This window comes from Eubacterium xylanophilum ATCC 35991 (assembly GCF_000518685.1).
GTDB classification, from domain to species: domain Bacteria; phylum Bacillota; class Clostridia; order Lachnospirales; family Lachnospiraceae; genus Eubacterium_F; species Eubacterium_F xylanophilum.
Genome location: NZ_KI912472.1, coordinates 22,628 through 80,298, shown reverse-complemented (window position 1 = coordinate 80,298; position 57,671 = coordinate 22,628). Strand labels below are relative to the sequence as shown.

46 protein-coding genes, 1 tRNA gene and 1 other RNA gene (1 of these 48 cut by a window edge) are annotated in these 57,671 nt (G+C 40.4%); 43 read left to right on the top strand and 5 right to left on the bottom strand.

Annotated features, from left to right (window positions below):
- The 3 genes from L877_RS0109775 to L877_RS0109765 form a co-directional block, all read left to right on the top strand.
- Window positions 1–897: the 3' portion of a nucleoside kinase gene (locus L877_RS0109775; protein ID WP_242837142.1), read on the top strand. The gene continues 768 nt to the left of window position 1, outside the view; the window shows 897 of its 1,665 coding nt (coding positions 769–1,665); its start codon lies beyond the left edge, outside the window; its stop codon occupies window positions 895–897.
- Between the two features lie 9 nt (window positions 898–906).
- An RNA gene (gene rnpB, locus L877_RS13665) (RNase P RNA component class A) lies at window positions 907–1,256 on the top strand.
- A gap of 45 nt (window positions 1,257–1,301) precedes the next feature.
- Window positions 1,302–3,311 carry an aminopeptidase gene (locus L877_RS0109765; RefSeq protein WP_034785603.1) on the top strand — a complete coding sequence of 670 codons (2,010 nt, stop codon included), beginning with the start codon at window positions 1,302–1,304 and terminating at the stop codon, window positions 3,309–3,311.
- Here the strand turns inward: L877_RS0109765 and L877_RS13645 are convergent.
- The gene (locus L877_RS13645; RefSeq protein WP_084554856.1) at window positions 3,304–4,422 is read right to left on the bottom strand and encodes a ribonuclease H-like domain-containing protein; all 1,119 of its coding nucleotides are present in this window, start codon (window positions 4,420–4,422) and stop codon (window positions 3,304–3,306) included. The genes L877_RS0109765 and L877_RS13645 overlap by 8 nt on opposite strands.
- Before the next feature lie 140 nt (window positions 4,423–4,562).
- Here L877_RS13645 and cls point away from each other — a divergent pair, with 140 nt between their 5' ends.
- The 14 genes from cls to L877_RS0109690 all read left to right on the top strand — a co-directional run bounded on the left by cls (window position 4,563) and on the right by L877_RS0109690 (window position 17,804).
- Complete coding sequence (gene cls, locus L877_RS12945; protein ID WP_051437805.1) at window positions 4,563–6,110, top strand: cardiolipin synthase; 1,548 nt, start codon at window positions 4,563–4,565, stop codon at window positions 6,108–6,110.
- Between the two features lie 20 nt (window positions 6,111–6,130).
- Entirely contained in the window at window positions 6,131–6,742 is a 612-nt protein-coding gene (gene ruvA / locus L877_RS0109750; protein ID WP_026835910.1) for a Holliday junction branch migration protein RuvA, read from the top strand.
- Between the two features lie 16 nt (window positions 6,743–6,758).
- A complete protein-coding gene (gene ruvB / locus L877_RS0109745) occupies window positions 6,759–7,769 on the top strand; it encodes a Holliday junction branch migration DNA helicase RuvB (protein WP_026835909.1) in 1,011 nt (336 codons plus the stop codon).
- A gap of 21 nt (window positions 7,770–7,790) precedes the next feature.
- Window positions 7,791–8,009 carry a hypothetical protein gene (locus L877_RS0109740; RefSeq protein WP_026835908.1) on the top strand — a complete coding sequence of 73 codons (219 nt, stop codon included), beginning with the start codon at window positions 7,791–7,793 and terminating at the stop codon, window positions 8,007–8,009.
- Window positions 8,010–8,015: 6 nt separating this feature from the next.
- The gene (locus tag L877_RS0109735; protein ID WP_026835907.1) at window positions 8,016–8,429 is read left to right on the top strand and encodes a hypothetical protein; all 414 of its coding nucleotides are present in this window, start codon (window positions 8,016–8,018) and stop codon (window positions 8,427–8,429) included.
- Between the two features lie 20 nt (window positions 8,430–8,449).
- A complete protein-coding gene (locus tag L877_RS0109730) occupies window positions 8,450–9,280 on the top strand; it encodes a DUF5685 family protein (RefSeq protein WP_026835906.1) in 831 nt (276 codons plus the stop codon).
- Window positions 9,270–9,938 (top strand): J domain-containing protein, encoded by a 669-nt coding sequence (locus tag L877_RS14500; protein ID WP_026835905.1) that lies wholly within the window; start codon window positions 9,270–9,272, stop codon window positions 9,936–9,938. The genes L877_RS0109730 and L877_RS14500 overlap by 11 nt, the downstream gene beginning before the upstream one ends.
- A 120-nt stretch (window positions 9,939–10,058) precedes the next feature.
- Window positions 10,059–11,324 carry a 3-isopropylmalate dehydratase large subunit gene (gene leuC / locus L877_RS0109720; RefSeq protein WP_026835904.1) on the top strand — a complete coding sequence of 422 codons (1,266 nt, stop codon included), beginning with the start codon at window positions 10,059–10,061 and terminating at the stop codon, window positions 11,322–11,324.
- Window positions 11,325–11,345: 21 nt separating this feature from the next.
- Window positions 11,346–11,837 (top strand): 3-isopropylmalate dehydratase small subunit, encoded by a 492-nt coding sequence (gene leuD, locus L877_RS0109715; protein WP_026835903.1) that lies wholly within the window; start codon window positions 11,346–11,348, stop codon window positions 11,835–11,837.
- A 101-nt stretch (window positions 11,838–11,938) separates the two neighbouring features.
- A complete protein-coding gene (locus L877_RS12940) occupies window positions 11,939–12,589 on the top strand; it encodes a helix-hairpin-helix domain-containing protein (protein WP_051437804.1) in 651 nt (216 codons plus the stop codon).
- Window positions 12,590–12,604: 15 nt separating this feature from the next.
- Window positions 12,605–13,291 (top strand): response regulator transcription factor, encoded by a 687-nt coding sequence (locus tag L877_RS0109705; protein WP_026835902.1) that lies wholly within the window; start codon window positions 12,605–12,607, stop codon window positions 13,289–13,291.
- Window positions 13,284–14,708: a HAMP domain-containing sensor histidine kinase gene (locus L877_RS0109700; protein WP_051437803.1), complete on the top strand. Its 1,425-nt coding sequence runs from the start codon at window positions 13,284–13,286 to the stop codon at window positions 14,706–14,708. The genes L877_RS0109705 and L877_RS0109700 overlap by 8 nt, the downstream gene beginning before the upstream one ends.
- 6 nt (window positions 14,709–14,714) lie before the next feature.
- On the top strand, window positions 14,715–15,623 hold the full coding sequence (locus tag L877_RS0109695; protein ID WP_026835900.1) for a GerMN domain-containing protein: 909 nt from the start codon (window positions 14,715–14,717) through the stop codon (window positions 15,621–15,623).
- A gap of 15 nt (window positions 15,624–15,638) precedes the next feature.
- Window positions 15,639–17,804 (top strand): DNA internalization-related competence protein ComEC/Rec2, encoded by a 2,166-nt coding sequence (locus tag L877_RS0109690; protein ID WP_026835899.1) that lies wholly within the window; start codon window positions 15,639–15,641, stop codon window positions 17,802–17,804.
- 11 nt (window positions 17,805–17,815) lie between these two features.
- On the opposite strand, the gene L877_RS0109685 is transcribed toward L877_RS0109690, so the two are convergent.
- A tRNA-Ser gene (locus tag L877_RS0109685) sits at window positions 17,816–17,901 on the bottom strand.
- A gap of 34 nt (window positions 17,902–17,935) precedes the next feature.
- Window positions 17,936–18,913: a DNA polymerase III subunit delta gene (gene holA, locus L877_RS0109680; RefSeq protein ID WP_026835898.1), complete on the bottom strand. Its 978-nt coding sequence runs from the start codon at window positions 18,911–18,913 to the stop codon at window positions 17,936–17,938.
- A 156-nt stretch (window positions 18,914–19,069) separates the two neighbouring features.
- On the opposite strand from holA, the gene L877_RS0109675 reads away from it, so the two are divergent.
- Window positions 19,070–20,278, top strand: a complete 1,209-nt coding sequence (locus L877_RS0109675; RefSeq protein ID WP_026835897.1) for a L,D-transpeptidase family protein — start codon at window positions 19,070–19,072, stop codon at window positions 20,276–20,278.
- A 23-nt stretch (window positions 20,279–20,301) separates the two neighbouring features.
- Complete coding sequence (locus L877_RS0109670) at window positions 20,302–21,468, top strand: metallophosphoesterase (RefSeq protein WP_026835896.1); 1,167 nt, start codon at window positions 20,302–20,304, stop codon at window positions 21,466–21,468.
- Between the two features lie 138 nt (window positions 21,469–21,606).
- On the opposite strand, the gene glmS is transcribed toward L877_RS0109670, so the two are convergent.
- Window positions 21,607–23,430: a glutamine--fructose-6-phosphate transaminase (isomerizing) gene (gene glmS / locus L877_RS0109665; protein WP_026835895.1), complete on the bottom strand. Its 1,824-nt coding sequence runs from the start codon at window positions 23,428–23,430 to the stop codon at window positions 21,607–21,609.
- Between the two features lie 134 nt (window positions 23,431–23,564).
- Here glmS and aroB point away from each other — a divergent pair, with 134 nt between their 5' ends.
- Both aroB and L877_RS0109655 read left to right on the top strand, forming a co-directional pair.
- Window positions 23,565–24,677 carry a 3-dehydroquinate synthase gene (aroB, locus tag L877_RS0109660; protein ID WP_026835894.1) on the top strand — a complete coding sequence of 371 codons (1,113 nt, stop codon included), beginning with the start codon at window positions 23,565–23,567 and terminating at the stop codon, window positions 24,675–24,677.
- A gap of 10 nt (window positions 24,678–24,687) precedes the next feature.
- Window positions 24,688–25,044, top strand: a complete 357-nt coding sequence (locus L877_RS0109655; protein WP_026835893.1) for a YraN family protein — start codon at window positions 24,688–24,690, stop codon at window positions 25,042–25,044.
- 75 nt (window positions 25,045–25,119) lie between these two features.
- On the opposite strand, the gene L877_RS12935 is transcribed toward L877_RS0109655, so the two are convergent.
- On the bottom strand, window positions 25,120–25,314 hold the full coding sequence (locus L877_RS12935; protein WP_034785597.1) for a YjfB family protein: 195 nt from the start codon (window positions 25,312–25,314) through the stop codon (window positions 25,120–25,122).
- A gap of 198 nt (window positions 25,315–25,512) precedes the next feature.
- Between L877_RS12935 and der the strand changes: the two genes are divergently transcribed.
- The 22 genes from der (at window position 25,513) to L877_RS0109540 (ending at window position 57,321) form a co-directional block, all read left to right on the top strand.
- Window positions 25,513–26,835, top strand: coding sequence for a ribosome biogenesis GTPase Der (der, locus tag L877_RS0109645; protein WP_026835892.1), 1,323 nt, complete (start codon window positions 25,513–25,515; stop codon window positions 26,833–26,835).
- A gap of 3 nt (window positions 26,836–26,838) precedes the next feature.
- Complete coding sequence (plsY, locus tag L877_RS0109640) at window positions 26,839–27,489, top strand: glycerol-3-phosphate 1-O-acyltransferase PlsY (protein WP_084554853.1); 651 nt, start codon at window positions 26,839–26,841, stop codon at window positions 27,487–27,489.
- The gene (locus L877_RS0109635) at window positions 27,486–28,499 is read left to right on the top strand and encodes an NAD(P)H-dependent glycerol-3-phosphate dehydrogenase (protein WP_026835890.1); all 1,014 of its coding nucleotides are present in this window, start codon (window positions 27,486–27,488) and stop codon (window positions 28,497–28,499) included. Before plsY ends, L877_RS0109635 begins: the two co-directional genes overlap by 4 nt.
- Before the next feature lie 3 nt (window positions 28,500–28,502).
- Window positions 28,503–30,755 carry a carboxylesterase family protein gene (locus L877_RS0109630; protein ID WP_026835889.1) on the top strand — a complete coding sequence of 751 codons (2,253 nt, stop codon included), beginning with the start codon at window positions 28,503–28,505 and terminating at the stop codon, window positions 30,753–30,755.
- A gap of 39 nt (window positions 30,756–30,794) precedes the next feature.
- The gene (locus L877_RS13640) at window positions 30,795–31,709 is read left to right on the top strand and encodes a response regulator (RefSeq protein WP_051437802.1); all 915 of its coding nucleotides are present in this window, start codon (window positions 30,795–30,797) and stop codon (window positions 31,707–31,709) included.
- Window positions 31,710–31,761: 52 nt separating this feature from the next.
- Window positions 31,762–34,467 carry a PocR ligand-binding domain-containing protein gene (locus tag L877_RS0109620; RefSeq protein ID WP_026835888.1) on the top strand — a complete coding sequence of 902 codons (2,706 nt, stop codon included), beginning with the start codon at window positions 31,762–31,764 and terminating at the stop codon, window positions 34,465–34,467.
- Between the two features lie 141 nt (window positions 34,468–34,608).
- Entirely contained in the window at window positions 34,609–35,730 is a 1,122-nt protein-coding gene (gene tig / locus L877_RS12925) for a trigger factor (RefSeq protein WP_051437801.1), read from the top strand.
- A 66-nt stretch (window positions 35,731–35,796) separates the two neighbouring features.
- Window positions 35,797–40,884: a leucine-rich repeat protein gene (locus tag L877_RS0109610; RefSeq protein WP_026835887.1), complete on the top strand. Its 5,088-nt coding sequence runs from the start codon at window positions 35,797–35,799 to the stop codon at window positions 40,882–40,884.
- Window positions 40,885–40,997: 113 nt separating this feature from the next.
- Window positions 40,998–42,623 carry a fused MFS/spermidine synthase gene (locus L877_RS0109605; RefSeq protein WP_034785592.1) on the top strand — a complete coding sequence of 542 codons (1,626 nt, stop codon included), beginning with the start codon at window positions 40,998–41,000 and terminating at the stop codon, window positions 42,621–42,623.
- 103 nt (window positions 42,624–42,726) lie between these two features.
- The gene (locus L877_RS12920) at window positions 42,727–43,950 is read left to right on the top strand and encodes a C40 family peptidase (RefSeq protein WP_051437800.1); all 1,224 of its coding nucleotides are present in this window, start codon (window positions 42,727–42,729) and stop codon (window positions 43,948–43,950) included.
- A 113-nt stretch (window positions 43,951–44,063) separates the two neighbouring features.
- The gene (locus tag L877_RS0109595) at window positions 44,064–45,248 is read left to right on the top strand and encodes a BaiN/RdsA family NAD(P)/FAD-dependent oxidoreductase (protein ID WP_026835885.1); all 1,185 of its coding nucleotides are present in this window, start codon (window positions 44,064–44,066) and stop codon (window positions 45,246–45,248) included.
- Window positions 45,229–46,824: an NAD(P)/FAD-dependent oxidoreductase gene (locus L877_RS0109590; protein ID WP_034785590.1), complete on the top strand. Its 1,596-nt coding sequence runs from the start codon at window positions 45,229–45,231 to the stop codon at window positions 46,822–46,824. Before L877_RS0109595 ends, L877_RS0109590 begins: the two co-directional genes overlap by 20 nt.
- 38 nt (window positions 46,825–46,862) lie before the next feature.
- Complete coding sequence (gene proB / locus L877_RS0109585) at window positions 46,863–47,714, top strand: glutamate 5-kinase (RefSeq protein WP_034785588.1); 852 nt, start codon at window positions 46,863–46,865, stop codon at window positions 47,712–47,714.
- Window positions 47,707–47,925, top strand: a complete 219-nt coding sequence (locus tag L877_RS0109580) for a DUF896 domain-containing protein (RefSeq protein WP_034785586.1) — start codon at window positions 47,707–47,709, stop codon at window positions 47,923–47,925. Before proB ends, L877_RS0109580 begins: the two co-directional genes overlap by 8 nt.
- Complete coding sequence (locus L877_RS0109575; RefSeq protein WP_026835881.1) at window positions 47,918–48,493, top strand: 5-formyltetrahydrofolate cyclo-ligase; 576 nt, start codon at window positions 47,918–47,920, stop codon at window positions 48,491–48,493. The genes L877_RS0109580 and L877_RS0109575 overlap by 8 nt, the downstream gene beginning before the upstream one ends.
- A 120-nt stretch (window positions 48,494–48,613) precedes the next feature.
- A complete protein-coding gene (locus L877_RS0109570) occupies window positions 48,614–49,858 on the top strand; it encodes a glutamate-5-semialdehyde dehydrogenase (protein ID WP_026835880.1) in 1,245 nt (414 codons plus the stop codon).
- A 28-nt stretch (window positions 49,859–49,886) separates the two neighbouring features.
- A complete protein-coding gene (gene alaS / locus L877_RS0109565; protein WP_026835879.1) occupies window positions 49,887–52,553 on the top strand; it encodes an alanine--tRNA ligase in 2,667 nt (888 codons plus the stop codon).
- A gap of 157 nt (window positions 52,554–52,710) precedes the next feature.
- The gene (gene rpsU, locus L877_RS0109560; protein WP_026835878.1) at window positions 52,711–52,887 is read left to right on the top strand and encodes a 30S ribosomal protein S21; all 177 of its coding nucleotides are present in this window, start codon (window positions 52,711–52,713) and stop codon (window positions 52,885–52,887) included.
- A 78-nt stretch (window positions 52,888–52,965) separates the two neighbouring features.
- Entirely contained in the window at window positions 52,966–53,982 is a 1,017-nt protein-coding gene (locus L877_RS0109555) for a PhoH family protein (protein WP_026835877.1), read from the top strand.
- Window positions 53,983–53,984: 2 nt separating this feature from the next.
- The gene (gene ybeY, locus L877_RS0109550; RefSeq protein WP_156923023.1) at window positions 53,985–54,488 is read left to right on the top strand and encodes an rRNA maturation RNase YbeY; all 504 of its coding nucleotides are present in this window, start codon (window positions 53,985–53,987) and stop codon (window positions 54,486–54,488) included.
- A gap of 13 nt (window positions 54,489–54,501) precedes the next feature.
- Window positions 54,502–55,626, top strand: coding sequence for a DUF3048 domain-containing protein (locus L877_RS0109545; protein ID WP_026835875.1), 1,125 nt, complete (start codon window positions 54,502–54,504; stop codon window positions 55,624–55,626).
- Between the two features lie 30 nt (window positions 55,627–55,656).
- On the top strand, window positions 55,657–57,321 hold the full coding sequence (locus tag L877_RS0109540; protein ID WP_026835874.1) for a putative polysaccharide biosynthesis protein: 1,665 nt from the start codon (window positions 55,657–55,659) through the stop codon (window positions 57,319–57,321).
- Window positions 57,322–57,671 lie beyond the last annotated feature (350 nt).

Here is a 57,671-nt window from a genome sequence, read left to right as displayed (position 1 = left end):
GTAAACAATGGAATGAGAGAGATGATTCTCGTTCAGGAGGCCTTCCATGAGAAGAGAATAGGCGACATCGCAGAAGAGATTGCCAGCAGAGAGAATGTAAAGGTGGTGACAATCGCCGGTCCGTCTTCATCTGGAAAGACCACATTTTCCTATAGATTATCAGCCCAATTAAAGACTTTGGGGCTAAGGCCGCATCCGATTGGTTTGGATGATTACTTTGTCAATAGAGTTGATACGCCATTGGATGAAGATGGAAAGTGTGATTATGAATGTATTGATGCCATTGATACTAAGCTCTTTAATGAAGACCTTACAAAGCTATTAAATGGCGAGGAAGTACAGCTACCTACATATAACTTCATAACCGGAGAGAGGGAGTATAATAAGCCAATTATGAAGTTGGAAGAGGACGAGATTCTCGTGATTGAGGGAATTCACGGACTCAATGACAAGTTGACAGAAAAGATTGAAGATAAGTATAAATTTAAGATATATATTAGCGCATTGACGGCTTTGAATGTGGATTATCACAACAGGATTTCCACAACTGATGGGCGACTTATCAGGCGAATTGCCAGAGATGCCAGAACGAGAGGACATAGTGCTCAAAAAACGTTAGAGATGTGGGCGTCCGTAAGACGTGGTGAGAATAATAATATTTTCCCATTTCAGGAAAAAGCAGATGCTGTATTTAATTCATCTCTTGTATATGAGACGCCGGTTCTCAAGACATTTGTGGAGCCTTTGCTTCACAGAGTGCCAAGGGATTGCCCAGAGTATGTAGAGGCAAGGAGATTGTTGAAGTTTTTGGACTATTTCCTCGCCATCAATCCACAGGAAGTTCCGCTGAATTCTATTGTTAGGGAATTCATCGGAGGAGGGGTAATTCTCGATTAAAAGGATATATGAGTAGCACAGATGATCGCAGCTGCAAGTGCCGAAAGGCCGCAGGTGAGGAAAGTCCGAGCTTCACAGGGCAGGATGCCGGATAACGTCCGGTGGAGGTGACTCCCAGGAAAGTGCAACAGAAATTAAACCGCCACTTTTGTGGTAAGGATGAAATGGCGAGGTAAGAGCTCACCGCAGGCTTGGTAACAAGCCTGGCATGTGTAAACCCCATCCGAAGCAAGACCGAACAGAAAGCTACACGGTTGCCCGCCGTGCTTTCGGGTAGGTCGCTAGAGCTTATTGGCAACAATAAGTCAAGATAGATGATCATCCAATGACAGAACTCGGCTTACCGTGCTACTCATTTACTTTATTGATTAATACGCAGGTGTGAGATACATAGGAGAGGTGAAATGCAAGAGAGATTTGAATTGAGCAGAGACAGAATCAAGGAAATAACAACAGAAAAGATTGACGGTCAGTACGGTGAGTATCTGAGCGTTTTGTCAAGGACTTTATACGAGTCCACCAAAGTGTTGGAGCAGGTTTGTGGCGATGGAATAGAGAATGTTGATTTGCCGCAACTCAAAGCTTGGAACACTTTTTTTTATGGAGAATTAAGAGAAGAAAACTATGAAAAATGCTTTGGTAATCCAGATTTTACCCATGACCAATTTGGCGAGGAAGAGGGAAAACTGCTTTGTTATCTTTATGCAAGATTGAGAAATGCCATTCAGGCTGCATATGAGGGAGATATAGAATGTCTGACCATTTATCTGGAATTATATTTGATGGTATATAATATACTTCAAAATGAGGAAGAGAAAAGCCGTTGGCTAAAGGAGACAATATACTATTTTGTTCATGATTACTCTGAATTCTTTGCAGAAAAATCTGTGAAAAGAGCTATAGATCCAAGCCAGGATAGATATGTTAGGATAGTAAATGAGAGTGATTTAAAGGATGAAAAGTATCTCTATTACTATGGACAAAATATAACAGATAATGAGATTAATACAGCGCGTTTTTTGGCAAATCTTGATGAAGAGAAGATTAATACAATTGCAAAAGCCTATACAAATGGCTACAAAGTAGGCTTTGAGGTGGCAGGAATAGATCTTTCGAAGAAGGAAACAGTCAATATTCGATACAATATTGGCTTTGAGAGAATTGTCAAGACTTCAATTGAGATGTTTGCCGATATGGGATTAAAACCGGTAATTTATATGGTTGGAAATACGAGAAACTTTGGAGTTTCCACGACCCAAGCAAACCCTCAGTATGAATATGATCACAGATTTGATGATAGTATATATCTGAATCAGGCTATTGTCAATGAGGACTTAAAGCATATCAAAAATGCGTTTGAAGATAATAAGGATCTTGCTGCAGTTCACGCAGGACCGGCTGTTATCGAGGTTTTTGGAGAGAAAATATTTAAGCCGATATCTAAGAACAGCAGTCCGAGATATGATGAAGAGCAGGAAAAGCTATTCATACAAAAATCACAAAAGAATGCTATTATTCAAAGTGAGTATATCAAGCCGGATGAAAGAAGCTTTACTATCATTGCCTTCCCAATTCCTGAGATAGGCGGAGATTTTGAGAAAATTTTCGATGAGACTATTCGCATCAATACTCTTGATGTTGACATGTACAGAGAGGTTCATCAAAAGCTCATCGATTGCCTTGACAAGGGAGACAGTGTACGTGTAACCGGTCGAGGTGCTAATAAGACTGATATTACAGTCAAGCTCCATAAGCTTGACAAGCCAGATGAGCAAACAAACTTTGAAAATTGTCTGGCAGATGTCAATATTCCTGTGGGGGAAGTATTTACATCGCCGGTGCTTAAGGGGACCAATGGCACGCTTCATGTGACAAAGGTTTATCTCAACAAGCTTAGATATGATGATTTGAAGATTGAATTCAAAGATGGTATGATTGACGATTATACTTGTGGAAACTTTGAGAATGAAGAGGAGTCTAAGAAGTATATCAAAGAAAATATCATGAAGAATAGAGAAACACTTCCTATAGGAGAATTTGCCATCGGAACTAATACTGCTGCATATAAGATGGGAAGAGAGTTTCAAATAGAAGAGAAATTGCCAATCCTAATTGCCGAGAAGACCGGTCCACACTTCGCTGTTGGAGATACATGCTATTCTATGAGCGAAGATGTAGTTCTCAGAAATCCCGATGGCAAGGAAATCATAGCCAAGGAAAATGAGATTTCGGCTCTTCGCAAAGAGGACATGGAGAAGGCGTATTTTAATTGTCATACGGATATAACAATTCCTTATGATGAACTCGGAGATATTGTAGTAAATACACTTGATGGCGAGAAAATTACGATTATCAAAGACGGTGATTTCGTCTTGCCAGGCACGGAAATCCTCAATAAATACAAGACTAAATAGTGGTTATTAGGAATAGTGCCAACTCGTTGAGTGTTTTGACTATTTCAGGTGGAAGAGTGGTCTCAGACTCAAACTCCTGAAGAGGTAGATATAGGTCCTTACTCTTGTATTCAGGAGTGAATATGAGTTGCTTTATCGAAGGTTTAAAGTTTTGTGGAATACGGATAAATGTTCCGCTATATTTATTATAACAATTAGATGCCTTTGCCTGCTGGCGAAGATGTGGGTCCATGTACTGAGCCACACTTTTGTGAATAGCGATATCTTCGGCAGGAAGGTAGAAGTAGTGCTTGTAATCCTCAAAAAAGTGATACAAAACTCCCTTTTTGATGCGAGTCCGGAGATACAGTGTGTTGTTCGAGAAAGTTAAAGTATATCCGTTGGTCTCGAAGGAGTCATTTTGAGGATAGATAAATTTATTGGAAAACTTGACATTTATATGGTTAGTTGAGAAGCGAACGCGCTCGGTTTCCGGCATGATTAGATATGACAAGAAAAGCGCACTTTGGTATGTTCCGATTATGTCTTCCATATTGTGGAAGAGAAGCTGATCCCTAAGGTCATTGGACTTTGGAACATTGAGAATCTTGGCCTGCATATATTCGGTATACAGACCAATGCACTCTCTGCCGGAGAGCTCATGCTGTCTGCGAAATCCCACGAGTTTTTCCACAGTGGCAAGCTTTAGATTCTTGCTTTTGATGATATTTTTAAGATGGCGAATTTTGCCATAGACATCAATTGTTTTTAAATCATCAAAAGGTGAAGCCAACTTGTGAGTTTTGTATTTTTTTTGTAAATACGGGATGTCGAAGGTATCACCATTGTATGTGACAACAGTATTAAATCTGCCGAGAAATGTGGCAACACTCAGCAAGATGTCTTTCTCGCTTTCGTAATCGTCGGCAAACCATTGCCTGGTGGACACAGTCTTATCTCCTGCCAGGTTATACCAGAGAATCCCCACCATGTAAAGCGAAGAGATAGAGGCAGAAAGTCCGGTAGTCTCGATGTCGAGTACACAATAAGACTCCTTTGAGTTGCCACCAAATTGGCTGAGAATATCAAATATTTCAGTTGTTAAGAAAATAGAGTTATTGATAATTCGCATAGTATACCATAAACAAGTGTGGTGATCGGATGCAAGGCACTTGTAACATTTGCATTCGGGAATTGATCCGTTAGTAGTTGCTAATTTGTATATAATATATATTAGCACACTTTAATTGATTTTTGAAGAGGTATGTTGAGATGTCAGATAAAGGTATTACAAAAGTTAAGAGTAGTAGGAGTGGCGGGGCAAGAGCTACTATCGTAGCTATACTTGTAATTGTTCAATGTCTAGTAGTTATTATTCCCACTCTATTCTTAAGGGAATATGGAACGATAGCCTTTGTTGTTCTCGAGATATGCAATGTTTTGGGAATAATATTATTATCAATAGATAATCGAAGTTTGTCATATAAATTTTCATGGATGAGTGCCATGCTTATCTTTCCAATTTCCGGATTGATTATGTTTATGCTTTGGGGACATAGGAGAAAGCAGGTTAAGCTCAATGCCAAGATAGCAGAAAAATCCATCAAGAATGATAAATATCAGGATTATGACAGACAACTGTTAGATAGGTTTTCCGAGATGCATCCTGTCAGCTCGAGGATGACAAGATATATGTATGCCATGGGTTCACCACTCTATGCCAACAATGATGTCAAGTATTATAGCACCGGAGAGAGTGTGATAGACGCTATGATAGAGGATCTAGAGCAGGCAAAGGACTTTATCCTCATGGAGTTCTTTATTGTGGCCGAAGGTGAAGTGTGGAATAGAGTTCATGAAATTCTTGTTAGAAAAGCCAGAGAGGGAGTTGAAGTAAATCTAATTGTAGATGATTTTGGAAGCATGTTCAGGACATCTGTGGATTTTGCGGAGCGACTTGAGGAAGAGGGGATTAATATCAGAATATTTAACCCGATTCATAAGTACTTCCATAACTTTTATATGAATTTTAGAACTCATGAAAAAATAGTAGTTATAGATGGAACTGTGGCATATACAGGTGGATTTAACCTGGCAGATGAGTATGCCAACCTAATTGAGCGATTTGGATATTGGAAAGATGCCGGTATTAGAGTCAAGGGAGATGTGGTAAAAAGCGTTGTATTGACTTTTATGGACATGTGGATGGCCATGAATGACAATGACATCGATGTGACTAGATATTTGAAAGATGATATGGGATATTGCGGTGAGAAATACTGCCATGCTTTGAAGGATGGACCCGCTTATAGAACCTATAGTTATGTGGAAAATGTCTATGAGCAGATGATTAATTATGCAGGTAGCAAGCTATATATCATGACACCATATCTGATTTTGCCGGAGAAAATCATGCAAGATTTGATCGAGGCGAGAATTAGGGGAGTTGATGTTAGAATTATAACTCCCGGAATACCGGATAAAAAGTATGTAAAGCGGTTTACAGAGTATAATTATGGAAACCTACTCAAGGCGGGAATCAGAGTTTTTGAGTACGAACAGGGATTTGTTCACTCGAAGGTGATTATGAATGAACACTGTGCAGTAGTTGGCTCGATTAATATGGATTACCGCAGTTTCTATCTGCATTTTGAAAATGGAATATGGGTATATGACAAGGAGTTTACGGCAGAGGTAAATGAAGATATTGAAAATACATTTGGAAAATGCAGAGAGATAAGTTATGAGCAGTGGTTGCAAAGACCAATTAAACACAAAGCTTATCAGGCGTTCTTCAACATATTGTCACCGCTAATATAGTAAAGATTGGAGAGATTAAATTGATTTCACATATACGGGGAATACTGGATTCCTTCGATGAAACCAGTATAGTAATAGAATCAAATAATATTGGCTTTGAGATAATGGTGCCTACAAGTACAATCCAGGAGTTGCCCCACGTCGGGTCAGAAGTGAAAATATATACATATATGTCTGTGCGAGAAGATGACATATCACTATATGGATTTATTACAAGAGATGACCTGGAAATGTTCAAACTCTTGATAAAGGTCAGTGGGATTGGACCAAAGGTGGCAGTTGGTATACTGTCAACACTTGATATAGATACTCTTAGAATGGCAATTTTATCAGATGACGCTGCTGCAATTGCCAAGGCACCGGGAATTGGCAAGAAGACTGCGGGAAAACTTGTACTGGAGCTCAAAGATAGAATACAATTAGATGAGTCGATAGAGAAGATGTTGGACCGCGGTGAGATGCGAGCAATTGTTGGTAGTGCAGATGACAAGAGCGATGTGAGAGAAGCATTAGAAGCACTTACAAGCCTTGGCTTCTCACAAAATGAGGCCAAGAAAGCCATAAGTGGAATAGAAGAGATAGAGACTATGGATGTGGAGGCGATCATCAAGGAAGCCTTGAAAAAACTGTAAACCGGAGGAGAATTAAGTGGAAAAAAGAGTGATTTCTACGGAGATAATTGAAGAAGATTATAAAATTGAAAATTCTTTGCGTCCTAAGCTTCTCAGCAGTTATATAGGACAGTCTAAGGCGAAGGAGAACTTGAAAGTATTTATAGAGGCAGCCAAAAAGAGAGGTGAGTCTCTGGATCATGTTTTGCTATATGGTCCGCCGGGGCTTGGAAAGACAACTCTCGCTGGGATTATAGCCAATGAGATGGATGTAAATATCAAGATTACAAGTGGTCCGGCAATTGAAAAGCCGGGAGAGATTGCAGCTATTCTCAACAATTTACAAGATGGAGACTTGTTGTTTATCGATGAGATTCACAGATTAAATAGACAAGTTGAAGAGGTATTATATCCGGCAATGGAGGATTATGCCATAGATATTATGGTTGGAAAGGGTGCTTCGGCAAGAAGTATAAGACTTGATCTTCCACGATTTACTCTAGTGGGTGCAACTACGAGAGCAGGTATGCTTACAGCACCGCTCAGAGACAGATTTGGCGTTGTGAATAAGTTGGAATTCTATACAGTGGAGGAACTATCTACAATCGTAGAACGTTCGGCCGATGTGTTCAAAGTCAGGATAGATCCAGAGGGGTCCGATGAGATAGCACGAAGATCCAGAGGAACCCCAAGACTTGCCAATAGACTTTTGAAGCGAGTCAGGGACTTTGCTGAAGTGGAATTTGATGGGCGCATCACGGGAGAGGTTGCTAATATCGCCCTTGACAGACTGGATGTTGACAAGTTTGGACTCGATAATATGGACCGAGAGATTTTGTTAAATATGATTCATAAATTTGACGGTGGTCCGGTTGGAATCGAAACTTTGGCAGTTGCAATAGGAGAAGATCCTGGCACAATAGAAGATGTATATGAGCCATATCTGATTAAGAGTGGATTTGTTGCAAGAACCCCTAGAGGAAGAGTTGTTCTTGATTCAGCATATAGACATCTCGGAATAATAAATTCAAAAGAAAGGAAAGTATGACAGTCATACTAGGTAGTAAATATGGGAAATACAAATGCAGTTAAGGATCCAAAAAATGGAGTGATATCTTGTTGGGTATGCACAGGAGTTATGATAGCTGTTGATTTGGTTAGATATTTTCTTCTCCTCATGAAGGGGACAGGAATCAGCATTGTCATGAATGGATTAGTCCTTGTTTGGGTTATAATATCAATTGTTGAAACAGTCAAATATGTCAATAATAAGAAGAAAAACGGGTGATTAATTGTGAGAAAATTTTTTGAGGCCTATAATAAGTTTATGTACGGAAGATATGGCCAAGATGAGTTGGGAAAGGCGCTTGTTATCTTGTATTTGATTGTAATGGTTTTGAATCTTGTATTCAGGAGGATAACACTTGTCTTTTGGGGAATAGAAGTAGTTATATTGATTTTATGGGCACTTAGATACTTTTCAAGGCAGCTATATAAGAGACAACAAGAGAATCAAAAGTATCTAAAATTCAGAGGTGGCATAAAGAGCTATTTTAATTATCTTAAGCTTGCGCATATGGAGAAAAAGGGCGTAAATAGACTTTTTAGATGTCCTAAGTGCCATCAAATTATCAGAGTGCCAAAGGGACGAGGCAAGATTGCCATCAAGTGTCCTAAATGCAGTTTCCAGTTTATCAAGAGAACTTGACAGTGAGAAAAAGGTGATTTATGTTCGGATATGTAACGGTCAATAAACCGGAATTAAAGATTAAGGAATTTGGAAAATACAGAAGTTATTATTGTGGCTTGTGCAAAACACTTGGGAAGAACAATGGTATTTTGAGTAGAGCCACTCTTTCTTATGATATGACTTTCTTGGTGATTCTTCTGACGTCTCTCTACGAGCCAAGGAATGAGATTAAACACGAATACTGTGGCCTTCATCCCACGAAGAAACAGGTGATAATACAGAACAGCATCATGGAGTATGCCGCAGATATCAATGTTATTCTGTCCTATTATCACTTGCTCGATGATTTTCACGATGAGAAAAAGGTTCGGGGATTGATAGGTGCTTCTGTTCTAAGAAACAGAGTTAGGAGAATAGAAGATAAATATTCCGAAAAGGCAAAGTTTATAAGAAGAAAGCTAAAGGAACTATCAGTGCTTGAAAAAGATAATTGTCAAGATATAGATAGGATAAGTCGTCCTTTTGGAGAGATACTTGGCTGTATTTTTTCTTATCGAGATGATGCTTTTAAGGAAATACTTGAGAAAATGGGATTCTATCTCGGAAAGTATATATATCTATTAGATGCTCTGATAGATCTTAAAAAGGATCAAAAGACCGGTGCCTATAATGTATTAAAGTACAAGGATTTTGACGAGAAATTAATAAAAAATGATCTGGAGTATACAGCTAGATTAGCTATAATTGAATTTGAAAAACTCCCTTTGGAGAGGGATTTGAACCTCTTGCGGAACATTTTATACGAGGGAATGAAAGTACAATTATGGAAGTATGATTCCAAAGAAAAGGGGAGAAAACATGTATTATAATCCATATGAGGTATTGGGCGTCAGCAGTGATGCGTCTGATGCTGAGATAAAAAAAGCATACAAGAGGATGAGTAGGAAATATCATCCCGACTCATATATTGGCAAATCTGAACAGGAGCAAAATGCAGCAGCAGAGAAGTTCAAACAAGTTCAGGAGGCATATAAGCAGATAGTTGACATCAGGTCTGGAAAAACAGGAAGTTATGGTGGACAAACCTATGGACAAAATCAGAGCTATAATGAAGATGATGCCCATCATATGGCGGCATTTAACTATATCAGAAGTGGTGCTTATAACCAAGCTATAAATGTTCTGAATAGCATGAGTGACAGAAATGCCAGATGGTATTACTTTAGTGCAATTGCCAATATGGGGCTTGGAAATAATATTATAGCAAGAGATTATTCTAAGCGAGCCGTCGAAATGGAACCGGGAAATGCAGAGTATATGCAGCTGTATCAGCAGATATCCAATGGATATAATGCCAATCCGTATTCCGGTGGTTACGGAGGAAACCCCTTTGGAGGGGGTTTTGGAGGCGGAAATGCTTATTATACTAACACATCCGGTGGCAGCGGAGTTTACTGTTGTCCATGTGGCGGAAATAGCCTTTGCCTTGATTACGCATGTTGCAGCTGCTTAAGCTGCCTGTGTTGACAGAATATTTACATATAATATGAAAAAAATATCTTTACAAAAGTATTAAATCATATTACAATATTTTTAAGCGCTAAAATAGCGTAAGATTCAAAAGATTATTTAATGAGGTGATAAAAGATGGGAATGACAATGACGCAAAAGATCCTTGCAGCACATGCAGGACTCGAATCGGTAAAGGCAGGGCAGCTTATAGAGGCTAATCTTGATCTTGTTTTGGCAAATGATATTACTGGACCTGTGGCAATTCACGAGGTTGAAAAGCTGAACAAGAAGACAGTCTTTCACAAGGATAAGGTGGCTTTGGTACCGGATCATTTTACTCCCAATAAAGATATAAAGTCAGCAGAGCACTGCAAGTGTGTTCGCGAGTATGCCAAGGCACAGGGAATTACAAACTATTTTGAAGTTGGCGAGATGGGTATCGAGCATGCACTTTTGCCGGAAAAAGGTTTGATTGTGGCTGGTGAGACATGTATTGGTGCTGACTCTCATACATGTACATATGGAGCTCTCGGTGCATTTTCAACAGGTGTTGGAAGTACAGATATGGGAGCCGGTATGATAACCGGACAGGCTTGGTTTAAGGTTCCATCTGCAATTAAGGTTGTTGTGACAGGAAAGCTTAAGCCATGGGTAAGCGGAAAAGATGTAATTCTTCACCTGATTGGAAAGATTGGTGTAGATGGTGCGCTCTATCGCTCACTGGAGTTCGTGGGAGATGGAATTGCAAACTTGTCTATGGATGATAGATTTACAATTGCCAATATGGCAATTGAGGCAGGTGCCAAGAATGGTATTTTCCCAGTTGATGAGAAGACGATTGCTTATATGGAAGAGCATTCAAATAAAGAATATAAGGTATATGAGGCAGATGAGGATGCTGAGTACGATGAGGAGATTGTTATCGACCTTGATAAACTCGATTCTACTGTGGCATTTCCACATCTTCCAGAGAATACTAAGACAGTAAAGGAAGCAGGCGAGGTTACAATCGATCAGGTTGTTATCGGTTCTTGTACAAATGGACGAATCGAAGACCTTCGCGTAGCTGCTAAGATTCTTGAGAACAACAAGGTTAAGAAGGGAATTAGATGTATTATCATTCCTGCAACCCAGAAGATTTATCTTCAGGCAATGGAAGAGGGCTTGTTGAAGACATTCATCGAGGCCGGTGCCATTGTCAGCACTCCTACATGTGGTCCATGTCTTGGTGGTCATATGGGTATTCTTGCTGCTGGTGAGAGAGCAGTTGCAACTACTAACAGAAACTTTGTCGGAAGAATGGGTGATGTCACATCAGAGATTTACCTTGCAAGTCCGGCAGTCGCAGCAGCTAGTGCAGTTACCGGTAAGATTTCTGAGCCATCAGAGCTTGGAATGTAACTTGAGAAGGAGGAAGAGAAGATGAAAGCTTTAGGTAAAGTATTTAAGTACGGCGACAATGTAGATACGGATGTTATCATCCCAGCTAGATATCTGAATTCATCAGATCCTGCTGAGTTGGCGACACACTGTATGGAAGATATAGACAAGGATTTTGCAAAAAATGTTCAGAAGGGTGATATTATCGTGGCAACAAAGAACTTTGGTTGCGGATCATCAAGAGAGCATGCTCCAATTTCTATTAAGGCGTCAGGTGTTAGTTGCGTAATTGCAGAGACATTTGCGAGAATTTTTTATAGAAATGCTATTAATATCGGTCTTCCAATTATTGAATGTAAAGAAGCTGCAGAGAATATTGACGCAGGTGACTCTGTGGAAATAGACTTTGACTCAGGTATAATTTACAACAAAACTAAGGGTGAAAGCTATCAAGGACAGGCTTTCCCAGAGTTTATGCAGAAGATTATTAAGGCCGAAGGACTTATGAATTATATTAATTCAAAGAATGCATAAGTTTCGGAATATTTTAATATAAAAAAACATATTGTAATTTGGATAATTAGTTGGTACAATGTTATTATGCATCTGGATAATTCTTCGGAATGGAGATATTATTGAAAACTAATAACAAAAATATTATTCTGATTATTCTATTCGCTGTTATCCTTGGCATTGTTTGGTTTGTCTATGAAAAACCTATGTCAGGGAATAGCGACGATTCTTTTTTGGAAGCGGGGGAAGTGGCTTATGCTGGTGGAACTCACCGGGAGTTCTCTGAATCAAGCCCAAGCCCTGCTAGGGCAAGTTTTTCCAAAAACAAAGAAATGATATACATCCACGTGGTCGGTGCAGTTAAGAGACCTGATGTATATATATTTGACCATAAACCTCGAATAGTTGATGTCATTAAGAAAGCTGGGGGCTTTAAGAAGAATGCAGCAAAGAATACGATAAATATGGCTGAATCCCTAGACGATGGCATGCAATTAGTTATTCCAACCAAGTCCGAGGTCAACAAGTTAGAGAAGCAAAGAAAAGCTGATTCCGGTAATGAGAGTTTAGCAGAGGGCATAAAGGTTGACCTGAACAAGGCTACGAGGGACGAACTCATGACTTTAAGCGGTGTGGGTGAGTCAAAGGCCGATGCTATAATAGAGTATAGGGAGAGTACTGGTAAGTTCAAAAAAATAGAGGATTTGATGAACATACCGGGCATAAAAGAAGGAGTTTTTAACAAAATTAAGGACAAAATATCAATTGGTTGATAGGAGAAATGGAACATGGCGAGGAAAGTGTTAGTCGTAGATGATGAAAAGTTAATTGTTAAGGGATTAAAGTTTAGTTTAGAACAAGATGGATTAGAAGTCGATGTGGCTTATGATGGAGAAGAAGCTCTTGCTGCAATCAAGGAGAATAATTATGATACTATTCTTCTTGATGTTATGCTTCCAAAGTTGACTGGTTTTGAGGTATGCCAGCAGGTGAGAGAGTTTTCAAATGTGCCTATTATCATGTTAACTGCCAAGGGCGAGGATATGGATAAGATTCTTGGACTTGAGTATGGAGCTGATGATTATATCACTAAGCCTTTTAATATTCTTGAAGTTAAAGCTAGGATTAAAGCTGTTATGCGACGTGCAACAGGAGCTAAGGAGCAAGTGCCTTCAGCTGAACATGTATATGGTGACTTGAGAATTAATTTTGAGAGTCGACGTGTATTTGAGAAGGACAGAGAGATTAAGCTCACTGCCAAGGAATTTGATCTCTTGGAGTTGTTTGCAACAAATGCAGATAAAGTATTTAGTCGAGAGAAACTTCTCAATGATATTTGGGGATATGAGTATCTGGGAGATGTTAGAACCGTAGATGTTCATGTCCGCCGTTTGAGAGAGAAGATTGAGGTCACACCGAGTGATCCAAAGTATATTCATACCAAATGGGGTGTTGGCTATTTTTTCCGTGCATAGAGTAAAGAGAGGAATATTCAAAAGTCTCAAGATAAAGTCACTTGTTATCTTGATTCTTTTTGGACTTATTCCTCTTATATGTTTTTCTATATTTTATATCGATTTGAACCGAAGTAAATCTGTTTCTCAGAGAACTTCGGAAGTTTTAGTGCGCGGAAATATTATATCTAATCTTATTGTAAATTCAGGATATTTTTCAACTGAAAATATACATGATGTTGATGCTGAAATATCTCAGGTTTCAGATATGTATGACGGTCGTATACTAATCGTGGATCAAAATTATACTGTCGTTAAGGACACATATCGACTTGAAGAGGGAAGTACTGCTATCATGCCGGAAGTCCTTGAGTGCTTTGAGGGAAACACCAATCAGATTGTCAATCAGAGTTCAGAGGGTGTAAAGATTCTTCTTCCTGTGCGAAGTGTAGAGGACTCCAAGGTCAAGGGCGTTGTCATTATGAACTTTTCATTTCAGTCCATTAATACCCATTATGACAGCATCGCCTCGATTACAATTTCTGTAATTGTCGTAATCGCTTTGGTTGTCATCCTTCTTGCATGGCTTAATTCTCAGAAGTTGATTGAGCCTATGAAACACTTAAATCAGGAGATTAATGCCATCACTGAGAGTAATTTTGGTATTAAGATGGACGTTAAGGATTATACGGAGATGGAGGTTCTAAGTGATTCTATCAACAGCATGTTGGACAATGTGCAGCGCTTGGAGGAATCCCGTGAAGAATTCGTATCCAATGTGTCTCATGAGTTGAAAACACCTATTACGTCAATGAAGGTTTTGGCGGATTCTCTCACGACTGCTGAAGATATGCCGGTTGAACTCTACAAGGAATTTATGGTGGATATCAACGACGAGTTGGATCGCATGAATAAGATTGTAAATGACTTGTTGAGCCTTGTTAAGATGGATAAGAACGCCTCTCAGCTTGCTATTGAAGAGGTAAATATCAACGAGTTCATAGAAAATATTATGAAGAGCATAAAGCCAATCGCGGAAGAGAGAAATATCGAGATTGTATTCGAGAGTACGAGACCTGTAAATGCGCAGATTGATCCGGTGAAATTGGGCATGGCAATATCAAATCTCATAGAGAATGCTGTAAAGTATAATTATGACAATGGATGGGTTAATGTTGCTCTCAATGCCGATCACAAGTTTATGTATATCAAGATATCAGATTCTGGTGTTGGAATTCCGGATGATGAAAAAGAACATATCTTTGATAGATTTTACCGCGTTGACAAGGCGAGATCCCGTGAGACAGGGGGAAATGGTCTGGGACTGTCAATTACCAGAAATGCTATTTTGCTTCACAAGGGATCTATAAAAGTACACAGTTTGGAAAACCATGGAACGGTATTTGCCGTGAGAATTCCACTTATATACACGGAGTGATAAGATATGATAGATAAATTGAGCAGAGCATTACTTGTGCTTATATTTGCCTGTCTCCTTGGAGGCTGTGGAAGTGCTGAAGAGCCGACAGTAGAGGGAGATTATACAGTCTACGTGGTGAGAGATGATTTGCGTGGACTTGAGTCAGCTCAGTATAAATGTAAGACAAAGTCAGAAGATGTTATAGCGAGAATTCAAGAACTTTTGGACCAATATGACAAGGTGGAAGTTACAGAATTCATGCTTCAGGAGAACCAGTTGACAGTGAGATTTACTCCTGCATATAGAAATCTAGATAGAGTAGAGGAAATTCTCATCAGGTCAGCTATCGTTAAGACACTTTGTCAGGTTAAGGGTGTTGAGTATGTAGAGTTTTACATTGACAAAGACAAATTGACTATTAACGGAGAAGAAGTTGGGGTAATGAATGAATTGTCCTTTATGGATTCTCTAGGTGGAGATGGAAAAACTCAGGATAAGTCAACTATTATGTACTTTGCAAATCAGAACAATGACGGTTTGCTTGAAATCAATACAAAGATTTCCTATGACAGAAAAGTTCCTTTTGGAAAATTGATTATAGAAAAACTGATTGAGGGGCCAAGTGAAGAGGATAGATTGGAGAATCCAGGCATTCTTGCCACTGTGCCTGAGGGTACAACTCTCAATTCCATGACAATCAGAGATAATATATGCTACGTGGATTTTTCCACAGAGTTTCTCAACAAGAGAACTGACGTCAGCGGAAAGATTACAGTATATAGTATAGTTAATTCTCTTTGTGAGTTGGCAGATGTCAACAAGGTCAAATTCACTGTTGACGGCGAGACAGTGAAGAACTATGGAGATGTGGAGGATTTCACAGTACCTTTTGAGAGGAATCTAGACATAATTAAGGAGAGTTTGGAAGAATAGGGGGATGAAGTTTACTTGAAAAACAGACCATTGGTAATCCTTTGGCTTCTGTTGATGGCTGCAATTATCATATGGTTTCAATTCATATATGATATTGATTCTTCGGTGATTGCCTGCCAAGAGGGAATATTTACGGGAAAAGTGACTCGTATAACAAGTGGGAAGCTGGGGGTAAACTATGTCTTAGAAGACACCCTGTTGCAAGGGGAGAAAAAAGTGCGAGTTGGAAAAATGCTCTGCACCACAAAAGATAGCGAAAAATACGATGTTAAGGTGGGAAATATTGTCCGCATAAAGGGGACATATTCTAATTTCTCAAAGCCGACTAATCCAGGTGGATTCCATGAGCAATTATATTACAAAAGTCAGGATTATGTCGGAAAAATCCAAATACAAGATATTATAATAGTAAATAATAAATATGACAGACTTCCGGAATATTTGCGCGAGTTGAGGGATTTTTTTTCAGCTAGACTTAGCAAAGTTATGAACAGTGAAGATGCGGGAATTATGAGTGCAATGATTTTGGGGGATAAGACACTCCTTGATAAGGATATCAAGGAGCTTTTTGAGAGCGCTGGAATATCACATATTTTGGCGATTTCCGGTCTTCATATCTCACTCATAGGCATGGGTCTTTTCAATTTCCTGAGAAAATATCTGATTAAGATGCAGTATGCAGCCATATTCACTGTGACATTTCTTCTCCTGTATGGAGAACTCACAGGTTTTCCGGTTGCCACCACTCGAGCAGTGCTCATGATGGTAATTGCGATGCTTGGGAAAACTGTGGGAAAGTACTATGATCCCCTGTCGGCCATTGCTCTAAGCGGAATATTCACCCTGATAAATGAGCCGTTACAGCTGTTTCAATGTGGGTTTCAATTGAGTTATGCGTCGGTTCTTGGAATCCTTCTCTTTGACGAGGCGATTAAGAGATTGGAAATTGAGAATATAATTGCCAAAACGATTATCCAGGGCCTTGCATTGTTCCTGACAACATTTCCCATAATATGTTGGTATTACTTTGAAATATGTCCCTATAGCGTGATAATTAATATGTTAGTACTTCCACTTATGTCATTATTGGTTGGAGTGGGATTTATCGGATGTATATGTTTGATATTCAATTCTATGTTGGCAGAGTTCATCCTTTCTACGGCGCATTTTATACTGAAGTATTATAAATTAATATGTCATGGTGTGAATTATTTGCCATATAATAAGATAATTATTGGAAGGCCAAACGTAGTATTTATGGTTATTTATTATGGCCTAATATTAGCTGTGATAGGTGTATTTCTTGTGGATTATAATAGAAAAAAACTTTCGGGTCTAGCGGGACTTGCGATATTAATATTCTTTTTTGCAAAACCAAAATATGGATTCGTGTATATTCAGGGAGATGTTGGACAGGGAGATATGGAAGTTATAATATGCGACAACAGAACATTTTTAATTGACGGAGGGAGTACGTCTAAGAAAAACATTGCTGAAAATGTAATTGAGCCGGTTCTCAAGTTCTATGGGAGAGATAGGATAGATGAAGTATTTATAACTCATGGTGATGAGGACCATACCAGTGGCTTGATTGAGATGCTTGATAAGGGGGAGAAGCGAGATATAAGGATATGTCGGGTGGGGCTTCCCGGGATAGAGAATAAGGACAAGAACTATTTGGCGTTAGAAGAGAAGATAAGGAGAGAGAATATCAGCATTGACTACATTTGTAGAAAAGACACTCTCAGAATATCAGACCAATTAACCTTTGATTGTCTACATCCTAGGATTGACTTTCCATGGAAAGAGCCCAATGACTACTCCTTGACCTTTATGATAAATTATAAGAATTATAGGATTTTGACAACGGGAGATCTCGAGGTGAATGGGGAGGAGGATGTGTTGGAGTCGATGGAAAATAGTCCTATGAGCGTGGATATTCTCAAGGTAGGACATCACGGTTCCAAGTCATCTACTTCTGATGCTTTTTTAGCATATTTTTCTCCCAAGTATGCATTTGCTTCTGCCGGGGTTAATAATAGATATGGTCATCCTGCAAGAGATGTGGTTGATAGAATCAAGTCTTTCGGAACATTTTTCTTAAATACTGCGGAGAGCGGTGCTATAATTGTTTCTGAGGAAAATAGAAGACTTAATATCAAGACTATGTTAGAAAAATAGGCATAAAAAAACGGAGACGGTGGGATTCGAACCCACGTGCCCTTGCGGACAACTCGATTTCGAGTCGAGCTCGTTATGACCTCTTCGATACGTCTCCATAAAAAACAACCAAGTAAATTTATACCATTTTTTTAGCAATTTGTCAATGCTCTGATAAAAAACATTTCCACGGAAAGCTCGTCTTTCATCTGGCCTGTTTTGAAGAGTTCTTCGCTTTCTGTGATATTTTCCAGCATGTGGATAAGTTCGCTTCGCTTGAAGCCGTTTGCCTGTTGCTTATACTTCCCAATGGCAAAGGTAGGTATCTTCAATTCGTTGGCGATAATCTTATCTGCCTTGGATCTTGATAATTCCTTAACCTGTATGAGAATGTTGATGTGCCTTTGAAATAGTCGGACCAGAACGGGAGCTGGCTCTCTCAGTTCCTGTAAATCGCGGTAGAGCTTGTAAACTAGGGTGCTGTTTCCGGTCATAACTGCGTCAATCATATCGAAGACCTTGTCCACAACCTGACCACTGCAGATGGCATCTATGTCCTGAGTGGTAACTGAATTGGCATCTCCGATGTAGCCAATCAGTTTATCCATCTCGGTGGAGAGAGTGTTCATGGAGAAACCGACTTTGGAAATTAGATAACTAATCTCTCTTCGGGGGATTGTCTTGCCGTATCGCTTTAGATATCCGGCTATCCATCCGGCTAATTCGTGCTCATTTTTTTGCTTGCACTCGGTGACGCATCCGTTTTTCTTCATCCACTTTACCAGGGAGTTTCGTCCGTCAATCTTGTCCTCGACAAAAAGAACGTAGGTGCTATCAGGGAAGGAATCGAGGATGGAAGTCATCTCGCTTGATTTGCCAAAAAGGCCACTTCTCTTGACTACCATCAATCTGTTCTCAGCAAAAAAAGGAAGAGTGTTCCCAAGGGAATCAAAATCTTCCAGATTAAGGGTTTCGCCCTCATAAAATGTTGTATTGACGGTGTCACCCTCAGTAGAGAGCTTAGAAATGATCTGCCTTGAGTAGTAGGTGACCATGTACTTTTCCTCACCGTATACAAGATGAAAGCGAGATAAATTGTTGGTTTTTAGCTGGTTATCGATGGTTTGCATTTCGTCCTCCTATCCTCTATTAAGTATATACTAAGTCGGGAAATAATACAAGTAGTGTGGATTGACTATATTTTAAAAATATTGTACAATATAATCTGCGGGGTTTATAACCTTTTTTGGGTTATAAGTAAAAAGGATTTAGAAGGGAAGCTCAAAATGAACAAGAAAAAAATATTGGTGCCGATAGTGGCAGTGGCTTTTGTTGCTATTGTAGTAGGTTGCTTGTACGGGGCAGGTGTGTTCTCGCCATCCGGAGAGGAGTCAAGCAGTGCGGAGCCAAGTAAGAAGAGGAAAGTTGTCAATATGAATATTAATGGAGAAATCAAGGAGATTGATTTTTCTTCGACGGTTGTTGACAGTGGTATGGATTTAGATGCAGTTAAGTATATAGTTGAGAACAATGTTCCGCAGGGAGAGAAAAAACCAAAGAATGCATATTATGACAAGGGGTTTAATCTTATTCCCGAGAAAAAGGGTGATATAGTTGATAATGACAAGCTGGCAGGAGATATTCTCACCCAATTAGCCGGAAATGATAGCGCATCTATAAATCTCGATGATTATTACAAAGAAGCTAAGATTACTACTGAGAGCAAAGAGATTAAAAAGATTGGAAAAGCTATTAATAGATATGAGGACATGAGGATTACTTATAAATTTGGCAAGCAGAAGGAAGTTCTCGATTGGACCAAACTTAAGAAACATGTCAAGTATAAGAAGAAAAAGGCAAAACTTGTAATAGACAAGAAGTGGCCGGAACAATTTGTCAAGCATCTCGCCAAGAAGTATAATACTTTTGGTAAGACTAGAAAATTCAAAACTACCAAAGATGGTGTCAAGAAGATACACGGAGGAATTCTTGGATGGTGGATTGATGAACCGGCGACGGTTACTAAACTGAATAAGTTGCTTAGGAAGGGAAAGTCAAAGACTGTAGAGCCTGTATATAAGAACCAGGCAGTTAAGCATGGAAAAGATGATATCGGTGATACATACGTTGAAGTAAGCATCAGCAGACAGCATTGCTGGTTTTACAAGAAAGGTAAGCTCAAGATGCAGTCCAATGTGGTTTCAGGACTGGATACACCTGCAAGAAGAACTACTAAGGGTGCGCATAGAATATATGCTATGCAGAGAGAGCGATACCTGGGAACTATGGCAGTTCAGGGATATCATACATTGGTCCACTATTGGATGCCATTCAACTGGGATGGACAGGGACTTCATGATGCCACTTGGCGCGGAAGATTTGGAGGTAATATATACAGATACAGTGGTTCACATGGCTGTGTCAACCTCCCATATAGCTTTGCGAGAGAGTTGTATTCAAAAGTAAAAGTTGGAACACCGGTAATTGTTTACTAGATAAATGATCTAGAAAGGGATGAATGATGGCTAGATTTTGGGCAGTCGTTGCTCTCGGAATATTTTTTATAATACTTCTGGTGCTCACGGCATTTGTATTTATCAAATACTTTCAACTTTGGAAGCGACTTGGGTGGAATAAAGTGATATATTGGGTAATTCATGGAGTGTTTTTTGTCAATTTTATAGGCGGAGTTGCAGGATACTTCGGATATGACAATGACTTGATAAAGAATATTTTGCTTCGAATTGCCGGAATATATATGGTCGTATTTATTTATTCGCTGATTTTTCTTGGAATAAGACAGCTGATAATAGCAATAGGGACCAGAATTGAAGCGGATAATAAGATATATAAGTTTATCAAAAGCACGAGAAAAGGCATCACGTGCATACTTGTATTTACTATAATCTGTGGTGTTTTGTCGGTGATTAATATGAGATGGTATCAGGTTACGGAGTACAAGGTATCTATCAATAAGCATTTAGATGTTGATGACACCGGTAAGAGTGAGAACAAAGACAGCATGAGAATTGCCATGATTAGCGATGTTCACATGGGATCGGGTGTTCTTGGAAGCGATATTACGCGAGTAGTCGACAAGATAAATGAGACCAAACCTGATATAGTAGTACTCGATGGAGATTTTGTAGATCAGTCCACGACTGAGAGCCAGATTGAGTTGATGATACAGGCTTTTAAGAAGATAAATGCTCCGTATGGGGTGTTTTACGTTGAGGGAAATCACGAAGTCTATCTCAGTAAAGATGTGACACATTACTTCAGAAATGCCGGAATTACTGTCCTTATGGATCAGATAACCACCCTTGCCAATGGAGTGCAGATTGTGGGACGCAAGGACTTTTCGGATATTTCAATAGAAAACGATGTGGCAAAGCTTCTTGAGGGTGTTGATAAAACTAAGCCGGTGGTTGTGTTGAGTCATCAGCCTCACCAGTTTCTTGAAGTGAGTAAGGCGGGAGGAGACCTGGTTATGAGTGGTCACACTCATGGCGGTCAGTTGTTTGGCAATTTCCTTACCTACCTAGCCAATGATATGAACTATGGAATGAAAAAATATGGCGATACATATGCCATTACATCTTCTGGAATAGGGGGATGGGGAGTGCCTGTTAAGCTTGGCGTTCCAAGCGAAGTTGTAGTGATTGATATGAAATTTAGCAAATAAAAATGGGGCTGTCGCACTAAGACAGTCTAAAAACAGGAAGAGTCCAACCAGAGAGAGACTTCAATGCGCATGCATTGCGTCTCGAGTCGGTTGGCCTCTTCCTGTTTTTTTTATCGGAATCGCATAGCGCTGGTCTTACTATTCAACTGTTACTGATTTGGCAAGGTTTCGTGGCTGATCCACATTGAGTCCCTTTTCCACAGCAACATAATATGCTAAGTATTGTAAGATGACCACTGACAAGAACGGTGTAAATATCGGAGAAGTCTCCGGCAATACTATCTGATGATCACATAGGCTTGCATCTACAGATGCGTCTGAATCCGTGATGAGGATTACTTTGGCACCACGTGAGCGAACTTCCTGAACGTTGGAAATAACCTTTGCATATACATCCGGCTGAGTGGCTAGGGCGATGACAGGAACATTATCAGTGATAAGTGAGATGGTTCCGTGCTTTAACTCGCCGGCCGCATAGGCTTCAGAGTGAATATAGCTGATTTCCTTGAGCTTAAGTGAGCCCTCGCATGAGAGCATATAATCAAGTCCACGGCCTATGAAGAAGATGTCTTCAGCTTTTGCAAGTCTCTTTGCAATATTTTCTGACTGATTGTCATAAGAGAGGGTTTCCTCTACCTTGTTGGCGATATCAGCAAACTCTGCAGTATACTCTCTGATTTTGTTCTCCGAAACATTACCTGTGATAAGGGCAAGTTTGAATGCGAGAAGATACATAACTGACAACTGAACTGAGTATGCCTTGGTACTTGCAACGGCAACCTCAGGACCTGCATGAGTGTAGAGCACGTAGTCACTTTCTCTTGCGATAGATGACTGCTTGACATTTACCACTGATAAAGTCTTGCAGCCGTGTTCTTTGGCTAGGGCAATAGCTGCCAATGTGTCTGCAGTTTCGCCAGACTGTGAAATTGTGATAATCAATGTCTTCTCATTGATTATAGGATTCTGATATCTAAACTCTGATGCAATCTCCACTGTAACAGGGATTCTTGCGAGTCGTTCGATCATATTCTTTCCGATGAGACCAGCGTGCATAGCAGTTCCGCATGCTGTGATGACGATTTTGTCAATTCCCTCGAAGAGTGAATCTGGAACACCGTCATCTGTAAAATCAGGAAGTCCATTGATGAATCTAGGTTTGATTGTATTTCGGAGGGATTCCGGCTGCTCGTGAATTTCCTTCATCATGAAGTAGTCATATCCACCTTTCTTGGCAGCTCCAACATCCCAACTGATGTGATGAATTGTAGGACCGTAGATATCGCCGAACTCGTCCTTGACGATGATCTCATCCTTGGTAATCTTAGCCAAGTGACCTTCTTTTAATACAAAGTACTGCTTTGTATAACTTACAAGAGCAACCATATCGGAAGCGATGAGACTTCCCTTCTCCGTATGAGCGGCAACGAGTGGACTACCACTTCTAATTGCATAGATTGTATCCGGGATATCTTCGAACATGATACAAAAACCATATGCTCCTTTGAGTTTCGCAGTACCAAGGCGGATAGCTTCCTCCGGATTGCCATCGTACAAGTCATTGATAACCATAGCGGCAATCTCTGAGTCTGTCTGAGATACCGGGAAAACACCTTTCTCGGCCAATTCATCCTGTAATTCCTTGTAATTTTCTATAATACCATTGTGAATCAATGTTACTTTTCCGGCGGTATGAGGGTGTGAGTTTGTATCGGAAACTCCACCGTGTGTTGCCCAGCGAGTATGTCCAATTCCGCAGTGTGATTCCATATCACTGGCACTGGCCTTGACATTTTCTCTGAGATTTGAAACTTTTCCAACTTTTTTAATTGTCTTAATCTTGTTATCTGTGAAAAATGATATGCCTGCGCTGTCATATCCACGATATTCAAGAGTTTGTAGTCCGTCGACAAGAGCTTTTTTGGCATCTTGTGTGCCTACATAACCTATTATTCCACACATATTCTAACTCCTTCTAAAAAAAATATCTCTAAACAAATAATATTATATAGTTTTTTGCTGGTAAAAGCAAGAAAAATGTGATATTATCAGTATTGTAGTTTTTTACAGAGAAAATTCATCAGGAGGGATACGCAATGTCAGTATTTAATGTTGAATTAAAGAAGATTGTTGACGATTCATATGAGGTTGAGATAGGCATCAATCTCATGGATAAACTAATAGAGGATATTAAAAATGGTCTGGTAGGCGGAATTAACAAGTTTGCCATCATTACAGATGACATTGTTGAACCGCTATATGCCACCCGGATTTATGACAAGGTGAAAGCATGTGGATACAAGAGTGATTTGTTTGTCTTTCCGGCGGGAGAGAAGAGCAAAGTCCGAGCGGTGAAGGAGCAACTTGAAGATGCAATGCTAGCTAGAGAGTATAGGCGTGATTGTTGTGTTATTGCCGTCGGTGGAGGAGTTGTATCGGACCTGGCGGGTTTTGTCGCCGGAACATTTGGCAGGGGTGTGCCTTTTATCAACTATGCCACAACACATCTTGCAGCTGCAGATGCGTCAATCGGTGGGAAAACTGCAGTTGACACTGATCTTGCCACAAATCTCATAGGCCTTATCTATCAGCCAAAGAAGGTTTATGTAGATGTAAAAACATGGGAGACACTTCCTATGGCACATAGAATCAATGGAATGGCAGAGACTATTAAACACGCTTGTCTCGCTGATTATGAGCTGTTTGAGTATCTGGAAAACAATTTCCAAAAGGTTCTTGATTGTGACGAAGAGGCCTGTATCTACATATCTGAGCACAATTGCAATGTCAAGTATCAGGTTGTCATGAAAGACGAGAAGGAGAAGAGCCTTCGAGAAATCTTGAACCTTGGCCATACAGTTGGTCGTGCTGTAGAGACAGTCAGTGATTATAGACTTCTTCACGGTGAGGCAGTGTCCATAGGACTTGTGGCACAGGCTATGCTTGGATGCAAGTTGGGATTTTTGACCCAGGAAGAGTGTGATAGAACAATCGCTCTGCTGAAAAGTGTAGGACTTCCTGTGGCGATTCCTGATTATATAGACAGGGAAGAACTTGTGAAGAAACTCTACACAGACAAGAAGGTCAGAGATGGAAAACTCAGGTTTGTATTCCAAAAGGGTATTGGAGATGTCATGCAATTTGGCGATGATGTATATGCAAGGCCGACAGCTGAGGATGAAATACGCGAGATTATAGAAAAACTTTAGGGAGGAGAAAGTGTATAATAAGCGGAAAATCGGAGATTTTTATGAAGACAGGGCAGTGAAGTACTTAGAGGAGCGAGGATATGATATCCTGGACAGGAACTTTTACAGTCGATATGGTGAACTGGATGTAGTAGCTCGCAAGGGCGAGTATCTGGTAATCGTTGAAATTAAGTACAGAGCAGAAGGAACCATGGTTTCGCCCGGGGAAAGTGTAAACTATTCCAAGCAGAGAAAGATATGTCTGACAACTAAGTACTATCTTTCTAAGCGGAGAATTAGTCCCTCGTGTGGAATAAGATTTGATGTCATTCTATTTGAAGGACAGAATCTGGAACACATAGAAAATGCCTTTGAATTCGTGGATTAAGATGCAAGAAAAAGGAGCTGTATACCATTGAGGTACCAGCTCCTTTACTAACTCAATTTGAATTGTACAGATAAATCAAACAGATATATCAAAATTGCCACCTACACTCGGATTGACTGATCTCTCCATCATCTTGGTAAGTTGGTCACCCATTTGCTGCTCGTTGTCTAGCGACTTATCTAGCATGGCAATGCTTATATCCCTCATAACTTCATTCTTTGTCCTATCTGTAGAATAATTGGCAAGATTGATTCCGCCTGAAATCTCCATCTAGATTCGCCTCCTTTCCAACACATTGTCATGAAATGTATATACACTTTTCATTATTGTAACACAATTCATCTTCAAAATCAAGATGTTTTTAGGACTTACAGATGGTTAAATATTCCTTGATTTTGATATTGTTTTCTAGTACAATATAACTTGTAAAAGTTTGCAAATATATAGATTTATCAAAGGGGAAGAAAGATGAGTAAACCTATTGTTGCCATAGTTGGACGCCCTAATGTGGGAAAGTCTACGCTTTTTAATACGTTGGCAGGAGAGAAGATTTCAATTGTAAAGGATTATCCCGGAGTGACAAGGGATAGGATATATGCTGATATCAATTGGCTGGACAAGAGTATGTCGTTAATTGATACCGGTGGTATAGATATGGATACGAAGGATGCCATGCTGTCTCATATGCGTGAGCAAGCAAATATCGCCATAGACACAGCTGATGTTATTCTGTTTGTCACAGATGTTCGTCAGGGAGTTGTGGATATGGATTTCAAAGTAGCTGATATGCTCAGAAAATCACATAAGCCTGTTGTATTAGTTGTCAACAAAGTTGATAATTTTGACAAGCTCATGCCTGATGTATATGAGTTTTATAACCTTGGTATCGGAGATCCTCATCCGGTATCTGCATCATCAAAGCTTGGACTTGGAGATTTGTTGGATGCAGTTCTGGAGCACATAGATCCGGATTTGTTTGAAGAGGAGGAAGATGACACTCCAAAGATTGCAGTTGTAGGAAAACCCAATGCTGGGAAATCCTCCCTTATCAACAAGCTTCTCGGTGAGAATAGAGTTATAGTATCGGATATTGCCGGTACTACGAGAGATGCCATCGATACTACAATTGTAAAGGATGATAAGGAGTATATCTTTATAGATACAGCCGGACTCAGAAGAAAGAATAAAATCAAAGAGGACCTAGAAAAGTACAGCATCATTCGTACTGTGGCCGCCATAGAGCGAGCTGATGTGGTGATTATGATGATTGATGCAGATGAAGGCGTCACAGAGCAGGATGCTAAGATCGCGGGGATTGCTCATGACAGGGGGCGAGGATTAATAATTGCAGTTAATAAGTGGGATCTCATAGAAAAGGACAATCACTCTGTTAAGAATTATACCAACAAAGTCAGGGAGATTCTATCTTTTGTGCCATATGCGGAGATTATCTTTATATCGGCCAAGACCGGACAGAGAACAGTGAAGCTTTTTGACATGATTGAAAAGGTAATTCAGTTCCACTCATTCCGTGTGCAGACCGGTGTTTTGAATGAGATTTTGACGGAGGCAGTAGCTATGCAACAGCCGCCATCAGATAAGGGCAAGAGGCTTCGCATATATTATATGACTCAGGTGAGCACAAAGCCGCCGACCTTTGTCATGTTTGTCAACAGCAAAGAGTTGATGCATTTTTCGTATCAACGATATATAGAAAACAGAATTCGCGAGACATTTGGATTTACAGGGACTCCAATTCGAATGATAGTGCGTGAGCGAAAGGAGAAATAAGAATTGGATATTGTTATAAAGGCAGTTATATTGCTTGTCATAGGATATTTGTTTGGATGTATACCAACGGGATACTTGGTTGGAAAGGCCAAGGGTATTAATATACAGGCAGAGGGAAGTGGAAATATTGGAGCGACCAATGCGCTTCGCTCTCTGGGAAAAGGTGCAGCGGCCATAACATTCATTGGCGATCTTTTGAAGGCCTTTATACCTATGACGATTGTTAAGTTTGTATATTGTATACATATTTATCATTTTTCGGCGGACTGGACATATCTCTGTACACTTTGTACGGGATTTGGCGTGGTTTTGGGCCACAATTTTCCTGTCACATTAAAGTTTAAAGGTGGAAAAGGTATATCAGTTTCTGCCGCTGTCATAATTATGTCAACACTTGATCCTATATTTATAGGTATAGGACTTGCGATATTTATATTGGCAGTTGCCATTACCAGATATGTATCAGTGGGATCACTGATAGTTGTATGTTATATTCCGATTTATTCAATAATGCATTATAGAAGTTGTAGCGACTTTCCGCTTATTTTGTGCGTGAGCCTTTTGTTTACTTTATTGGCTTATATTAAGCACGGAGCGAATATCAAGCGTTTGATGAATGGAACCGAGAATAAGATTGGAGGAAAAAAAGAATGAGAAATATTGCTTTCTTAGGAGCAGGAAGCTGGGGTACAGCTCTTGCAATTCTATGTGCTAACAATGGACATAAGGTTACAATTTGGTCAAAGATCAAGGAAGAGACAGATATGCTCAGAGAGAAAAGAGAACATGTTCACAGACTTCCGGGAGCTAAGTTGCCAGATTCTATAGAGATAGAGGACGATCTTGAAAAAGCATGTGAGGACAAAGATATTATCGTTATTTCTGTTGCATCACCATTTATCAGACAGACTGCGGCATCTATCAAAGATTTTATCAAGCAAGATCAGATTATCGTAAATGTTGCAAAGGGTATCGAAGATTCTACACTCATGACTCTTTGTGAAGTGATTCAAGATGAGATTCCACAGGCAAATGTGGGTGTGTTGTCAGGTCCTAGTCACGCTGAAGAGGTGTCAAAGGGAGTGCCTACTACAGTTGTAGTTGGAGCCAAAACAGAAAAGACAGCAAGTTTTATCCAGGATATTTTTATGTCTAAAAACTTTAGAGTATATACTAGTCCTGACATTATTGGTATCGAGTTGGGAGGAGCTCTCAAGAATGTTATCGCCCTAGCGGCGGGAATTCTCGACGGTATGGGACTTGGAGATAATACTAAGGCGGCTCTCATGACCAGAGGAATCGCTGAGATTTCACGACTTGGAATCGAACTCGGTGGCAAGATGGAGACATTTTGTGGTTTGTCCGGAATAGGAGATCTTATAGTTACTTGTACCAGTACTCACAGTAGAAATCACAACTGTGGCTATCTTCTCGGAAAGGGCAAGAGTTTGGACGAGGCGAAGGCTGAGATTAACCAAGCTATTGAGGGTGTCAATACAGCCAGAGCTGCTATGGCACTTGCCAACAAACATCATGTAACTATGCCGATTGTAGAGCAGATTAATGCTGTATTGTTTGACAACAGATCGGCAGAGGAGGCACTTGACCTTCTATATCTGAGAGATAAAGTAAATGAGTATAGTGCATTGACTTGGGAGAATTAGAAAATGTTCAAAAAAATAGAAAAAAAATATATATCACACAACCTGCTTTCTGCGCTTGATAGGCGAATGGTTCTTGCCATGGCAACTGTGACAATTGCAGGAGGCTTTGGTATGTGTATTGGCAATGACGTTAGTGCTGCAGAGAATCCAGCATATACTATCGTAAAGGGAAAATCTGCAACTATTAATACAATTATCAAGAAAAACCCGCTTACAGCGGAAAATTTTACAAAGATAAAAGCCTGGAAACTTCAGTGGAAGGCCGCTAAAAAGAAGATAGTTAAGGTGATTAGCAACAAGAAGATAAAGGGCTTAAAAAAAGGCATATCCTACGTCTATGGATACAAAGGCAAGACCAAGAAAGTCAAGCTAAAAGTTACGGTAGGTAAGAAAGTTACCGCTATTAAGGTTACAAGTACGAAGGTAAGCATTGTGCCGGGAGAGACTGTCAGTCTCGGAGCCAGCGTATCACCTAGCAGTGCCAGTAACAAGAAAATGTTCTTTGTATCAAGTAATCCCAGAGTTGTCACTGCGACTAAGAGTGGCAAGATTAAGGGGATTAGCAGTGGAAGTGCAACGGTCAAAGTAATTTCTAAGGACGGAAGAAAGACTAAGACTGTCAAAGTAACAGTTCAATCAGAACTGGTCAAGAAGACTTCCAAGGGATATGTAAAGGGCATAGAGAATGTAAATTATGGAATTCTAAGTTGGTACGGCGTCCCTTATGGGGCAGACACGTCGGGAAAGAACAGATGGAGAGCACCTCAGGAAGTTTCCGCTTGGTCCGGAATCAAAGACGCGACAAAGGAACGCGAGGGGGCGGCTCAGTACTGCGATGGAACCACATATACGGGGACAGAAGATTGTCTGTATGTAAATATTCAGAGGCCCAATACCAACAAGACCAATTTGCCTGTATTGGTATTTCTTCACGGGGGTGGCAATGCGTCCGGTGATGCCAATACACCATTTGATAGCTTTGTAGATACAGCGAATTGCGTTGTTGTATCTGTGGAATACAGGCTTGGTGCTTTCGGATATCTCAGTCATCCCGCACTCAGAGATGGCACTGCTGAGGAGAACAGCGGAAACTTCGCACTTCTCGATATCAAAGCAGCTCTGAAGTGGGTACAAGATGAGATTGGAAACTTCGGAGGAAATAAGAACAACGTCACCTTGTCTGGTTTCTCGGCGGGAGGTCGCAATGCTTTATTGGCGACAATATCACCTATCATGAAGGGATTATTTCACAAGGTAATAATTTTTAATGGTGGTTGCAATATATGTACCAATGATGAGGGTGATGAATCCTGTGAGGGAAAACTTGCCAATGTTTTGGTGAATAGAGGTCAGTATGAGACAAAGTCCGAGGCCAAGACATATCTTAAGAGCCTCAGTAATGGACAAATCAGAGAAATATTCGACAGCCTTACAACTGCTGAAATTGCCAATATGTACAGGTCACCGGCTCTGAAACTCACATCATTTCCACATGGCTTTAATGATGGAGTAGTTATTCCCAAGGATGGTTTCGAGGTTATCGAAAAAGGGGATTATATAAATGTTCCAATGCTTCTTGGAAGCGATGCAAGTGAGTTTTCTTCATATGCTTGGAGTGGAAGCCTTACCAGTGGAAATCTCAGCGATTTGGCGGAGATCACATCATCTGATCAGATGTTTGGAGTGATAAAAAAAGGCGTAAAGTACGGTAGTATGCTCCAATCAGAGCACTATATAGAAAAAGTTGCCAATCAGTATTACAAGAATTCGAAGCATGCCAATCTCTATGCATATAGGTTTAAATGGGGAACTGATGCCGGATTAGTGGGAAGTGTTTATTCGGATTGTTATGGCGCTTATCATGGAATGTCTAAGGATTTTCTCAGGGGCAAATACTTCAATAACTTCAAGAGTATGGTTCCCGACTTATATCCAAGTAGCAATAAGGCAGGACGTGTAGCCCTCACAACACTTATGCAAAAGTACATAGGTAACTTTGTGAAGAGTGGAAATCCCAATGCAACAGGGCTTGCCAATTGGGGAACTTGGAACAGCGCAAACAATTCCAACAAGATTATGATTTTTAATTCGAATGCGACAAAATCAACATCTGCCATGAGCAGTGAGATGTATTCTTCCGGCGGAACATTTTCGCTGATGAAGAGCGGTTGCACGAAAGCAGAATATAATATACTTATCAATTCGTTATTCAAGGACAGATTTTTCATGCCGGAGACGGTACCGAGCTACGAATAGAGGGGATGCTTGGGGAGATGTTCAAAGGAGGAGGTAGCGATGAGGTACAAGATTTTATTGGTGGGAAGTTATGACGTAGTTGTCGATGAGTTTTTTCAATCCATGGGTAATTCATTTGAATGTCTTAGCTCGTCGGCTAACGTAGATGATGTTATGGGGCATATCAGGTATTTTAAGCCGGATGCAATAGTGCTTTGTCTGCTGAACGAAACAAGGCAGCAGGTGCTTGATTTGGCAACTCTCAAATATAAGATTTCATCTAATCCGATTCCGTTTATGGCTATCGGAGATCAGGAGACCTGCCAAGAAGTTAGAGCGTGGGCTCCCAAACTAGTTGAGATTTATCTCATTAGACCGCTTACTGCCAGCGTGATTAAGGAGCGAATAATTGCATATTTCCTCGAGAAAGAGCGAATCCAGAGGGAAGAGGAGGAGCGAAGAAGGCTGGAGGAAAAGAGGCAGCAGGAGGCGGCTTTGATAGAAAAGCGCAAAGAGCAGCTCAAGGAGAAGGAAAGTGAGAGAGCTCAAAAGCGCAATGATGAGAATTTTGTATCGAGAAACGAGATTTTTGGGCACAAGAAAGAGGCTGGAAACAAAAAGCATATATTGGTTGTGGATGATGATCCGCTCATGCTGAGAACTGTGAAGAGATATCTGGGAGATGATTATGAGGTGGCGACGGCCATCAGTGGAAAGATTGCCAGGAAATTCTTGGAGAAGAGGGCCACTGATTTGATTCTTCTTGACTACGAGATGCCGGAGGAGACGGGAAGTCAGACTCTAAAAAAGATTAGGGAGAATCCAACTTGGGCCAAGATTCCAGTTATATTTTTAACCGGAGTTGACGACGCGGCCAAGGTTAGAGAGATTATTCTTCTCAAACCACAGGGATATATTCTCAAACCAATTGATAGAAATAAGTTGTTGGATACGGTGGCAACTTTCTTAAAGTAGTTTCATAGTTGAGGATGAGAGTACTATGTGCTAATTATATGGGGGAAATAGTATGGGGAAAAAGGATACGAAGCTTCTAGACTTATTTAGTTTAGAGGAATTAGATAATTTACAGAGCATGTTCTATAATCTCACGGGGCTTTCTTGTGGAATATCTGATATAGATGGTGTGGCATTGACTAAGCATATCAGCTTTAATCCATTTTGCGACAAATACATAAAGGCCAGTCCCAAGGGATTAAAAATGTGTGAAAAATGTGATAGAGAGGGAACTCAAAAAGCTTTTGAAACAGGCAAAATCCAGGTATACAAGTGCCATGCCGGATTGTATGATTTTGCAATTCCCATAGTTATTCATGGTAAACTTTTTGGCGCTTTCTTAAGTGGACAGGTGTCGGACCATTTTCTACCGAGAGAAAAAATCGAAAAACTTGCTGAGGAGTGCGACCTTGATGACGTCGAACTCTTGGAGGCTTCGAGAAAAGTCAGGATCATGACTGCCGAGGAATTGATGACCCATGCCAATATGATGAAGACGATATTAGACATATTGACGAATTCTGCATATACGAGATATGAGATTTTGCAAGAGAGTGAGGAGACAGAGCGTGTTGCCAACATGAAGTCCGATTTTCTAGCCAATATGAGTCATGAAATCAGAACACCGATGAATGCGGTTATAGGAATGGCGCAGATGGCTTTGAGAGAGGATTTGCCGCCGGTGGCGAGAGGTTATATCAATCAGATTATTTCCTCCGGAACCACGCTGTTAACCATCATCAATGACATACTTGACTTTTCCAAGATAGAGTCAGGAAAAATGCAGTTGAGTCCGGTGGAGTATGAGCCAATAGCTATGATTAACGATGTGGCAAGTATCATTCTAAGTAGAATTGGAAACAAGGACGTGGAGCTGATACTAGATGTATCGCCAAATGTTCCGACAGTTCTCTACGGTGACAACATAAGAATCAAGCAGATTCTCATAAATCTAGCCAATAATGCGGTGAAATTTACGGAATCCGGGCAAGTTTTGATTAGAGTTGTTCCGCAAAAGTACCATGACGATATGGTGGATATAGAGATTTCTGTGCAGGATACGGGAATCGGAATCAAGCAAGATCACATCGACAGACTATTTAGCTCCTTTTATCAAGTGGACAGCAAGAGAAATAGAAATATAGAGGGAAATGGTTTGGGGCTAGCCATATGTGAGAGATTGGCAAAGCAGATGAATGGTCAGATTGGCGTTGAAAGTGTATATGGAGAGGGAAGTCTCTTTTATGTAAATATTCCGCAGAAGATAGTTGATTCTACGCCTGTAGTTGAAATAGGTGTGGATGATGGTATAAAAGTACTTTCAATTATAGAAAATGAATATATCAGAACCCAGCTTGACAGGGATTTGGATAGGCTTGGAATAGAAAACTCCTATCTCTATGATGAAGAGATGCTTTTTGACTATGAGAATGATGAGAGTCTATATGTATTTATCGAGGAAAACAAGTTTGGTGATAGAATACGAGAGTACTTTGAGACGAATCCTAACGTGACAGGAATTCTGCTTGTTGATTATGATACCATGGTTCAAGTGGATCTTGACAATGTGCTGATAGTCAAAAAGCCTATATATATCTTAAATATTGCAGCGATTTTAAGAGATGAGGACTATCAGTCCCATATAGCTAATGTTGAGGTGGCTGATTTTGATTTTATCGCACCAAAAGCCAAAGTGCTGATTGTGGATGACAATGCAATTAATCTCACAGTATCTGAAGGATTGTTAAAACCTCTCAGGATGAAGATAGATACAGCTCTCAGCGGCAAAGAGGCCATAGAAAAGATTACAGTTGACAAGTATGATATGATTTTTATGGATCACATGATGCCGGAGCTTGATGGGGTGGAAACGACTCATATAATCAGGCGGTTTCACAGAGATTATAAAGATGTTCCGATAGTGGCATTGACGGCCAATGCAGTGGATGGCATGAGAGAGAAGTTCTTGGCAGAGGGATTCAACGAGTTTGTGCCCAAACCAATTGAGATGAAGGTGATATCTAAGGTAATCAAGAACAGTTTACCGCCGGAGAAGATTGAGCGAGCAAGCAAAAGCGATTTGCCGCCTTCCATGGAGATCATGCAGAAAAATATGGCAGAACAGGGGCTTGATATACATGGCTTAAATGTTGGCGCAGCCATGAAACTTCTTGGCAATACAGATCTTCTGAAGGCAGTTATCAAGGATTACTATAATGCTATAGAGAAGAAGAGCGAGATAATCAAGAAGTATGAGACGGAAGAGGATTGGAAGAACTATACTATAGAGGTTCATGCTCTTAAGAGTGCATCAAGGCAGATCGGGGCGGAAGAGTTGGCTGATATGGCTGCCGACCTTGAAAAAGCGGGAAATAATGAGGACGCTGCCACAATACATGATCTCACGCCGGCGATGCTTGATTTGTACTTGTCTTATATCGATAAGCTCAAAGACTATTGTGAGGAAAAAGTGGTTGGGGAGAAGAAGACTCCGACTAAGGATTTTCTCATGGATTGTTTTTTGGTTATGCGCTCAGCTATAGAGAATTTGGACCCAGACCAGATGGACAGCGTAATAGAAGAAATGGCCGGCTACAAGTATCCTGAGGAACAAGAAGATATGTTTGAGTACCTCAAAGACGCTGTCAATTCACTTGATATGGAGACATGTGAACAGGTGATAATATCCTGGGAGGAAATGTTAAAATCAAGTGAATAAGCATAAAAATCGAAAATACACTTTATTTTTCCGAGTTTTTATGATACAATATAAAAGGTTATCTTGTCTTTGATTGTAGGACAAGTTGATCAAATAAAATAAAACAAAAAAGCCAATTTATGGCGCTAGGAGGAAACAAAATTGAAGAAGAGTACAGTAATCCTAAGTACATTACTTATTTCATCTATTTTGGTAACAGGATGTTCTTGGGGGGATGTTAAAAACAAGTTTACAGGCGAGGATACAGCTAGTGGAAGCGCAGTAAGCGGTTCAGCTGTTATCGAGATTGAAGATTACAATCCGGAAGAATGCGTGACTCTACCTGAGTACAAAGGCGTAGAAGTTGATTGTACTGTTAAGGCAGATGAGATCAAAGCTGATATCGATTCAGATCTGGGCTCTCACAGCAAGGAGAAGAAAATCAAAGATCGCGCTTGTAAGAGTGGCGACACTGTTAACATCGACTATGAAGGAAAGGCGGATGGCAAAGCATTTGACGGCGGAACTGCTAAGGAGCAGGATTTGGTTCTTGGATCCGGATCAATGATTCCTGGATTTGAAGATGGAATCGTTGGCATGAAGCCGGGAGAGCAAAAAGACGTCAAGGTGACTTTCCCTAAAGACTATAACACTAAGGAGTTAGCTGGAAAAGATGCCGTATTTACAATCAAGCTCAACTTCATCAAGAAGACTATTATTCCAAAGCTCACAGAGGAATATGTAAAGAAGAATACAGATCATAAGTCAATTGATGAGTACAAGAAGAGTGTCGAGGAAAAACTTGCAAAGCAGAAGAAGGACAGTGCACCATCTAATGCATTTGGAAAGGTTTTGGAAAAAGTTGAAGTTAAGAAGTATCCTAAGGGTCTAAAGGAAGTATATATTGAGCAGCTCAAGACATACTATGCAAGCATGGCAAAGAGCTATGGTGCAAGTGACCTCAAGGGATTTGCAGAAATGCAGGGAATGACTGAGCAGCAGTTTATCGAAAGCTCAATCACTCCTGGAGCTGAGAATATGGCTAAGCAGCATTTGGCAGCTGAAGCTATTGCAGCTAAGGAAGGCATCGATGTATCAGATGATGATGTTAAGACTGAAATTGACAAGATTGTTAAACAGCAGAATGTTGAAGTTAGCAAACTTGAGGAAAATTATAAATCAATGTATGGATCATCAATGAGCTTGAATGATTACTTTAAGATCATGCTTAAGCAGAACAAAGTTGTAGAGCTTGTTGGTAAGAATGCAAAGATTAAAGAGTAGAAAAAAGTTTTCAACCTGTGCTATATACAGCATGGGTTGAAGTTGTAAATGAAAGGAAGGTTAAGAATGACAAACAAACGTATTTCTAATCGGATTACACGTAAGATTACAGGTGCTGTCTTGACATTAGCTTTGGTTGCATCTGCAGTTGGTGTTAATCCGGTGGTGCCAACAGTTACGGAGTCAGAGGCATATTCTGCCGACGAAGCGATTAGCGATCAGGCATTATTGGACAATTCATATGTTCCTGACAGCAATCTTTTGAATTTCTATAAGATTATAGCAAATATTCAGAAGAAGGGTGAAGCGAAATCTATCACCGGTATGAACGCTGGTCAGATTATTTCAGCATATGGAAGCAATAGTGACTATACTGGAAATGTTACAGTTGCCCATCTTACTGAGTTTGAGGGAGATTTGGATTTCACAGGATTGGCAATATCAGACATTTCAGGTGTCGGACTTGCAAGAAGTGCAAGTTCAATTGATATCAGCGGTGCTACAGGTGTTGGATCAATTACTAAGATTGCCAATGATGAATTTGCATTGTGTACAAATGCTGAGAAGATTGTTCTTCCGGGTAGTGTAACTGAGATTGGAAATAGAGCTTTTAATAAATGTTCAAAGCTTACTACACTCGGTATCGGAAGTGCAAGTAAGAATCTTATAGATCTTTCTAAGGTTAAGAAGATTGGAAATGAAGCATTTGCTTCTTGTTCATCAGTGGAAAATGTGGATTTGGGATCTTATGATGCCAATAATGAACTTGTAATAGGTGACCAGGCATTTACGTCATGTTCTTCATTGAAGGCTATAGAGATTCCTATCAAGACAACAAAGAACCTTGGTATTGGAGCATTCCAGTCATGTTCAAATCTTGAAGAAGTTGGTTTGTACAATGACCTTACATATATCAACAACAGTTTGTTCTACGGAGTTGGTGAAAAGACTTTGGCGGGAACAAAGTTCTATATAATCGGAGATAATACTAAGGATTACTCAGTTCTTCCTTCCAATATAACTTATATTGGAGAGTATGCTTTCCAGCATGCCGGAATCTATAAGATGGATTTGTCAGGCTGTACTAAGCTTACAAGTATCAAAGTATATGGTATGGCTGGAGCAGATTTTGTAGATACATTTTCTGATGGACAGGGCTTGATTCTTCCTGATTCATTGGAGACTTTGGAGGAGCTTGCATTTAATGCTGCATATGATCCGTATCTAAAATTGCCGGATAAGTGTGTAAATCTTGCTAGAGCTGCATTTATGGATTCACTTATTCCGAAAATTGATATTCCGGCTGGAGTTAAAGTGTTTAATAAAGACTTGTTTAGAGGATCATATATAACAGATGAGCTAAACATTCCTTCAAACTCACAGCTTACAGAGATCAAGGATTATGCTTTTGCAGAGTGTCATACTCTCGAGAGTACAAAATTCCTCAAGGATCTTAAGAATTTGACAACTATCGGTGATTATGCTTTTTCAGCTTGTTCATATGCAATCAAGAGTGTCAATGATGTATATGGTGAGCAGATGTATGTTTCAACAGGACTTAAGGATGTAGTACTTCCAAACAGTGTAATGACAATTGGAAAAGAGTGCTTCTCTGAGAACTATTGGCTCAATAGTGTTAATCTCGGTTCCGGAGTTACAGTTGTTCCTGAAAAAGCTTTTTATAACAAGAACCAGAAGGGTTCAAAACTTAGAACTGTTGTATTATCAAATAAGTTGACTGATATCGAGGCATATGCCTTTGGAAATCAGGAAAAACTCTCAACTATTGGTACAACAGATGGATCATCAGAGTCAGTCAAGGAAGGCGTTGCCAACTTCTCAGGAAACTTGACTAAAATCGGTGAGCATGCATTTGATGGTTGTGGATCATCACTTGGTATGAATGTATCAGGTGCATTCATCTGTGTAGAAGAGGATGGTATCAGCACAGAGCCGTATTCTGGAGCTATTGATGTTTTGGCATATGAGCTTGGAGAGAAAGATCCTAAGAAATTATACATTGATCCATCAAGCATGATCGAAATGACAGGTATTTCTTATGAGACTGTCCCTGAGAATTACAAAATGCTTTATGTTGAGGCTGTTCATTATAATTATGATGAGTCAATGATTAAGAGTAAAAAAGAAAATGGTGACATTTCAACTAAGATGTATGATTTGTATCCTGGCTTTGAAGACAAGGATGTGTTATATGGAAACCAGAGTGTTACTATGAGCTCTGCGCTTCTAGGTAATTCAGGATCTGAGTCTGCTTGGTTTGCACCTACAAAAGAAATGTTCCCTGAGAATAAAGCTACAATTAAGTCTTTCAAAAACATGGCAGTATTCGGTTTGAAGGATGTCAATCTTCCTAACTCAATGGTGGGAGATGTTTTGGGAGCATATGCATTTAATAAGTGTGTAAATCTTAATAATGTTGTATTATCAAAGAATATCACCAAGATCAATGCCAATACATTTGCTAATTGTGGTGATGAATATGTGAACTTTGAGAATAGCTCAAATAAGCTTTATGACTACTTTGGATTGAAGATATTTACTGTTCCAGAGGAACTTGATACAATTGGCGACAATGCATTCAACAGTTGTTATAACTTGAGAATGAAAGTTTCCGGAGGATCAAGTTTTGGTTCAAAGCTTAAGACTATTGGAAAATCAGCATTTACAAAGTGTTATTCACTGAGTGAGATTGCTTTCCCATCAACACTTGAGTCTATCGGAGAATCTGCATTTGAAAATGCCAGTGTTCTCGATGATAAAACATATAAGGTAATGAAAACTGATGGCTCAGAGTATTCATACAAGAGAACCTTTGAAAAATATGGTGTTATTGAGCCTAAGACAGGTCTTAACAGTGTAGATTTCAAGGCAGCATCTAAGTTGACTACTCTTGGAAAGAATGCATTTAAATCAACTAATATTACAGATGTTACATTTGCTAAATCACCAGTTGTGGATATTCCAACCGGTTTGTTCGAGCAGTGTACACAGCTTAGAAATGTGGCATTCCATGATAAGACAGAGTCTATTGCAGACAAGGTATTGAAAGATAACATCTACTTGAATTCAGTAACACTTCCTGCACAGACTACAATTAAGCAGAATTCAATCTGTGGATATTTTAATTCATCAGCTTCACTTACAACTAACAATGGAACTGGTGGAAATACTGTATCTATTCCAATTGGAGGAACTAAGGTGCTTCCAATCAACCTTTTGAACAAAGATACAGCAAACAGTAATGTGACAGTATCTGTTGTTGATGGCGGTCAGGAATTTGTTCTTCTCAAGAAGGAGAATGGACAGGTTAAGACTGATAATCAGAATACATTTGGCATCTCAGCAGAGTATGATGAGACAACTAATCCATTCCAGATTAAGTTGAATGGACTTAACTATACAACAAAAGATCTTACCGTTAAGGTAGAAGCCGGTGTTGCATTCCCTATTGCGGAATCTTCATCAAACTGGATTCAGTCAGTAGCACTTACATACAATGTAAGCGTAACTGATATTGGAACAGAAGAAGTTGATATTTCAGCAGCAGATGATACTTATGTTAAGAGAAGACCTGATATGTATTCTGAGACCAATACAAGCAAAGATTTGTATTTCTCAATTAAAGATACTAATGCTGTTAAGCTTACAGCAGCAATCTTGCCCAAGGAGACAACTTCTGATGTAGAGTGGTCAAGTGATAATACAAGAGTTGCGATTGTATCAGATGCAGAGTATACAAAGGGTTCAGGTGTTTCAACTGCAAATGTCAAGATTACTGGTATGGGAGATACAACAATAACATGTAAATCAGGACTTGTAACTGATACAGTCAAAGTACATGGAGTTGTTCCACTTGCTAGCAACGGTATTTCAGCTAAGTCTTCAGGCGAATTCCTTCCGGCAGAGCTTACCAAAGGAAAGGAATATAGCTTAGTTGTTGGAGATTCTGACAAAGTAACAACATCACTTGACTATGGTACTACAGATTACTCTGAGAGTGAGTTGAGTGTATATGGAGAGAAGATTAAGTATACATCATCTAATCCTGATGTTCTCTCAGTATCAGCAGATGGTACAGTTAAGGCTGTCAGCGAAGGTAAAGCACAGCTCATCATCGTTGGTCAGACAGGTGCTGTTAAGAATACATATACAATCAATGTAACTGGTCAGGCCAACTATACAGTAGCAGGTGTGAAGATCAACTCAACAGTTGAGAGACTTGGTGTAGGCGACTCAATTCAGCTTAGTGCTGTTGTATCACCAACTAAGGCTGTTCAGACAGTAAAATGGTCCGTGACAAGTGGATCATCATATGCTACAGTCGACGAAAGTACAGGAATTGTTAAAGCAATTGCTCCTGGTACAGTTAAGATTAAAGCTACAAGTACAGAGAATTCTAATGTTTATGATGTATATTCTATCAAGATTGATAACCCTGTTAAACTTCTCAAGTTTGAGCATGGTACACAGTTGTCAATCAATGTAAATAAGTCATATACATTTAGCGTTCAGGAAGATAGTACTAGAACTTCTTCAGATACAAGCAGAAGTTATGTATATATTACTCCAAAGCATACAGATAAGCTTGAGTGGACATCAAGTAACGAGAACATCGTTAAGATTTCAAGCTCAGGATCATCAAGTGCTTATATCAAGACGCTTAAGGAAGGCGAGGCTGTTCTCACAGTTAAGGCTTCAAGCGGAATGTCAGCAAGTATTGTTGTTAAGGTATATGCTGAAGGTGTTGACGTATCAAATATGGACAAGATTAATGATTTATCATCAGATGTAAATAATAATAACAATGTAACAGCTGACAACCCATCAAGTTCTAAATCATCTAAGGTTAAGGTTGGAAAAGTTAAGATTAAGAAGGCCAAGAATGTCAAGAAGAAAGCAATCAAGCTTAAGTGGAAGAAGGTATCCGGTGCCAAGGGTTACCAGATTTCATACTCCTTGAAGAAGAAGCCTGCCAAGGGCAAGAAGAAGACCACTAAGAAACTTAGCTTCAAGATCAAGAAACTCAAGAAGAAGAAGAAATACAACGTATGGGTTCGTGCATTCAAGATTTCCAACGGCAAGAAAGTCTATGGAGCTTGGAGTAAGAAGAAGAGAGTTAAGATTAAGAAGTAATTAACTTAGAGATATATACCGGAGAGAATTATATTTCTCTCCGGTATTTTGCAATGAAACGCATACCGCTGGTCTTACTCACGTCGTTCGTAAGACAATTAGGAGATAATATCGTGGAAGATACTAATGAAAAAGAAACTAAGATATTAAAAAACAGAATATTTTTATATATAACAGAGTTTTTTGCCGGAATGGCTGTTATGGCAGTAGAGCTTGGGGCTAGCCGACTTTTGGCTCCCTACTTTTCCTCGTCTCAGATAGTTTGGACCATAATTATTGGAACGATTATGATTGCTATGGCTGCGGGAAACCTCTATGGCGGGCGCAGCGCAGACAAGGATCCAAATCCTGATAAATTATATATGAGGATTGTCATTGCTGCCATATGGATAGCCGTGATACCGGTACTTGGTAAATATATAATTGTATTTATATCGGGGGCATTGGTGTTGACAATTAACACCGGATTTTTGGTTATAGCCGCTTTTATAGCCTGCATGGTTATATTTGTATTTCCGCTGTTCTTACTTGGAACAGTTACGCCTTCTCTTGTTAAGTATACTACCAGCAATTTGGAGGACAATGGAAAGGTAGTGGGAACTCTCGGAGCCGCCAATACCATTGGAAGCATTATCGGAACATTTTTACCGACCTTCGTGACAATCCCTGCTGTGGGTACAGCCGTTACATTTCTGGTATTTTCGGGAATTATACTTCTCATAGGAATTATTTATTTTGTCTGTGTGAGAAGAAATATGGTTCGTTTGGCTGTATTTTTGATTGTATTTGTTCTTTGTGCTATTTTGGGCAATAAGAGTAACTTTGCTTTTTGGGAGAAAAATCTCGTATATGAAGGGGAGTCAATCTACAATTACACTCAGGTCAAGGAAGATGAGAATTCTGTGAGTCTGTCGACCAATGTTATGTTTGGAGTTCAGTCCGTCGCGCTCAAGAAAGCCGGATTGACAGGCATGTACTATGATTATGCCATGGCAGCACCGGTAGCTGCAGGTGTAGATGAAAAAAAGTGTGATGTTTTGGTGCTTGGTATGGGTACCGGAACATTTGCCAAGCAGTGTAACTACTTTTTTGGCTCCGATAAGCTTAATATAAGGGGTGTGGAGATTGATGACAAGATTAGCGGCCTTGCGGAAAAGTACTTTGGTGCCAAGGGAAATGCTGAGGTTACGACTTATGACGGGAGGGCGTTTATTAAGGTTGATAAGGAGAAGTATGATGTCATTATGGTTGATGCATATCAGGATATCACAATTCCCTTTCAGATGTCATCCAGAGAGTTCTTTGAGGAGGTCTATGCTCACTTGAAGGAGGACGGCGTAATGGTTGTCAACCTCAACATGAGAGCGGAGGGTGCCAAAGACAGCATCAATGATTATATGTGCGACACGATAGCCAGCGTTTTCCCGGATGTTCAGACTGTGGATGTAAAGTACTCCACCAACAGAGAGTTGTTTGCGACGAAGAAGAAGGGGAGCTTTGAGGGGAGGTTTGGATCCGGTATATCTAAGATAAATGTTCCGCAGTTGAGGGAGTTTATGTCTATGATTGAATATGATATAACGCCCTACAAAAAAGGAGATAAGCTTCTCACTGATGATCAGGCGCCGGTTGAGTTACTTGGAATGAGAGAGATTGATCTGATTATCAAGAAGGAATTGGAATACTATAAAAAAGTATATGAGGAAAAGGGCTTGAACGGACTCTTAAATAGCATGTAAATAAGGGGACTTGACATAAAGGATAAGAATTGTTATAATTAAAATCGTGTAACAAATTTGTAACAATTCCGAGAGGAATCATAAAACTAAAAAAGGTGATATTTTGAAGAATATTAAAGATGTTTTTGTTAAGAAAAACATAAAGTGGTTTGCCATTGGTGCGATTGCAGTTGTCGTAGCTGCAATTCCTATAAGAGCGGCTATGGTCGCAAGAGAGACACCTATGGCGGGAACCGATGTCGTTGTAAATAAGTACTGCGAGAATGTTGCCAATGGCAGCATCACTCCATCAGCAGTTGTGGCAGTTCCGGAGACAGCAACAGTAGAGGTGGAGACAGCAGTTACAGAGATTGGCGAGGCAATCACAGAAGATGGACATGTTAAGCTCAATCTCAATTACTCTAGACTTGGTATTGCAAGTAAGGTTGATACATATCTCAACGTGAGAAGCAAGCCAAGCAAGAAAGGTCGTATAATCGGTAAGATGACTAAGAATTCCGGTTGTCACGTTTATAAGATCAAGGGTGGATGGGCTAAGATTATATCCGGTAAAGTAAAGGGATATGTTAAGTCCAAGTATTTGGTGACTGACAAGGCGGCTGAGAAGCTGGCACCGAAGGTTGGTAGAGATTGTGTAGAGGTTGGAGCAGACTCACTTAGAGTTAGGGCGCTTCCTTCTATGACAGCACCTATTTATACAATTATAGAGGCAGAAGAGGAGTTCCAGATTTGCAAGGAAAACCTCAATATGGCATTTATCGAGAAGATTATCAAGAAGCAGAAGATCTCTAAGAAAGCTGTTAAGAGATCAGGTGGAATGGAAGAGATAGAGAAGAATCTCGATGCTTGGATCTGTATCATGGTCGATGACGACTATGCATTTGTCTCCAAGGAATTTGTAACCGCTGAGTACTCGCTTAAGAGAGCTGTCAAAGTCAAGAAAGTTTCTGCTAGCAAGTCAAGTGGAGTTAGTAGTGGACAAGCTTCCATTGTAGAGTATGCCAAGAAGTTCCTCGGCAACAGATATGTATGGGGCGGATCAAGTCTTACAGGTGGTACAGATTGCTCTGGATTTACCATGAGTTTGTATGCTAGATATGGTCACTCACTTCCTCACAACGCTGCGGCACAAGCAGGTTGTACTAGAAGCGTATCAAGCCCTAAGCCGGGAGACTTGTTCTTCTATAGCAACGGAAGCAGAATCAATCACGTTGCCATGTATATAGGTGGCGGAATGGTTATTCATGCAAGTAATCCAACAGATGGAATCAAGATTTCAACAGCATATTACAGACATCCTGTCAAGATAGGACGAGTTATGAATTAATGTCTTACAAGCAAAGCTTGTAAGACCAGCAGTATGCGTTTCCAATTAGATTTATGCAGACATGCTTAAGGGCATGTCTGTTTAAATATTTTAGAGATTAGTGGAGAATCACAATGTCAGATAAGGTTATTATCATAGGCGGTGGAGCATCAGGCTTGTTATGTGCATATCTGATTGCTCAAAGCGGCATAGATACAACAATTATTGAAAAGAACAAGATGGTGGGAAGGAAGCTTCTATCCACGGGAAATGGAAGATGCAACTTTACCAATTCCAGCATGGATATTGGAAAATATGAAAGTTGTGATGGTGACACTACATTTGTAGAAAATGTTCTCAGAGAATATAATTACCAGAGAATTATTGACTTATTTTCTAAGCTAGGAATCCCATCTCGTGACAGAGAGGGATACTATTATCCATATAATAATCAGGCAATTACATTTAGAGATAGGTTACAGGAAATCTGCGAGAAAAAAGGTGTAAATATAATTACGGATGTAACGGCCAATAGAATTAGTTGTAAGAATGGTAAGTTTTTAGTCTATGGAGATAAGGAGTATGAATGTGATAAGCTCATACTGGCCACTGGTGGAAAAGCGGGGCCCGATGTAGGCGGAAGTGGTTTGGGTTATAAATTGGCTAGAAGTCTTGGACATAAGATTTCTAAGGTTTATCCAAGCCTAACAGGACTTGTCTCCAAAGAAAATTTCATAGAGGATGTTGCCGGCGTCAGGATGCAGGGGACAGCAAAACTTGAGATAGATGGAAAGATTCTCGGAGAAGAGTACGGCGAAATCCAGATGGTCAAGGATGGAATCTCAGGAATTCCTATATTCCAATTGTCCGGTAGGGCCGGAAAGGCTATTGATGAGGGGAAAAGTGTCAATATTCTGATAGACTTCTTGCCGGAAAAGAAAGAAGAACAACTTGCCAAGTGGCTTGAAAATGTTGACAATCCATTGACATGTCTCGTAAATAATAAGTGGCAGAGAGTGATGAACAAATTACACCGAGAGGGTCACAGTTATGAGGAGCTTTTGAAGCGATTTAGCGTGCCTGTTTGCGGAACATTTGGCTTTGAGAGATCCCAGGTCACACACGGCGGAGTGCTCATCTCGGAAGTGGATATGAGCAATATGGAGTCCAAAGTAGCTCCCGGACTTTATCTTCTCGGCGAGCTATTAGATGTGGATGGAAAATGTGGAGGATACAATCTTCACTTTGCATTTGCCACAGCTGCAATATGTGCCCAGAGTATCAGTGGAGGAAAAGTAAGTGATATCTTGTCAGATTAGAATTAGATATGATAAGGTTCGAGGGGATCTTATCTCTGTAATAAAAGACAAAATCGAAAAAAAGTATAGAGTTAGAATTAGAGATATTAAGATTCTCAAAAAGAGCATTGATGCAAGAAAGAAACCGGAAATATTCTATCAGATCAATGCTTCGTTTTCGTGCGACAATGAGCCTGAATTGCTGAAAAGGAAGCGGGAACTGAGCACATATAAAGAGAATAAGTTGGTAGATGAATTCATAAGAGATCACAAAGGAAAATATGAAAAAAATATTCTGATAATAGGTGCGGGACCGGCTGGAGTTATGTGCGCATATTTTCTCGCCAAGTGCGGCTATAAACCTATAATAGTTGAGAGAGGTTCTGACGTAGATAAGCGAGTAGAGGCGGTTAATAGGTTTTGGCAGGAGGGAAAACTGGATCCCGATACCAATGTTTCCTTTGGTGAGGGAGGCGCCGGAACATTTTCCGATGGAAAACTCAATACCAATATCAAGGACAAGACCGGCAAGAATCAGTGGGTTTTGCGGGTATTTGTGGAAAATGGTGCGCCAGAGGAGATTCTCTATCAAGCCAAGCCACATATCGGCACTGATAACCTGAGATTTGTCATGAAAAATATTCGAGAGAAGATAGAGGCCATGGGCGGCGAATATATGTTTAATACGAAGATGACGGGTTTTTGTGTTGAAGACAATAGGATTACCGGAGTTGAGGTTGTGTATGGTGATGGTTCGACAGACCGGATTCCGGCGGAATCAGTAGTTTTGGCTATTGGTCATAGCGCCAGAGATACATTTGAATACATATCCCAAACTCGCATTCCGATGGAGCGAAAACCCTTCGCCATGGGAGTTAGAGTCCAACACCTTCAAAGTCATATTGATAAGTCCCAGTACGGCGTCACCGACAGCGGTTTACCACCGGCAGATTACAAGTTGACAGGTAAAACTAGCGATGGCCGAGGCGTATATAGTTTTTGCATGTGTCCCGGCGGATATGTGGTCAATGCCTCAAGTGAAAATGGTCGGCTCGTGGTCAACGGAATGAGCGATTTTAAGAGAGATTCAGGCTTTGCCAACAGTGCAATCCTAGTGTCAGTGGAGCCTGAAGACTTTGGAGACGAGGAAAATGTTCTCGCCGGCATGGAACTTCAGAGAAGTATAGAAAAAAAAGCCTTCGAATTGGCAGATGGCAAAATCCCGGTTCAGAGATTTGGAGACTTCAAGGTGGAAGGTACCGGTGACAAAGTTTCTCCGATTGTGCCATGTGTCAAAGGAAAGTATTCTTATGCCGATGTGAGAAAAGCATTGCCTTCATTTATCGCAAATGGTATTATAGAAGGGATGGAACAATTTGGCCATAAGATAGATGGCTTTGACGATGATGATACGCTTGTGATTGGCACAGAGACAAGAAGCTCGTCCCCTGTTAGAATCATAAGAGATGAGAACCTTGTCAGCCCCGCCGCTAAGGGTCTATATCCCTGTGGTGAGGGAGCTGGATACGCAGGTGGAATAATGTCTGCGGCAATGGATGGAATAAGAGTGGCAATGCAAATTGTCCTGAGCATATAATCAATAGAATGGAGGAGCGATTAAATCGCGCAAATACAATGATTAGAGATACATTTAAGGATAAGAAAAGAATCGTATTTAAAGTGGGTTCATCCACTATCACACATGAGGAAACGGGTGCCCTCAACTTGATAAAATTGGAGAGATTTGTGAGAATCTTGACAGACCTTCACAACCAGGGAAAAGACATTATTGTCGTTTCATCCGGGGCTGTGGCCGTAGGCAGAAAAGCCCTTGGACTGGAGAAGAGACCCGAGACAACTGAACAAAAGCAGGCATGCGCTGCAGTAGGACAGAGTCGCCTCATGACAGTCTACCAAAAGCTCTTCCAAGAGTATAACCAGAAAACTGCACAGGTACTTATGACAAAGTATACTATTGTCGATGATCAGTGCAGACACAATGCCAGAAGAACATTTGAAGAACTTCTAAAGTATGGAACAATTCCAATCGTAAATGAAAATGATACAGTTGCCACAGATGAGATCGAGTTCGGAGACAATGACACCCTCTCAGCTATAGTTGCAGCTGTCTCTGGAGCAGATTTACTGGTCCTACTAAGCGATATCGACGGCCTATATACAGATGATCCAAATCAAAATCCAGACGCAAAGTTTGTGCCTTATGTGGAGAGTATAAGCGATGAATTCGTCGAAATGGCAAAAGGACCATCCTCAGACGTGGGTACAGGCGGGATGAGCTCCAAGATCTTCGCCGGCGGTATCGCCAACGACGGCGGAACCGACATGGCCATCATCAACGGCGATGATGTAAATAATATCCTAAGTCTCCTAGAAGGCGAAGAAATCGGAACTGTTTTCAAGGCCCACAAGACCAAACATTTCCACCTAAAAAATTATTTAGAAAAGAGAGAGAATAAAAATGACTGATGAAAAGATTAAGAGAATCAATGAATTGTACAAAAAGAAAAAAGAAGGAACAATTACCGAAGTGGAGCTAGCTGAACAACAAAAGCTTCGCCAGGAGTACGTCGCATCAATCAGGAGAAACCTCCGTGCCTCCCTAGACAACGTATCAATCCAGGAAAAGGATGGCACAATCAGACCACTTAAACCTAGGAGCCAAAGGCAATATGAATAAATCTGATATTAGAAAAAATGCTCTGGCAGCAAGAGACAAACTCTCCGTTGATGATCGCTGCAACAAATCATCAACAATATTGAATAAAGTTCTCAATTCAAAACAATATCTGAACTCAGATATTGTTTTGTCATATTGTTCTTTTCGTTCTGAAGTAAATACAGCTGCTCTAAATGAATCTATACTCCGAGATGGAAAAAGACTCTTTCTTCCCAAAACATACTCCGAAGAGAAGGTTATGCGATTTTATGAAGTGACAGATTTATCCTCTCTGAACCCAGGCTATATGGGAATAATGGAACCAACGGGTGGAGTTGACTTTGAATCACTTGATCTTGAAGATTTGTTTGGTTCAAATCTCCTCAAAAGGGTTTTGATGCTTCTCCCGGGCGTTGCCTTTGATAACCAGGGAAACCGCATCGGCTATGGTGGCGGATACTACGACCGCTTCCTCGAACAATACGGCTCATATATGATGAAATACATGCTGGCATTTGAGGAGCAAAGAGTTGAAATAATCCCCGGGGAAGAGTTTGATATAGAGGTAGATGGGGTTGTAATTGGGTGAGGAAGACATGTAAGGAAACGCATATTGCTGGTCTTACTCCCTACGGTCGTAAGACATGGCTTGCATTAATTTCGCCAATGTGGTACAATTAAGAGTAAATTTTTTGAAGGAGGAATTCTCATGGATTTGAATTTGATAGGTGCAAATGCCAAGACAGCAGCATCATTGATGAATAAGCTTGGTGTTTTGGATAAGAATAAAGGACTTGAGGCGGTTGCCAAGGCTATCGCGGATAATAAGAATAAGATTATTGAAGCCAATAACAAGGATATTGAAGTTGCCAGACAGAATGGGATGGCAGAGTCATTGGTGGATAGACTTACGCTCACTGATGAGAGAATTAGTGGAATTATTGAGGGGGTTAATCAGGTTATCTCGCTGGAGGATCCAATCGGAGAGATAATTTCTATGAAGACTAGTCCAAATGGCCTTCAAATCGGACAGAGAAGAGTTCCAATTGGAGTTATTGGTATTATTTATGAGTCTAGACCAAATGTTACAGTAGATGCATTTGCGCTTTGCTTTAAGACTGGAAATGCTTGTATTCTCAAGGGAGGCAGTGATGCCATCAATTCCAATATGGCTATAGTTGCAACCATTAGAGAGGCGCTTAAGTCAGCAGGTTTACCTGAGGATGCTTGTCAGTTGATTGAGGATACATCTAGAGAGACTGCAACAAAGCTTATGCAGTTGAATGAGTATATTGATGTGCTCATACCTAGAGGAGGAGCTGGGCTTATAAAGGCGGTTGTAAATAATAGTACAGTACCTGTTATAGAGACGGGTACGGGCAACTGTCATGTGTATGTAGATGAGTTTGCCGATGTTGATATGGCTGTGCCTATTATTGTAAATAGCAAGACTCAGAGACTTGGTGTATGCAATGCTTGCGAGTCACTTGTCATACACAGTAAGATTGCCGAGAAGGCTATTCCGGCAATATGTAAGGCTCTTTATGCGAAGGGAACAGAGATTCGCGGAGATGAGAGAGCGAGAAAATACGATGACAAGATGCTAGAAGCTACCGAAGAAGATTTTGGGACAGAGTATCTTGATAATATTATTTCAGTTAAGGTTGTTGATAGTATTGATGAGGCGATTGCTCATATCAACAAGTATAATACAGGACATTCGGAGGCAATTGTGACTGCAGATTATGCCAATTCGCAGAAGTTCTTGAATGATATTGATGCGGCGGCTGTTTATGTAAATGCCTCTACGAGATTTACAGATGGTTTTGAGTTTGGATTTGGTGCAGAGATTGGAATCAGCACTCAGAAGCTTCACGCCAGAGGACCAATGGGGCTTTTGGCATTGACCAGTACAAAGTTTATTATTCTTGGAAATGGTCAGATAAGAGAATAGATAAATACGAAAGGAATGAATATAGATTATGAAACCATATGGATTAAATGAATTGAGAAAGATGTATCTTGAGTTTTTTGAGAGCAAGGATCACTTGGCGATGAAGAGTTTTTCTCTTATTCCTCAAAATGACAAAAGTTTACTTCTTATCAATGCAGGAATGGCTCCATTGAAGCCTTACTTTACAGGAGAGGAGATTCCACCTAAGAAGAGAGTTACAACATGTCAGAAGTGTATCAGAACTGGTGATATCGAAAATGTCGGCAAGACTGCTAGACACGGAACATTTTTCGAGATGCTTGGAAACTTTTCCTTTGGTGACTACTTCAAGAAAGAGGCTATCGCTTGGTCATGGGAGTTTTTGACCAAGGTTTTGGAGATTCCGGAAGATTTGCTATATCCTTCGGTTTATCAAGATGATGACGAGGCTTTTGATATTTGGAACAAAGAGATTGGCGTTGACAAAGATCGCATATATAGATTTGGCAAGGAAGACAATTTCTGGGAGCACGGTGCAGGACCATGTGGACCTTGTTCAGAGATTTACTTTGACCGCGGGGAGAAGTATGGTTGTGGAAAGCCGGATTGCAAAGTTGGTTGTGAATGCGATAGATATATAGAGATTTGGAACAACGTATTTACTCAGTTCGAAAATGATGGTAATGGAAATTACAAAGAACTTGAGAACAAGAATATTGACACGGGAATGGGTCTTGAGAGACTTGCGACAGTTATGCAGGGAGTTGACTCGATTTTCGATGTTGATACCATCAAAGCCATAAGAGATGAAGTTTGCAAATATGCCAATGTAGAGTACGGCAAGGACGATGCAAAGGATGTTTCTATCCGCGTAATTACCGATCATATCCGTTCTGTTACATTTATGGTATCTGATGGCATCATGCCTTCTAACGAAGGTCGTGGATACGTCTTGAGACGTCTTCTCAGAAGAGCTGCCAGACACGGAAAGCTTTTGGGAATCAAGGAGCAGTTCCTCGCCAAAATCAGTGAGGTTGTTATCAGAGAGTCCAAGGGCGGTTATCCTGAGTTAGTGGAAAAGAAAGAATACATCCTCAAGCTCATCACTACTGAGGAAGAGAATTTCAATAGGACAATTGATCAGGGACTCAGCATCTTGTCTGACATGATGGATGAGATGAAGAAGTCAGGTGAAAATGTTCTGTCAGGCGCCAACACTTTTAAGCTCTATGACACATATGGATTCCCTGTTGATCTTACAACAGAGATTCTCGAAGAGCAGGGATTTAGTGCTGATGAAGAAGGCTTCAAGAAAGCCATGGAGATTCAGAGACAGACTGCAAGAGATGCCAGAGAAGAGACCAATTACATGGGCAAGGATGCAACTGTATATGATGAGATAGATCCTGAGATTGGTTCTACATTTGTAGGATATGATAGATTAGAGCATGATAGTGAGATACTTGTGATGACAAGAGATGAGGTTGATGATTCTAAGAGACTTCCTTCAAGTATCGAAGATAAGATAAATGCAGGCGAGTACGGCACAATTATCGTGGCTGAGACTCCATTTTATGCTACTATGGGTGGTCAGATGGCTGATACCGGCGTTATTACATGTGGAGATGCTTCATTCGAGGTTGAGGATACAATCAAGCTTCAGGGAACGAAGATTGCACATGTAGGTAAGGTTGTCAGCGGAACATTTTCAAAGGGCGATAAGGTTAGATTGAGCGTTGATAAATCAAGACGTGATCTCACAGCGAACAATCACAGTGCAACTCACTTGATGCAGAAAGCGCTTAGAATTGTTCTCGGAAACCATGTTGAGCAGGCAGGTTCCCTTGTGGATAAGGACAAGCTTAGATTTGACTTCACGCATTTCTCACCTATGACAGATGAGGAAATTGCTGAGGTGGAGAGAATTGTCAATGAGCAGATAAATTGTGGCCTCGACGTGGAGACCAATGAGATGACATTGGACGAAGCCAAGAAGACAGGTGCCATGGCATTGTTTGGCGAGAAGTACGGCGAGAAGGTTAGAGTTGTCCAGATGGGTGAGTTTAGTTCAGAGCTCTGTGGTGGTACACATGTTGCTAATACAAGTTTGATCGGAGCATTTAAGATTATCTCCGAGGGCGGTGTTGCAGCGGGAGTTCGAAGAATCGAGGCTCTTACAGGTGCCGGACTTATCAAGTATTATGATGATATGGACAAGCAGTTTAGAACTGTTGCGGGAATGCTCAAGGTTTCACCGGCAGATGTTGCCAAGAGAGTTGCAGCACTTCAGGATGAATTAAAGGCGCTCACAAAGGAAAATGACAAGCTGAAGAATAAGATTGCCAAGGCTGCGGCTGGCGATATGACCAGTGATGCCACAGAAATCAATGGAATTAAGGTTCTCATCAAAGAGTTGAGCGACGTTGATATGAACGGAATGAGAGATCTCGGTGATGAGGCTAAGAATAAACTTGGAGATGCATTTGTTGTATATGCTGTGAACAATGGCGGTAAGGTAAATCTTATGGCTACAGCAACTGATAGTGCTATGGCAAAGGGAGCTCACGCAGGAAATCTTATCAAGGAAATTGCCTCTATCGTAGGAGGAGGCGGCGGAGGTCGTCCAAACATGGCTCAGGCCGGAGGTAAGAATCCTGATAAAATCGGAGAAGCTCTTGAAAAGGCACTTGAAGTAGTCAAGACACAGTTATCATAATCAATTATTGGATTTTTTTGCAAAAAAATTATTCAATTTTCTCTAAAAAGGTTGACGAATGGGAAAATTGTGATATAATTATTGTTAGTGCGAAAAATACCCAAACAGTTGAGTTATGCACAAACTTTACAACTGGAGGGAGGTTAGGTGTGATACTATGTCAAATGTTATCGTAAAAGAAAACGAATCATTGGATAGTGCTTTGCGTCGTTTCAAGAGAAACTGTGCTAAAGCTGGTATTCAGCAAGAGATTCGAAAGAGAGAGCATTATGAAAAGCCAAGTGTTAGACGCAAGAAGAAGTCTGAGGCTGCTCGTAAAAGAAAATACAAATAACCCATTGTGGTTTAAAGCTATAGTACAGATGCCCATACAGTGTATGGGTGTCTGTACTGTTTTTCATTATAAGGAAGGATGGCATCGGGTTTAGTGGAACAGATAGTAGTGGATATTCCATCAGAACATTTGAGTAATATCTTTGGTGGATTGGATAGTCATATAAAGAAGATAGAGAAGAATCTTGATGTTCGCGTGATATCAAGAGATGGTGTGGTCAAGGTCGAAGGTGAGAGTGGCAAATTAGAACTTGCCAAGAGAGTCTTCGATGAGATGCTGACATTGAGTTTGTCAGGAGAGACTATCACAGATCAAAATGTCAATTACATTCTCTCGATTTCCAAGGAACGCTCCGACGTTTCCCTTGCGCAAATAGAGAAAGATATCATAGCTTATACAGTCCAGGGCAAGCCGGTCAAACCCAAGACTTTGGGACAGAAGAAGTATGTTGATAACATACGCGATAAGATGATGGTGTTCGGAGTTGGTCCCGCTGGTACAGGTAAGACGTATCTGGCTATGGCCATGGCTATACAAGCATTTAAGCAAAATGAAGTTGAAAAGATTATACTGACCAGACCTGCTATAGAAGCGGGGGAGAACCTAGGATTCCTTCCGGGTGATTTGCAAAGCAAGATCGACCCTTATCTAAGGCCTCTGTATGATGCCCTGTATCAGATTATGGGGGCAGAGAGTTTTATCAAGAATTCGGAAAAAGGACTTATCGAGGTGGCACCTCTGGCATACATGAGAGGTCGAACACTGGATAATGCATATATAATTCTAGACGAGGCGCAGAATACGACTCCGTCTCAGATGAAAATGTTCCTAACCCGTATCGGCTTTGGCTCCAAGGTTGTCATAACCGGAGACCTCTCCCAGAAAGACTTGAAGTATAACGAGTTATCGGGACTTGAGCAGGCATTGACAGTCCTCAAATCAGTTGAGGAGATAGGAGTGTCATATCTGTCCAATAAGGACGTTGTGCGACATCCTTTGGTACAGAAGATTGTCCATGCTTACGAGAAGTTCGAAGCGAAGGAGCAGTACAAGGAAAAGTACAAGAAGCAACATAAGAAGAATGAAGGAAGATAGTCTTGAATATTGAGTATATCAATGATACAGATTTAGAATTTGATTTTGACATCGAAGAAAAGCTGGAACAGGTTATTGCCTGCGTCAGTAAATATGTCGGATGTACATATGATTTGCTTGTGAGCGTCACCCTTGTGGACAAGGAGACGATTAGGCAGATAAATAGTGAGCATAGGGATATAGATAGAGTGACGGATGTCCTCAGCTTCCCTATGATGGAGTACGATGAACCCGGAGATTTTGAGGGTGAGAGCTTTCAGATGTCAAAAAGCATTATACCGGAGACGGAGACGCTGGTGCTCGGTGATATTGTCTTATGCGGCCAGGTGGTCAAAGAACAGGCTGCAGAGTACGGACACTCGGAGCTCAGAGAATTTTGTTTTTTGGTAGTACACAGTATGCTCCATCTATTCGGTTATGATCATATCGAAGATGACGAGAGAAGAGTTATGGAAGAGGAACAGAGAAAGATTATGGACATCCTCGGAATAACACGAGATTGTTAGAAAGTGGTGAATTATGGATAAGAAGAAAATGACAGCTTTGATTTCACTCGGAGCTGTGACAATTATTGCTATTGTTGTTGGCGTCATTGCGGTTCTCTCAAGTATGAAAAATATTGAGACACCAAAGCCGGTCCAAGTTTCTACGGCCACACCTGAGCCTGTGCCTACACCTGAGCCAACAGAGGCTCCTGTTGATCACGGAGATAAGGTGAAGAGCCGTCTCACGGGAGAGTATATTTCTAAGAAAGTTGCGGCTGAGAGACCATTTTCCATTATGATAAATAATATAGAATATGCCAATCTTCGCCAGCGAGGAACTTCCAAGTTAGATATCGTATACGAGGCCCTTGCAGAGGGTGGTATTACGCGTATGCTTGGGGTTTTCCAGGGCGTGAAGAAGATTAAGACCCTTGGATCCGTGCGAAGTGCCAGACACTATTATGTCAGCTTCTCAGACGAGTGGGATTCCATATTCTGCCACTTCGGCCAAACTAAATATGCCATATCAAAGATGAAAGAGCTTAAGACCAACAATCTGAGCGGCCTTTCGGCCATTGGTGGCGTTGTCTATAGACGAGATAATTCTGTCAAGCCGCCACATAATGTTTATACGGATGGCAAGAAGATTCTCAAGGGAGCTAAAAAACTCAAGTATAGAACTAAGATCAAAGAGAGCAAGATGGCAGAACATTTTGATTTCTATGAGGAAGATACTGATCTCGAAAGTGGAGATAATTGTAAATATGTCTATCTGCCATTTTCATACTACTCAATATGCTACTTGAAGTACGATTCTAAGGCAAAGGTGTATAAGAAATTTGAGTACAAGAAAAAGCATATGGATCATAAATACAACAAGCAGCTTCAATTCAAGAATGTAATTATACAGCTTGTCAAGGAGAAAAATATTGACAAGAACGGATATCAGCATTTGAGCCTTCATAGAGCCCACGGAAAGGGCTACTATATCTCCAATGGAAAATGTACCAAGATTACATGGAGAAAGAGCGAAGAGGATGGTGAAATGTGCTACTATAACGAGGATGGCGATAAGCTCACCATCAACCCGGGAAAGACTTATATTGCAGCATATCCAAAGAATAGAGCAAAGCTTATTAAGCTCAAGAAGAAGAAATAGGTGGAAAACATGACGGAAGGACACTTCTAAATGGATAATAACAAGAAAACATCTAGCGATTTCCTGAAGCAAGGTAGTATCTTGGCTGCCGCTTCGTTAATTGTTAGATTTATCGGAATGATTTATAGAATCCCCATGTCAAATATTCTTGGGGAGGAGGGCAATGGTATCTACGCCGTTGCTTTCGATATCTATGATATTGTATTGATTGTATCTTCGTATAGTTTGCCTTTGGCGCTGTCAAAGATCATATCAATGCAGAATATAAAAAGAGAATATAAAAATATAGGCAAGACATTTAAGCTGGCTATGATATTTGGCGTGGTATCAGGTGGCTTATTTGGACTATTGTTATTCATATTATCTGGTTGGATAGAGGAGAATATTTATCCTGACTATGCAGGTGTTAGAATACCACTTAGAATTCTCGCGCCGACTATATTTATAGTTGCAGTTTTGGGTGTATTTCGAGGTTTCTTCCAGGGTAAGAAAACCATGATTCCAACTGCAGTTTCCCAGGTTTTAGAGCAAATCGTAAATGCTGTCGTAAGTATCTGGGCTGCATATAGCTTCATCAAGTGGAATGCAGATTCCTTTGAGAAGAGCGCATGGGGCGCCGCAGGAGGTACCTTGGGAACATGTATGGGCGCTTTATTTGCCCTGTTTTTGGTGGCCTTTGTTTATATTGTTTATCACCCTGTTCAGAAGAAACTTGAGAGTAAGGATAGAAGAAGAAGGTTGTATTCTGCCAAACATATTTATGGCATTCTATTCCTCACAATACTCCCTGTAATACTCAGCCAGACCGTATACCAGATCAGCGGCTTGATTGACTATTATATATTCGGAAATGTTCTGGGAAATAAGGGATATACAACCGTAGCCATCAAGTCTTTGACAGGTATTTATAGCTCGAAATATAGACTGCTCACGAGTGTGCCGATAGCAATATCCACCTCGGTGGCTTCATCTATGATACCAAGTGCAGTAGCCGCCTATACACAGCATGATTTCAAAACTCTAGGTGACAATATCAAGTCAGGTATCAAATTCAATATGCTCATAGCATTTCCATGTGCCATTGGCTACACTGTATTGGGACAGGCAATTGTAAGATTGTTGTTCCCTTCATCAGATTATGTGCTCGGTGGACATCTTATGCTAGCTGGCTCAACTGCAGTTATTTTTTATGCTATTTCAAATGTGACAGGCGGCGCATTACAGAGTATAGACCGCATGGCCCTTCCTGTAATTCACTCGGCTATTTCCCTTGTATTACACGTTGGCGTAGTGTTTGTCTGCCTTTCATATACTGATATCGGTGTATACTCATTGATAATCGGTAATATCACATTCCCGATTGTCGTAAGTATCTTCAACCTGATTGCGATCAAGAGAAATGTCAGACATATTAATTTAGAACTTATCAAGACGCTATCAAAGCCATTTATGGCATCTGTCATCATGGCAGTTATTGTATGGCCTTGTTATACACTCCTTGATATGTTGTTAGAGAAAGCCGTCAGTGGTTATATTGCCAATGCCATATCTCTCATGTTTGCGCTTTTGATTGCCGTTGTGACGTATTTTGTGGCATTCTTCTTGCTCAAAGGAATGACCAAGGAAGAAGTATACAATTTACCATGTGGAGTCAGAATATATAAGATTGCCAAGAGATTTAAGTTGATAGAGTAGTAGGGGTGGAAATAGAAATTTGTGATTTGTAGTTGTGGGAAGTTCTTATGGAAGTATAAATACGGATGAAACCTAGGAAAAGAGGGTCTCATCCGTATTTTCCGTATTAGCAGGAAGAAAAGGAGCCATTCCAGAAGCTCCAATTTTGATTAATTACAAATCCAGCCGTACTCGATCTCAACAAATCGGTGACAAAGCATAGATATCATTCCATTGACGGGCTTCTCTGGAATTTTGACTTGATTGATAAGAGTGAGGGGCATGCCTATTTGAAAAAGAAGGATTTGGCATGCCCCGAGAGGGGAAAAGACTAGATTGATAAGGAGTGAGGGGCATGCCTATTTGAAAAA

Coding starts and splice junctions, on each gene's coding strand:
- glmS (WP_026835895.1), bottom strand. CDS start 23,430: ATGTGTGGAATAATAGGTTATGTAGGCACACAAGATGCCAAAAAAGCT.
- L877_RS0109610 (WP_026835887.1), top strand. CDS start 35,797: ATGACAAACAAACGTATTTCTAATCGGATTACACGTAAGATTACAGGT.
- L877_RS0109765 (WP_034785603.1), top strand. CDS start 1,302: ATGCAAGAGAGATTTGAATTGAGCAGAGACAGAATCAAGGAAATAACA.
- L877_RS0109580 (WP_034785586.1), top strand. CDS start 47,707: ATGACTGATGAAAAGATTAAGAGAATCAATGAATTGTACAAAAAGAAA.
- L877_RS0109705 (WP_026835902.1), top strand. CDS start 12,605: ATGGCGAGGAAAGTGTTAGTCGTAGATGATGAAAAGTTAATTGTTAAG.
- L877_RS0109675 (WP_026835897.1), top strand. CDS start 19,070: ATGAACAAGAAAAAAATATTGGTGCCGATAGTGGCAGTGGCTTTTGTT.
- leuD (WP_026835903.1), top strand. CDS start 11,346: ATGAAAGCTTTAGGTAAAGTATTTAAGTACGGCGACAATGTAGATACG.
- L877_RS0109595 (WP_026835885.1), top strand. CDS start 44,064: ATGTCAGATAAGGTTATTATCATAGGCGGTGGAGCATCAGGCTTGTTA.
- L877_RS0109635 (WP_026835890.1), top strand. CDS start 27,486: ATGAGAAATATTGCTTTCTTAGGAGCAGGAAGCTGGGGTACAGCTCTT.
- L877_RS13640 (WP_051437802.1), top strand. CDS start 30,795: ATGAGGTACAAGATTTTATTGGTGGGAAGTTATGACGTAGTTGTCGAT.
- L877_RS0109545 (WP_026835875.1), top strand. CDS start 54,502: ATGGATAAGAAGAAAATGACAGCTTTGATTTCACTCGGAGCTGTGACA.
- L877_RS0109730 (WP_026835906.1), top strand. CDS start 8,450: ATGTTCGGATATGTAACGGTCAATAAACCGGAATTAAAGATTAAGGAA.
- der (WP_026835892.1), top strand. CDS start 25,513: ATGAGTAAACCTATTGTTGCCATAGTTGGACGCCCTAATGTGGGAAAG.
- L877_RS0109575 (WP_026835881.1), top strand. CDS start 47,918: ATGAATAAATCTGATATTAGAAAAAATGCTCTGGCAGCAAGAGACAAA.
- alaS (WP_026835879.1), top strand. CDS start 49,887: ATGAAACCATATGGATTAAATGAATTGAGAAAGATGTATCTTGAGTTT.
- aroB (WP_026835894.1), top strand. CDS start 23,565: ATGTCAGTATTTAATGTTGAATTAAAGAAGATTGTTGACGATTCATAT.
- L877_RS14500 (WP_026835905.1), top strand. CDS start 9,270: ATGTATTATAATCCATATGAGGTATTGGGCGTCAGCAGTGATGCGTCT.
- L877_RS0109620 (WP_026835888.1), top strand. CDS start 31,762: ATGGGGAAAAAGGATACGAAGCTTCTAGACTTATTTAGTTTAGAGGAA.
- L877_RS0109670 (WP_026835896.1), top strand. CDS start 20,302: ATGATGGCTAGATTTTGGGCAGTCGTTGCTCTCGGAATATTTTTTATA.
- holA (WP_026835898.1), bottom strand. CDS start 18,913: ATGCAAACCATCGATAACCAGCTAAAAACCAACAATTTATCTCGCTTT.
- rpsU (WP_026835878.1), top strand. CDS start 52,711: ATGTCAAATGTTATCGTAAAAGAAAACGAATCATTGGATAGTGCTTTG.
- L877_RS0109740 (WP_026835908.1), top strand. CDS start 7,791: ATGGGAAATACAAATGCAGTTAAGGATCCAAAAAATGGAGTGATATCT.
- L877_RS0109630 (WP_026835889.1), top strand. CDS start 28,503: ATGTTCAAAAAAATAGAAAAAAAATATATATCACACAACCTGCTTTCT.
- cls (WP_051437805.1), top strand. CDS start 4,563: ATGTCAGATAAAGGTATTACAAAAGTTAAGAGTAGTAGGAGTGGCGGG.
- proB (WP_034785588.1), top strand. CDS start 46,863: ATGATTAGAGATACATTTAAGGATAAGAAAAGAATCGTATTTAAAGTG.
- L877_RS0109555 (WP_026835877.1), top strand. CDS start 52,966: ATGGCATCGGGTTTAGTGGAACAGATAGTAGTGGATATTCCATCAGAA.
- L877_RS12935 (WP_034785597.1), bottom strand. CDS start 25,314: ATGGAGATTTCAGGCGGAATCAATCTTGCCAATTATTCTACAGATAGG.
- L877_RS0109695 (WP_026835900.1), top strand. CDS start 14,715: ATGATAGATAAATTGAGCAGAGCATTACTTGTGCTTATATTTGCCTGT.
- leuC (WP_026835904.1), top strand. CDS start 10,059: ATGGGAATGACAATGACGCAAAAGATCCTTGCAGCACATGCAGGACTC.
- L877_RS13645 (WP_084554856.1), bottom strand. CDS start 4,422: ATGCGAATTATCAATAACTCTATTTTCTTAACAACTGAAATATTTGAT.
- L877_RS0109570 (WP_026835880.1), top strand. CDS start 48,614: ATGGATTTGAATTTGATAGGTGCAAATGCCAAGACAGCAGCATCATTG.
- L877_RS0109540 (WP_026835874.1), top strand. CDS start 55,657: ATGGATAATAACAAGAAAACATCTAGCGATTTCCTGAAGCAAGGTAGT.